Annotated in this window: 51 protein-coding genes, 1 tRNA gene and 1 pseudogene; 23 read left to right on the top strand and 30 right to left on the bottom strand. The window is 67.0% G+C overall.

All coding sequences use genetic code 11. From position 1 onward, the window contains the following. Nucleotides 1-256: 256 nt before the first annotated feature. From B2515_RS08770 to B2515_RS08760, 3 genes are read left to right on the top strand one after another with little or no spacing between them, the layout of a single operon-like run. Nucleotides 257-1,294: a YeiH family protein gene (locus tag B2515_RS08770; RefSeq protein ID WP_293875826.1), complete on the top strand. Its 1,038-nt coding sequence runs from the start codon at nt 257-259 to the stop codon at nt 1,292-1,294. Nucleotides 1,295-1,315: 21 nt separating this feature from the next. After that, entirely contained in the window at nt 1,316-2,542 is a 1,227-nt protein-coding gene (locus tag B2515_RS08765) for a molybdopterin-dependent oxidoreductase (RefSeq protein WP_293875825.1), read from the top strand. A gap of 11 nt (nt 2,543-2,553) precedes the next feature. Then, nucleotides 2,554-2,973 carry a hypothetical protein gene (locus B2515_RS08760; RefSeq protein ID WP_293875824.1) on the top strand — a complete coding sequence of 140 codons (420 nt, stop codon included), beginning with the start codon at nt 2,554-2,556 and terminating at the stop codon, nt 2,971-2,973. Nucleotides 2,974-3,158: 185 nt separating this feature from the next. On the opposite strand, the gene B2515_RS08755 is transcribed toward B2515_RS08760, so the two are convergent. The 7 genes from B2515_RS08755 to B2515_RS08725 all read right to left on the bottom strand — a co-directional run bounded on the left by B2515_RS08755 (nt 3,159) and on the right by B2515_RS08725 (nt 11,368). After that, nucleotides 3,159-4,565: a M20/M25/M40 family metallo-hydrolase gene (locus B2515_RS08755; protein WP_414711377.1), complete on the bottom strand. Its 1,407-nt coding sequence runs from the start codon at nt 4,563-4,565 to the stop codon at nt 3,159-3,161. Between the two features lie 81 nt (nt 4,566-4,646). Then, nucleotides 4,647-4,859: a hypothetical protein gene (locus B2515_RS08750; protein WP_293875823.1), complete on the bottom strand. Its 213-nt coding sequence runs from the start codon at nt 4,857-4,859 to the stop codon at nt 4,647-4,649. Between the two features lie 63 nt (nt 4,860-4,922). Beyond that, nucleotides 4,923-5,981, bottom strand: a complete 1,059-nt coding sequence (locus B2515_RS08745) for a CAP domain-containing protein (RefSeq protein ID WP_293875822.1) — start codon at nt 5,979-5,981, stop codon at nt 4,923-4,925. Nucleotides 5,982-6,065: 84 nt separating this feature from the next. After that, entirely contained in the window at nt 6,066-8,852 is a 2,787-nt protein-coding gene (locus B2515_RS08740) for a TonB-dependent receptor plug domain-containing protein (protein WP_293875821.1), read from the bottom strand. Between the two features lie 158 nt (nt 8,853-9,010). Continuing rightward, nucleotides 9,011-10,174, bottom strand: coding sequence for a glutathionylspermidine synthase family protein (locus B2515_RS08735; protein ID WP_293875820.1), 1,164 nt, complete (start codon nt 10,172-10,174; stop codon nt 9,011-9,013). Nucleotides 10,175-10,187: 13 nt separating this feature from the next. Next, nucleotides 10,188-10,934, bottom strand: coding sequence for a PspA/IM30 family protein (locus tag B2515_RS08730; protein WP_293875819.1), 747 nt, complete (start codon nt 10,932-10,934; stop codon nt 10,188-10,190). Between the two features lie 14 nt (nt 10,935-10,948). After that, the gene (locus B2515_RS08725; RefSeq protein WP_293875818.1) at nt 10,949-11,368 is read right to left on the bottom strand and encodes a YjfI family protein; all 420 of its coding nucleotides are present in this window, start codon (nt 11,366-11,368) and stop codon (nt 10,949-10,951) included. 31 nt (nt 11,369-11,399) lie between these two features. On the opposite strand from B2515_RS08725, the gene B2515_RS08720 reads away from it, so the two are divergent. The 12 genes from B2515_RS08720 to B2515_RS08665 all read left to right on the top strand — a co-directional run bounded on the left by B2515_RS08720 (nt 11,400) and on the right by B2515_RS08665 (nt 21,035). Then, nucleotides 11,400-12,476, top strand: coding sequence for a potassium channel family protein (locus tag B2515_RS08720; RefSeq protein ID WP_293875817.1), 1,077 nt, complete (start codon nt 11,400-11,402; stop codon nt 12,474-12,476). Continuing rightward, complete coding sequence (locus B2515_RS08715; protein ID WP_293875816.1) at nt 12,473-13,111, top strand: DUF2491 family protein; 639 nt, start codon at nt 12,473-12,475, stop codon at nt 13,109-13,111. The genes B2515_RS08720 and B2515_RS08715 overlap by 4 nt, the downstream gene beginning before the upstream one ends. A 9-nt stretch (nt 13,112-13,120) precedes the next feature. Beyond that, nucleotides 13,121-13,537: a DUF350 domain-containing protein gene (locus B2515_RS08710; protein WP_293875815.1), complete on the top strand. Its 417-nt coding sequence runs from the start codon at nt 13,121-13,123 to the stop codon at nt 13,535-13,537. A 35-nt stretch (nt 13,538-13,572) separates the two neighbouring features. Then, complete coding sequence (locus tag B2515_RS08705; RefSeq protein WP_293875814.1) at nt 13,573-14,157, top strand: DUF1190 domain-containing protein; 585 nt, start codon at nt 13,573-13,575, stop codon at nt 14,155-14,157. A gap of 561 nt (nt 14,158-14,718) precedes the next feature. Continuing rightward, a complete protein-coding gene (locus B2515_RS08700) occupies nt 14,719-16,032 on the top strand; it encodes a tyrosine-type recombinase/integrase (RefSeq protein ID WP_293875813.1) in 1,314 nt (437 codons plus the stop codon). A 484-nt stretch (nt 16,033-16,516) separates the two neighbouring features. Further along, nucleotides 16,517-16,744, top strand: a complete 228-nt coding sequence (locus B2515_RS08695; RefSeq protein WP_293875812.1) for a helix-turn-helix transcriptional regulator — start codon at nt 16,517-16,519, stop codon at nt 16,742-16,744. Between the two features lie 233 nt (nt 16,745-16,977). Beyond that, nucleotides 16,978-18,429: a DUF3987 domain-containing protein gene (locus tag B2515_RS08690; protein ID WP_293875810.1), complete on the top strand. Its 1,452-nt coding sequence runs from the start codon at nt 16,978-16,980 to the stop codon at nt 18,427-18,429. A 405-nt stretch (nt 18,430-18,834) separates the two neighbouring features. Next, nucleotides 18,835-19,593, top strand: a complete 759-nt coding sequence (locus tag B2515_RS08685) for a hypothetical protein (protein ID WP_293875808.1) — start codon at nt 18,835-18,837, stop codon at nt 19,591-19,593. 203 nt (nt 19,594-19,796) lie between these two features. Further along, nucleotides 19,797-20,120 (top strand): hypothetical protein, encoded by a 324-nt coding sequence (locus B2515_RS08680; RefSeq protein WP_293875807.1) that lies wholly within the window; start codon nt 19,797-19,799, stop codon nt 20,118-20,120. A gap of 90 nt (nt 20,121-20,210) precedes the next feature. After that, the gene (locus B2515_RS08675; protein ID WP_293875805.1) at nt 20,211-20,630 is read left to right on the top strand and encodes a hypothetical protein; all 420 of its coding nucleotides are present in this window, start codon (nt 20,211-20,213) and stop codon (nt 20,628-20,630) included. Further along, on the top strand, nt 20,620-20,808 hold the full coding sequence (locus B2515_RS08670; RefSeq protein ID WP_293875803.1) for a hypothetical protein: 189 nt from the start codon (nt 20,620-20,622) through the stop codon (nt 20,806-20,808). Before B2515_RS08675 ends, B2515_RS08670 begins: the two co-directional genes overlap by 11 nt. 83 nt (nt 20,809-20,891) lie before the next feature. Next, entirely contained in the window at nt 20,892-21,035 is a 144-nt protein-coding gene (locus B2515_RS08665) for a hypothetical protein (protein ID WP_293875801.1), read from the top strand. A 633-nt stretch (nt 21,036-21,668) separates the two neighbouring features. Here B2515_RS08665 and B2515_RS08660 read toward each other — a convergent pair. The 9 genes from B2515_RS08660 to B2515_RS08620 all read right to left on the bottom strand — a co-directional run bounded on the left by B2515_RS08660 (nt 21,669) and on the right by B2515_RS08620 (nt 29,669). Continuing rightward, the gene (locus tag B2515_RS08660) at nt 21,669-21,956 is read right to left on the bottom strand and encodes a hypothetical protein (protein ID WP_293875799.1); all 288 of its coding nucleotides are present in this window, start codon (nt 21,954-21,956) and stop codon (nt 21,669-21,671) included. Nucleotides 21,957-21,959: 3 nt separating this feature from the next. Then, nucleotides 21,960-22,955 carry a caspase family protein gene (locus B2515_RS08655; protein WP_293875797.1) on the bottom strand — a complete coding sequence of 332 codons (996 nt, stop codon included), beginning with the start codon at nt 22,953-22,955 and terminating at the stop codon, nt 21,960-21,962. Between the two features lie 12 nt (nt 22,956-22,967). Further along, nucleotides 22,968-23,339 (bottom strand): TIR domain-containing protein, encoded by a 372-nt coding sequence (locus B2515_RS08650; RefSeq protein WP_293875795.1) that lies wholly within the window; start codon nt 23,337-23,339, stop codon nt 22,968-22,970. A 343-nt stretch (nt 23,340-23,682) separates the two neighbouring features. Continuing rightward, nucleotides 23,683-23,758 (bottom strand) — tRNA-Lys (locus B2515_RS08645). Nucleotides 23,759-23,873: 115 nt separating this feature from the next. Beyond that, nucleotides 23,874-24,983 (bottom strand): rod shape-determining protein RodA, encoded by a 1,110-nt coding sequence (gene rodA / locus B2515_RS08640; protein ID WP_293875793.1) that lies wholly within the window; start codon nt 24,981-24,983, stop codon nt 23,874-23,876. Beyond that, nucleotides 24,980-27,067 carry a penicillin-binding protein 2 gene (mrdA, locus tag B2515_RS08635; RefSeq protein ID WP_293875791.1) on the bottom strand — a complete coding sequence of 696 codons (2,088 nt, stop codon included), beginning with the start codon at nt 27,065-27,067 and terminating at the stop codon, nt 24,980-24,982. Before mrdA ends, rodA begins: the two co-directional genes overlap by 4 nt. Next, nucleotides 27,067-27,603: a rod shape-determining protein MreD gene (gene mreD, locus B2515_RS08630; protein WP_293875789.1), complete on the bottom strand. Its 537-nt coding sequence runs from the start codon at nt 27,601-27,603 to the stop codon at nt 27,067-27,069. Before mreD ends, mrdA begins: the two co-directional genes overlap by 1 nt. 4 nt (nt 27,604-27,607) lie before the next feature. Next, complete coding sequence (gene mreC, locus B2515_RS08625) at nt 27,608-28,486, bottom strand: rod shape-determining protein MreC (protein ID WP_293875787.1); 879 nt, start codon at nt 28,484-28,486, stop codon at nt 27,608-27,610. A 142-nt stretch (nt 28,487-28,628) separates the two neighbouring features. Next, nucleotides 28,629-29,669, bottom strand: coding sequence for a rod shape-determining protein (locus B2515_RS08620; protein WP_293875785.1), 1,041 nt, complete (start codon nt 29,667-29,669; stop codon nt 28,629-28,631). Between the two features lie 131 nt (nt 29,670-29,800). On the opposite strand from B2515_RS08620, the gene mutL reads away from it, so the two are divergent. Next, nucleotides 29,801-31,609: a DNA mismatch repair endonuclease MutL gene (mutL, locus tag B2515_RS08615; RefSeq protein ID WP_293875783.1), complete on the top strand. Its 1,809-nt coding sequence runs from the start codon at nt 29,801-29,803 to the stop codon at nt 31,607-31,609. Here mutL and B2515_RS08610 read toward each other — a convergent pair. The 5 genes from B2515_RS08610 to B2515_RS08590 all read right to left on the bottom strand — a co-directional run bounded on the left by B2515_RS08610 (nt 31,518) and on the right by B2515_RS08590 (nt 34,084). Further along, nucleotides 31,518-32,006: a hypothetical protein gene (locus B2515_RS08610; RefSeq protein ID WP_293875781.1), complete on the bottom strand. Its 489-nt coding sequence runs from the start codon at nt 32,004-32,006 to the stop codon at nt 31,518-31,520. The two genes, mutL and B2515_RS08610, sit on opposite strands and share 92 nt — an antisense overlap. A 288-nt stretch (nt 32,007-32,294) precedes the next feature. Then, nucleotides 32,295-32,891, bottom strand: a complete 597-nt coding sequence (gene rplI, locus B2515_RS08605; protein ID WP_293875779.1) for a 50S ribosomal protein L9 — start codon at nt 32,889-32,891, stop codon at nt 32,295-32,297. A gap of 12 nt (nt 32,892-32,903) precedes the next feature. Beyond that, nucleotides 32,904-33,128 (bottom strand): 30S ribosomal protein S18, encoded by a 225-nt coding sequence (gene rpsR / locus B2515_RS08600; RefSeq protein ID WP_007403456.1) that lies wholly within the window; start codon nt 33,126-33,128, stop codon nt 32,904-32,906. After that, nucleotides 33,128-33,559, bottom strand: a complete 432-nt coding sequence (rpsF, locus tag B2515_RS08595) for a 30S ribosomal protein S6 (protein ID WP_293875834.1) — start codon at nt 33,557-33,559, stop codon at nt 33,128-33,130. The genes rpsR and rpsF overlap by 1 nt, the downstream gene beginning before the upstream one ends. A gap of 156 nt (nt 33,560-33,715) precedes the next feature. Then, on the bottom strand, nt 33,716-34,084 hold the full coding sequence (locus tag B2515_RS08590; RefSeq protein WP_293875777.1) for an RcnB family protein: 369 nt from the start codon (nt 34,082-34,084) through the stop codon (nt 33,716-33,718). 206 nt (nt 34,085-34,290) lie between these two features. On the opposite strand from B2515_RS08590, the gene fabD reads away from it, so the two are divergent. From fabD to mltG, 6 genes and pseudogenes are all read left to right on the top strand, one after another. Beyond that, nucleotides 34,291-35,250, top strand: coding sequence for an ACP S-malonyltransferase (fabD, locus tag B2515_RS08585; RefSeq protein WP_293875775.1), 960 nt, complete (start codon nt 34,291-34,293; stop codon nt 35,248-35,250). Nucleotides 35,251-35,319: 69 nt separating this feature from the next. Beyond that, nucleotides 35,320-35,738, top strand: a pseudogene (locus B2515_RS08580) (GxxExxY protein). Nucleotides 35,739-35,755: 17 nt separating this feature from the next. After that, nucleotides 35,756-36,496 carry a 3-oxoacyl-[acyl-carrier-protein] reductase gene (fabG, locus tag B2515_RS08575; RefSeq protein WP_293875773.1) on the top strand — a complete coding sequence of 247 codons (741 nt, stop codon included), beginning with the start codon at nt 35,756-35,758 and terminating at the stop codon, nt 36,494-36,496. Between the two features lie 131 nt (nt 36,497-36,627). After that, nucleotides 36,628-36,864: an acyl carrier protein gene (locus B2515_RS08570; RefSeq protein WP_019515010.1), complete on the top strand. Its 237-nt coding sequence runs from the start codon at nt 36,628-36,630 to the stop codon at nt 36,862-36,864. Between the two features lie 138 nt (nt 36,865-37,002). Then, the gene (fabF, locus tag B2515_RS08565; protein ID WP_293875767.1) at nt 37,003-38,259 is read left to right on the top strand and encodes a beta-ketoacyl-ACP synthase II; all 1,257 of its coding nucleotides are present in this window, start codon (nt 37,003-37,005) and stop codon (nt 38,257-38,259) included. Between the two features lie 4 nt (nt 38,260-38,263). Then, nucleotides 38,264-39,232, top strand: a complete 969-nt coding sequence (gene mltG / locus B2515_RS08560) for an endolytic transglycosylase MltG (RefSeq protein ID WP_293875765.1) — start codon at nt 38,264-38,266, stop codon at nt 39,230-39,232. A 3-nt stretch (nt 39,233-39,235) separates the two neighbouring features. On the opposite strand, the gene B2515_RS08555 is transcribed toward mltG, so the two are convergent. The 9 genes from B2515_RS08555 to B2515_RS08515 all read right to left on the bottom strand — a co-directional run bounded on the left by B2515_RS08555 (nt 39,236) and on the right by B2515_RS08515 (nt 47,147). Then, nucleotides 39,236-39,628: a hypothetical protein gene (locus B2515_RS08555; RefSeq protein ID WP_293875763.1), complete on the bottom strand. Its 393-nt coding sequence runs from the start codon at nt 39,626-39,628 to the stop codon at nt 39,236-39,238. A gap of 77 nt (nt 39,629-39,705) precedes the next feature. After that, nucleotides 39,706-40,311, bottom strand: coding sequence for a bifunctional 4-hydroxy-2-oxoglutarate aldolase/2-dehydro-3-deoxy-phosphogluconate aldolase (eda, locus tag B2515_RS08550; protein ID WP_293875761.1), 606 nt, complete (start codon nt 40,309-40,311; stop codon nt 39,706-39,708). A 13-nt stretch (nt 40,312-40,324) separates the two neighbouring features. Then, nucleotides 40,325-41,290 (bottom strand): glucokinase, encoded by a 966-nt coding sequence (gene glk, locus B2515_RS08545; protein WP_293875759.1) that lies wholly within the window; start codon nt 41,288-41,290, stop codon nt 40,325-40,327. Between the two features lie 116 nt (nt 41,291-41,406). Beyond that, nucleotides 41,407-43,218 (bottom strand): phosphogluconate dehydratase, encoded by a 1,812-nt coding sequence (gene edd, locus B2515_RS08540; RefSeq protein WP_293875757.1) that lies wholly within the window; start codon nt 43,216-43,218, stop codon nt 41,407-41,409. A gap of 34 nt (nt 43,219-43,252) precedes the next feature. Continuing rightward, on the bottom strand, nt 43,253-43,957 hold the full coding sequence (pgl, locus tag B2515_RS08535) for a 6-phosphogluconolactonase (RefSeq protein WP_293875755.1): 705 nt from the start codon (nt 43,955-43,957) through the stop codon (nt 43,253-43,255). 145 nt (nt 43,958-44,102) lie between these two features. Further along, nucleotides 44,103-45,566, bottom strand: a complete 1,464-nt coding sequence (zwf, locus tag B2515_RS08530; protein ID WP_293875753.1) for a glucose-6-phosphate dehydrogenase — start codon at nt 45,564-45,566, stop codon at nt 44,103-44,105. A gap of 15 nt (nt 45,567-45,581) precedes the next feature. Then, on the bottom strand, nt 45,582-46,511 hold the full coding sequence (gene argC, locus B2515_RS08525) for an N-acetyl-gamma-glutamyl-phosphate reductase (RefSeq protein ID WP_293875751.1): 930 nt from the start codon (nt 46,509-46,511) through the stop codon (nt 45,582-45,584). Continuing rightward, on the bottom strand, nt 46,508-46,693 hold the full coding sequence (locus B2515_RS08520) for a hypothetical protein (protein WP_293875749.1): 186 nt from the start codon (nt 46,691-46,693) through the stop codon (nt 46,508-46,510). Before B2515_RS08520 ends, argC begins: the two co-directional genes overlap by 4 nt. Before the next feature lie 133 nt (nt 46,694-46,826). Beyond that, entirely contained in the window at nt 46,827-47,147 is a 321-nt protein-coding gene (locus B2515_RS08515; protein ID WP_293875747.1) for a MarR family transcriptional regulator, read from the bottom strand. 245 nt (nt 47,148-47,392) lie between these two features. Here B2515_RS08515 and secG point away from each other — a divergent pair, with 245 nt between their 5' ends. Beyond that, nucleotides 47,393-47,746 (top strand): preprotein translocase subunit SecG, encoded by a 354-nt coding sequence (secG, locus tag B2515_RS08510; protein ID WP_293875745.1) that lies wholly within the window; start codon nt 47,393-47,395, stop codon nt 47,744-47,746. The last annotated feature ends 89 nt before the right edge of the window (nt 47,747-47,835 follow it).

Raw genomic sequence — 47,835 nt, 5'->3', positions numbered from 1 at the left:
CTATAGCCGCTCAGAGATCGCGGTCTAGCGGCAACCGATCCTCCATGGCCTTCGAGAAGCCCTGCACTATAGCCGCTCAGAGATCTTGGTCTAGCGGCGACCATCTTCGTGCCGATCCCAAAAGTCACAATACTATAGCTGCTCAATGGGCGGGGCGGTGGCGACGGGGCTGCCGATGCGACGGTACTGCCATTTGGAGCGCGGGTAGCGCGCATGCGGCGTTGTTCGCCTCGATCGGCGACGGTATCCGTGTCCGATGAGCGAGAGGATCGATTATCCGCGTGCGGCGGACCTGTTCAACGATCTGGAGCCCGATCCGCCCAAGCGCTGGACCGAGATCGGGCCCGGGCTGGTCGTCGCGGCGCTGGCGACGATGGCGGCGGGGTTCGTTGCGGACCATTATAGCGCGCCGCTGACGCTGATGGCGCTGCTGATCGGGCTGGCACTCAACTTCCTCGGCAGCGAGGCAAGGATGGCGTCGGGGCTCAGCTTCGCGTCGCGGACGCTGCTGCGCTGGGGGATCGTGCTGGTCGGGGCGCGGGTGACGATTGCGCAGATTGGGGGGCTGTGGCCATTTACATTGTTCGCGGTGGTGGTGATCCTGCTGGTGACGCTGGCGGCGGGGGTGCTGGCCGCGCGGGCGCTGGGGCTGTCGACGGCGTTCGGGGCGCTGGCGGGCGGGGCGGTGGCGATCTGCGGCGCGTCGGCGGCGCTGGCGCTGGCGACGACATTGGGCGAACGGCGGGTCAACCAGGCACAGCTGGCGCTGGTGCTCGTCGGTATCTCGGCCGCGAGCGCGACGGCGATGTTCTTCTATCCGTTGATCGCGCATGCGGTCGGCCTGTCCGATGCGCAGGCGGGGTTGATGCTGGGCGCGTCGATCCACGACGTCGCGCAGGCGATCGGCGCGGGCTATTCCTTTTCCGACCATGCCGGCGAGGTGGCGACGATCATCAAGCTGACCCGCGTCGCGCTGCTGGCGCCGGTGCTGGCACTGCTGACGCTGTTTTTTCCGGCGTCTGGCGGCGCGAGGACCAAGCTGTCGGTGCCCTGGTTCGTCACCGGATTCTTCGTGGTCGCGGCGGTCAATTCGGTCGTGCCGGTGCCCGCGGTGATCGGCCGGTCGGCGCAGACGCTGGCGACCGCCTTCCTCGCCTGCGCGGTCGCGGCGACGGGCATCCGCGCGCCGATGCAGGCGCTGCTCGGCACCGGGATCAAGCCGCTGCTGGTCATCGTGGCGTCGTCGGCGGTCGCGCTGGCGCTGTCGTTCGCCGCGGCATTGATGCTATTCTGAGGCGTGGGAGGGACGAGTCGCATGGATAGCCTGAACGCCTGGCTGGCGAGCCGCACCAGCCGCCGTCGCCTGCTCGGCGCCGCCGCCGCGGCGGGCGTGGCGGTGCCGGCGATCGCGCAGCAGCTGGTCGACCTGCGCCTGCCCGGCGGCAACGGCGAACGGCCGTTGACCGGCGCCTTTCCGGGCAAGGGGAGCATGATCCTGCAGCGCACGCATCCGCCGCTGCTGGAAACGCCGATGGCGGTGTTCGACCAGTCGGTGTTCACGCCCAACGACCGGTTCTTCGTGCGCTGGCACTGGGCGGACATCCCGACCACGATCGACGTCGAGCAATTCCGGCTGAAGGTGTTCGGTCACGTCGACCGGCCGCTGTCGATCAGCCTCGCGCAGCTGCTGCGCCTGCCCCGGGTCGAGCTGGCGGCGGTTAACCAGTGTTCGGGCAACAGCCGCGGCCTGTTCCAGCCGCGCGTGCCCGGCGCGCAATGGGGCCATGGCGCGATGGGCAATGCCAAATGGCTGGGCGTGCGGCTGCGCGACGTGCTCGATCTCGCCGGGGTGAAGGCGGGGGCGGTGCAGGTCCGCTTCGGCGCGCTGGACAAGCCGGCGGTGCCGGGCGCGCCCGATTTCGAAAAGGCGCTCGCCATCGACCATGCCCGCGACGGCGAGGTGATGATCGCGTTCGGGATGAACGGCGAACAGCTGCCGCTGCTCAACGGTTTCCCCTGCCGGCTGGTCGTGCCGGGCTGGTATTCGACCTATTGGGTCAAGATGCTCGACACGATCGAGGTGCTGCCCGCCGCCGACGCGGGCTATTGGATGCAGAAGGCATACAAGATCCCGACCGCACCGCATGCCGACGTGACGCCGGGGGCGAAGGATTTTCCGACCGAGCCGATCAACCGGATGATCCCGCGCAGCTGGATGACGAGCCTGCCGGAGGGGCAGGTGGTCGCGCTGGAGCCGTCGATCCCGGTCGGCGGGATCGCGATGGGCGGCGATTGCGGGGTCGCCAAGGTCGACGTGTCCTCCGACGGCGGACGGACGTGGTACCGGACGACGCTCGGCCCCGACGAGGGGCGCTACGGCTTCCGGCGCTGGGACGGGCGTGTCCCGGTGCGGCGCGGCGCCAATGCGATCCTGACGCGCTGCTGGAACACCAAAGGCGTCGCGCAGCCGATGCGGCCGATCTGGAACCCCGGCGGGTTCATGCGCGGCAACATCGAAACGACGACGATCGTCGCGGCCTGAGGAGGAACGGCATGAAGTCCCTATCCGCCGGATGGATCGCAGGCGGCGTGATCGGCATCGCCGCGATCGCGCTGGTCGTGGTCGGCAGTCCGGGCAGCCGCACGCGGCCGGCAGCAACGCCGGCCATGGCGCCGGTCGCGGCACCAGGCAGCGTCGCGGCCAACGGCTTCACGCTCGCCTCGACCAGCGTCGTGCTGCCGGCGGAGGCGGCGACCTTTCCCGCCGGGCCGCATGCCGACGCGGTCAACGCCCATTGCACCGCCTGTCACTCCGCCAGCATGGCACTGACCCAGCCGGCGCTGTCGGCGGACCAGTGGAAGGCCACCGTCACCAAGATGCGCGAAGTCTACAAGGCGCCGATCGCCGAGCAGGACGTGCCGGCGATCCTGGAATATCTGACCGCGATGCCCGCGCAGCGCGCGGCGCGCTGAGGCAAGGGAGCGTCGATACGTTTCGTTTGAACCCGTGCTGGCGGGGGGCGTCATTGCGAGCGTAGCGAAGCTATTCAGGGCAGGGCGGGCGGCTCTGGATTGCTTCGCTACGCTCGCAATGACGGGAGGGGGACGGGGACTGGGAGGGGAATGGCCGGCTCAGACCATTATTCGGAAGGAACCCGTCAGCCCGCATAGGCCTTGATGAGGTCGTAGAGATAGTCGCGGCCGGTGTAGACCGCCTTGACCAGCGCGCGTTCGTTGAGGCCGTGGGTGCCATTGCCGTCGGGATCGCCATAGAGGCCGGGCGGGCCGTAGACCGGGATGCCGATCGCGCCGAGATAGATGCCGTCGGTGGCGCCGGTCGACATGGTCGGGGCAAGGGGGACGCCGGGATAATATTTCGCCAGCAACGTCTCGGCGGGCTCGAGGATCTGCGGGTTGAGCGGCGGCGGCACGGCGGCCGGGCCGCGATCGTCGGTCTGCGTCACGGTCATGCGGGGATCGTCGATCACCTTCGCCAGCGTATCGCGCACCGCCGCAGCGGATACGCCGGGAAAGATCCGGCAATTGACGTTGACGCCGGCACGCTGGGGCAAAGCGTTGTTGGCGTGGCCGCCGTCGAGCAGGGTCGCGACGCAGGTGGTGCGCAGCATGGAATGATAGCTCTTGTCGGCGTTGACCGTCGCCTCCGCCGCCTTGTCCGTCGGATCGGCGGCGATGGCCATCATCGCCTGGCCCATGGCGTCGCCGCGCGCCTTGCCGGCGATGCGGAAATAGGCGCGGGTCGTGTCGCTCATCTGCACGGGGAAATCGTAGTCGCGCAGTTTCACCAGCGCATCGGCCAGTTCGTAGATCGCATTGTCGCGCACCGGCGCGGAACTGTGCCCGCCGGGATTGGTCGCCTCCACCCGGTAATTGACCGCCGCTTTTTCCCCGACGTGCATGTTGGCGATGACGAGGCGGCCGTTGCCGTCCGAGCGGCCGCCGCCGCCCTCGTTGAGCGCGAATTCGGCGGCGATCAGCTCGGGCCGGTTCTTGGCCAGCCATTGCGCGCCGTTGAAGGCGGTGCTCGTCTCCTCGCCGCAGGTCAGCGCGAGCTTGATCGTCCGTTTGGGGCGGTAGCCGCTTTGCTTGAAGCGGATCATGGAGTCGATCCAGACCGCGTCCATCGCCTTCATGTCCTGCGTGCCGCGACCGTAGAAATAGCCGTTCTCCTCGACCATTTTATACGGATCGCGCGTCCAGTCCTCGCGCTTCGCGGCGACGACGTCGATATGGCCGAGCAGCAGCAACGGCTTCGCGGTCGTCGACGTGCCGGGCAAAGCGACGACGAGGCCGCCGTCCTTCGGGTGTTCGGGCGTGGCGAAGGGGGTGATCTGCGCGTCGGTATAGCCCGCCGCCTTCAGCCGGACCGCGACCTTGTCGGCGAGCGCGGTGCAGCTGCCGGTGGTGATGCTGGTGTCGGTTTCGACGAGTTCCTGATAGAGCGCGCGGAAGCTCGCCTGATCGGGGCGCAATTGCTGCGCCTGCGCGGCGGCGGGCAGCGCCAGTGCCAGCGTTCCCGCCATCCATCGCCACATCCGCGTCATCCTGCGTTCCCCATATCCTGCCTGTCGCCGCACTATGGCGCGACGGGGGGCGGGCGGGAAGCGGGAACCGTCCCGTCGGACCTAGGCGTCGCGATCGGGCGGGGGGCGCTGGTCGGTCAGGCGTGGCGGGCCGGCACGCCACCGGCTCATCAGCACGCGGACGAGGCCGCCCTTGCGGAAATAGGCGTCGTGCCAGGCGGCGGCATGGCGGCGTCGGAGGCGCCGGTCCCAGTAATAGACCGGGACGATCGCGAGCAGCAGCAGCGCGAGGACCGCGAGGGCGGCGTAATCCATGCCCGAGAGATGCCGCCAGACCATGCGCCGTTATAGGCGCAGGATGCGAGCAAACCCAAGCGCCTAGCCGACGATCCGGAACGTATAGCTATAGTCCGTCTGCGGCGCCCCGTTGACGCCGGCGATCCGCACCGTATAGGAGGTGCCGCGTTGCAGGCCGGCGACGCGCCACTGGACGTTGTTGGCGAGGCCATAGCCGTCATTGTCGCTGCTGACGTCCGACACCGCCAGCGTGCCGGCGGGGCCGGTGACGGTGATCGTCGCGCGGCCGAAGCCGACATTGGCATTGGCGCCGAACGTGCCGGTCGTGCCCGCGACGACGCTGAACGACAGATAGGCAGACAGGTCGAAATAGCGCGCGGGATAGTCGCCCGACGGATAGGCGACATAGGCGGGCAGCCCGGTCGGCACCGGTCCGCCGGCGGCGAAGTTGAACACGCGCATGGACGCGGCGCTGGCGCGGCTGCCGTCGGGCAGGACGAGCGCGACGCGGCCATAGGAGGTCTTGCCGAGGAAGGGATTGAGGATCCAGCGGCGATGGCCGATCGCGGCGCTGCCGCCCTCGGTCAGCCACAGGCCGAGATAATCGTCCTCGCTGTTGAAGCCGAGCCCGGTGCCCCAGCCGCCGACGAGGTTGCTCGATCCCGCCGCGGTAGAGCCGCCGGCGGTGTAGCAGGTCCAGTCCGCCGAGGGGGTATGGCTGAGCCGCTTGGCGACCGCCATCATCAGCGACGATTCGGCCTCCTGCGTGTCCTCGAAACCGGAATAGGTGACCGCGGGCAATTGGTGCAGCGCGCGGATCGCGTTGAGGCGGGCGAGGAAGTCCGCCTTGACGCTCGCCTTGAGCGTGCCGGCCCGGCATGTCGCCGCGTCGGGCTGCACGTCGTAGAGCGCGGCGGCGGCGGCGCTCCAGCTGGTCGGCGTCGCGACCGGCGTGGGGGTGGGCGAGGCGGCGGGAACGGGCGTCGGCGTGGCGGTCGCGGTGGGCGACGGTGAGGGCGTCGGCGTCACCGTGCTGACGACGGGTACGGCCGCGCTGCCGCCGCCCGAATTTCCGCTGCCGCCGCATCCGGCAACGGCGATCAAGGCCGCGAGCGCGGCACCGCATTTCCACTTGGACATCGTCGCCGATTACGCGCGAAGTCGTTAATTTTTCAGAACGAACCGGGCCGGGTATCGCCAAGGCGACACCCGGCCCCGACCGGATCAGAAGTTGATCGCGGCGCGTGCGTAGAGGAACCGGCCGTTGAAGCCGAACGGCGAGAACCCGCTATAGGGCAGGAACTGATAGGTCGCCGGATAGCTGCCGCCGACGGTCGTCGGGCGCAGGCCGAACGGCCGGCGATCGGGATAGACGTCGAACGCATTGTCGACGCCGAGCGTCAGCTGCACGCCCTGCAGTTCGTAGCTGAGCGAGAAGTCGGTGATCCACTTCGGGCGGAGCACCTGGTCGTCCGGCCCGAGCGCGGTCAGGCTGGTCGCGTCGGCGCCGAGCGGCGCGGTGGTTTCCGGCGAGATCACCGTGCCGTAGCGCGTCGTCCGCGCCGACACGCCGACGCCGGCGATCTTGCCGTCGGTCGCCAGCACCACCTTGGTCCGCGGCTGGCCGCGTTCGAAGCGGATGCCCTCGACCCGGCCGAACAGTACGAGGCCCGGGATCTGCGCGAGCGGGCCGAGGTTGTTCAGCCGCTTGTCGATCTCGTTCTTCGTGTAATTGTACGCCGCCGAGAAATTCCACGCGCCGAGCCCGCCCAGATTGGCGCGATAGGTGGCGACCGCGTCGACGCCCTGCGTCGTCGTGTCGAGGCCGTTGATGAAGAAGCGTGCCGCGCCGACGTTGCTGAAGCCGTTCGCCGCCAGCACCGCCTGCACCGCGGTGTTCTGCGCCGCCGTGCCGACGCCCGCCGCGCCGAGGTTTTCGGACAGGACGACGCGGTCCTTGATCTTGATGTGGAAGTAATCGACCGTGACGTTGAAGCCGCGGAACGGATTGAGCGTCGCACCGCCCGAGAGGTTGAGCGACTTTTCGGGATCGAGCGGCTGCGAGCCGAGCGCGCGGGCGACCGGGCTGCTGACCGGCACCGTCGACACGTCGACCGGGACGCCGGCGAGGAAGTTGGTCGAGGTGGTGGTGAAATATTGCTGGTGCAGCGACGGTGCGCGGAAGCCGTTCGACACCGAACCGCGGATCGCGAAGCCCTGTACGAATTCGTAGCGCAGCGCGAGCTTGCCGTTCACCGTGTCGCCGAAGTCGCTGTAATGTTCGTAGCGGCCCGCGGCGGTGGCGGTGAGGCCGGTGAACAGATCGGCGTCGAATTCGACATAGCCGGCGAAGCTGTCGCGGTTGACGTTGGTGCGGGCGGAGGCGGGCAGGCCGCCAAACCCTTGCGCGCCCGCCGCGGCGGCACGGCCGGGGAAGGTGCAGGCGTTGTTGTTGCCGGGCAGGCCGCCGAGCGCTCTGCAGTTGTCAGCGGGCGTGGTCCGCGCCGCCACGAACAGCGGGCCGGTCTGGTAGGACTGGGGGTCGCCGGGCGTGATCTCGTAGATCTCGTGGCGATATTCGCCGCCGAAGGCGAAGGATAGCGGCCCGGCGAGGCCGGCGTCGAACTGGCGCGACAGGTCGGCGTTGGCGAGCACCTGGGAGAAGGCGAGGCCGCCGGCGTCGAACGAACGCTGGCTCGTTGGCCCGAAGGACACGTTGACGCTGTCCTCGGTCCGGTAGTTCAGCTCGTTGCGGCCGAAGCCGAGCGAGAAGTCGCCCTTGAATCCGGCGAGGTCGGCGCGGATGCCGCTGGTCACCGACATGTCGTCGATGTTCGACTGGATCTTGGGCAGATAGCCGTCCGGCGTCAGGCCGACGAAATTGCCGTTGGTCGGTGCCGTGCCGGGCAGCAGCACGGAAAAGTCGCGATTGGTCGCGGCCGATTGCTGGCGGAAGTTCGCCGCCGACAGGCCGTCGCGATGGCCATAGGTGGCGAAGGCGTAGAATTCCGCGGCGCCGAGCGGGACGGAGGAGTTGATGAGGAAGTTGAAATCCTCCGTCTTCGCATCGCCGAAGCGGAAGTTGAGCCGGTCGAAGGTCGCCTCGCGCGGATCGAACGTCGTGCCGGTCGGGCGGATGTAATTGGGTCGCAGGTCGTAGCCCTGGCGATTGGTGAAGTTGCGGTCGCGATATTCGCCGGTGAAGTTGAAGAAGCCGCCGTCGCCGACCGGCAGGCCGACGTTGACGCCGAAGGTCGTGTAGATGCCGTCGCGCGCCTTGCGCTCACCCGAGCCGTTCGCCTGGAGGTAGCGCGGATCGGTGGTGTTGAGCACCGGCTGGCCACCCGAGGTGACGAGCCCGTCGAACGCCGACACGCCATCAAGCGTCGTCACGTATTTGCCGTAGCTCACCTGCGCCCGGCCGCCCGACGAGGCGGTCTTGAGCTGGACGTTGATGACGCCGGCGATCGCGTCGGAGCCATATTGCGACGAGGCGCCGTCGCGCAGCACCTCGATGCGCTGGATCGCGAGCGCGGGGATCATGTTCATGTCGACCGCCGCGGCGCCGCGACCGACGGTGCCGTTGATGTTGAGCAGCGCCGAGACGTGGCGGCGCTTGCCGTTGAGCAGCACCAGCGTCTGGTCGGGGTTGAGGCCGCGCAGCGTCGCCGGGCGGGTGACGTCGGAGCCGTCGGCGATCGACGGCTGCGGGAAGTTGAACGAGGGGACGAGCTGGTTAAGCGTCTTGTTGAGCTCGCCCGTGCCGGACGCCTGCAACGCGCTTTCGGAGATGACGTCGATCGGGACCGGGCTGTCCGAGACGGTGCGGTTGGCGACGCGGCTGCCGATGACGACGATCTGGTTGCCCGCATCATCCTCGGGCGCGGCCTGCGCCTCTGCGGTGGTTTCCTGGCTCGGAGCCGACTGGATGGTCTGTGCCGTCGCCGCATGCGCCAGCATCAGCATCGCCACGGGCAGCGACACGCCCGCGAGCAAGTTTCCACGCTTCATGATATTCCCCTTGTCCCTAAGCGGCTTGTTACCGCGTGGGTCGGCGACACTTTATGTCCTTCGCCGCCCCCGGCAAGCCGCGGGACGTCGCCCCGCGCGTTTGATCGCGACATGTTGCCGTGCTGCAACATGGCGCGCCGGACGCGGTCGTGCGGGGATCAGACGATCGCGTGGGGAATGAAGCGGGCGAGGTCGCGGGTGATGGCGACGTCGTCCTCGCGGATCGACATCGCGACCGGGGCGTCGCCGACGATCCACGATCCGATCACCGGCCGGTGGCCGCCGAAGTCGGGCAGGGGCGCCAGCGCCTGGACGATCGCGCCCTCCTCGCCATAGCCGCCCTCGGGGCCCCGCTCGACGCGTTCGCCGTCGACCAGTTCGATGTCCCAGCCCTCGCGCGAGAAGAACGGCTTGCGGGCATAGCGCGGGCCGATCTCCGCCACCGTCGCGGCATCGTCGGCGAAGGCCGCGGGGAGCAGATTCGGATGGCCGCGATGCCGCTCCCACAGCAGCGGCAGCATCGCCTTGTTCGACAGGATCGCCTTCCACGCCGGTTCGAGGAAGAGGGCGCGGGCGGTCGTCAGATGCGCGGCATAGGGTTCGCGCAGCATATCTTCCCAGGGATAGAGCTTGAAGATCGCGGCGATGATCGTGCCGTCCTCGTCGACGAAGCGGCCGTCGCCGTCGACGCCGATCCGCTCGACCGCGACGAACTGCGGATCGAGCCCCGCCTGCCGCGCGACATCCTCCAGATAGCGGACCGTCTGCCGGTCCTCCTGATGCTCGGCGTCGCTGGCGAAGTGGAGCAGGCTGCCGGGGGTGAGGATCTGCCGCATCCGGTCGATCAGCGCGTCGTGCAGCCGGTTGAACTGGTCGGCCGCCGCCGGCAGCGCGCCCGACGCGATCATATCCTCCAGCCACTGCCATTGAAACAGCGCCGTCTCGAAGATGCTGGTCGGCGTGTCGGCATTGTATTCCAGCAGCTTGGCCGGACCGTCGCCGCCATAGCTGAAATCGAACCGGCCGTACAGCGTCGGCGCGCGCGCCGCCCAGCTGCGCGCGATGACGTCGCGCTGGGCGTCCGGGATCGCGAGCCGCTGCATCAGCGCCTCGCTGGTCGCCGCCTCGTTGACGAGGTCGAGGCACATGGCGTGCAATTCGCCGCTTGGCCCCTCGATCCGCTCCTCCACCTCGTCGAGCGAGAAACGGTAATAGGCACGCTCGTCCCAATAGCGCGCGCCATCGAGGTGGTGGAAGGTGAAGCCCATGCGCTCCGCTGTCGCCAGCCAGTCGGACCGTTCGGCGACGGCGATGCGCTCCATGTCGAGGGGCCCCTTATTCGCGCGGCAGCGCGCGGGTCGGATCGCCGCCGGACACCCGCGTGGCATCGCCGCCGTCCTTCGGCGCGGCGAGGCGGGCGAGGATGTCGTCGGCGGTGCTCGACCCTTCGAGCAGTCCGGCGTTGCGCAGCTTCGCGTCGAGATCGGCGCCGGTGCGCATGTCCTCCAGCTCGGCGGAGGCGCGGAACTTCTCGTCGCGGATCGCCTGCTGTTCCTTGATCCGCTTCAGGCTGTCCGCTGCGGAGCCCATCGACGAGATCGTCCCGCCATAGCTCGCCGCGACGCTCGCCTGCGCCTTCTGGACGCTTTCGTTGGCGCGGACGACCTCGACCTCGCGGCTCAGCGCCTGGATCTTGCCGTCCGACTGTTTGATGATGCCGCGGATCCGGTCCTCGGCGCTGCGCATGTCGGCGATCTGCGGTCCCTTGGTCGCGCCTTCGGTCTCGATCGAGGCGAGCCGCTCCGCGACCTCGCGGGCGAGGTCCATGTCGCCGCGCTGCATCGCGGCGCGCGCCGACGCCTCATATTTGTCGCGCTGCGCGGTCAGCGCCTCCAGCTCCTTCTCGATCAGCCGCCGCTTCGCGGTCAGCGTCGCGAGGTCGTCGCGCGCCTTGCCCTGCGCGGTCTGGGCGTCACGGATCTGCTGGTCGAGGATCACCAGCGCGCGCTTGTCGACGGCGGCCTGCCCGGCCTCGTGCGCGGTTCCTCGGACGAGAGTGACGAGTTGCTTCCACATGGACATGCGAACGTAATCCTTCAGGCGGCGAATGCGGTGCGCAGGTCACCGGCGGCGGAGATGGCGTTGTCGGCGAGCACGCGCAACTCCAGTGCGACCATCTCGATCGGCGAAGCTGCGGCCAGTTCGCCGATCAGCTCGTAATAGTCGCGCCCGTCGACCTCGGTGATCGCGAAATTGGAGAGCGGGACGACCTTCTGCGCCTTGAGCAGGAAGCGGTTGAAGGCGTCGACGTCCTGCTGTTCGTCGACCGGCCAGAGCAGCGTCGACACGACGATCTGGTCGCCCGCCGCACTCAGGAACACGGCGAGGTCGCCATGGTCGCGCATGGTGACGCGCAGCACGGGTTCATCGCCGGCGACCGCGTCCACCGCGAATTCGTCGCCGAACGCACGCAACGCCTCCGCCAGCGGCTCGATCGTCCATGTCTCGGCCAACATATCTTCCTTCATCGCCATAACTTGACACACCATGCACGACCACGCAGCACTTGCAACATGGGGGACCGCAATGGCGATGGTCGAGCGCCCGGGCGTGGCGGAGCAGGGACAGGCGTTTCGGCTGACGGCGGTGCTGCGCCGGCTGTACCTCGCCGCCAGCGAGTTGCATCCGGGCATCCTCGCCGGCCTGCTCGTCGCGCATATGGCGATCAGCTATGCGGCGTTGCGGCTGGCGGGCGAGGGGGAGCTGCGGCCCGCGGTCGCCTTTCTCTACTGGTATGCGACGACCGCCTCGACGGTCGGCTACGGCGACCTGTCGCCCAAGGGCGATGCCGGCCGGCTTGTGGCGGCATGCTGGATCATGCCGGGCGCGATCGCGCTGTTCACGACCGCGATCGCGCGCGCCTTTGCGGGCCTGTCGCAGCGCTGGCGCCGGCGGCGCATGGGCCTGGGGGATTATAAGGGCATGCAGGGCCATGTCGTCCTGATCGGGCACGAACCCGCCCGCACCGCGCGGATGGTCGCCGAACTGGCGGCGGACGGCCGGCGTGACGTGGTGTTGGTGGCGACCGACGATCTGCCGGGCGACGATCCCGCCTTCCGCTACATCCGCGCCGCCAGCCTGACCGCGCCCGCCGATCTCGCGCGGGCCGGCGTCGCCGCGGCGGCGCGCATCGTCGTCTTCGCACCGAGCGATGCCGAGACGCTGGCGGCGACGCTGGCGGTCACCGCGCTCAACGACCGCGCGCATATCGTCTGCTTTCTGCGCGACGGCGATACCGCGCGGTTGCTGCTCGCCCATTGCCCCGCGGTCGAGGTGGTGCTGACGCCGACGGTGGAGCTGGTGGTCAAGGCGCTGAGCGATCCGGGGTCGAGCCGCCTGCTCGCGCAGCTCGCCAGCCATACCGACGCGGGGGCGACGCTCTATGCGCTGCGGTCGACGGTGAGCGGGGCTTTCGATGAGGTCGCCAGCGGGCTAAGGGCGCGGGGCGCGATCCTCGTCGCCAGTTGCCCGGGCGACGGGAACACGCCACGGTTCGATCTCGACCGCCGGATCGCCGCCGGCGACCGTTTGTTCTACGTCGCCAGGGAGCGGCTCTCGTCATGATCTGGAAGTCCTTGTTCGGCATCGAAAATCGCCCCGCGACGGCGCGGCTGGCGGAGGTGCGCAACATCACGATCGGCCGCACCGTGCGGCTCGACCCGCTCGCCTGGCGGATGCTGGAGGACAGCGGGTTCCAGCTCGATCGCGACACGCTGGAGATCACCGCGCAGGGCGTGGTGCGGCTCGACGACGGCAGCCACGTCCATCGCTTCTACACCGACGACGAACTGATGCTGCAGGCGGTGAGCCAGCAGGCGGACGGATCGGATGCGGACGATTTCACGCTGTTCCGGTCGTGGACGAGCACCTATCCCGCCGATCGCGCCGGCAAGGAGACGTTCCTGCAGCGCATGTCCCGGCCGCATTGGGAGGAGGCCGGCCTGCCGCCGTTCCGCCGCTTCTGGTACGAGGGCGACGATCAGGACCAGCCGCCGGTACAGCTGTGGGAGGCGGTCTATTACGAACGCGACGCCGATCCGGTCAGCCATATCCGCCAGACCTGCATGCTCTATGCGCGCGACGTGAAGCCCGCGGGGACCGAGCTGCTGCTGGCGCTGGCGATGGAGCCCGAGGGCGGCGATTATACGCACGAGATCATGATCGGCCTGCCGCTCGGCCCGGCCGAATTCACTGCCTGAGGGGGTAGCATGGACTATTTCACCCACGTGTTCCTGTACGGGGCGGGACATTTCGTCCTGGCCTTCGGCGTCGCCTGCCTGTTGCTGGCGGTGTTCAAGCGCCTCTACCAGATGTCGACGCCCTATGACGAAGCGGGACTGATCGCGCAGGGCAACGTCGCCGCGGCGGTCGCGCTGGGCGGGGCGATCGTCGGTTTCGCGCTGCCGCTCGCATCGGCGCTGACGCAGACCGCCGATCCGGTCGAGTTCGTCGCCTGGGCGATCCTCGCCGGCATCGTCCAGGTGCTCGCCTCGCTGGTCGTGCGCCGGTTCGTGGTGCGCGACATGACCGCCCGGATCGAGGCGGGCAACGTCGCGAGCGGCACCTATCTGGCGGCGACCTCGATCGGCGTCGGGCTGCTCAACGCCGCCAGCATGACCTATTGAGGGGCGGAACGATGGACACCTTGCCACGCCGTCGCATGCGATCCGCGGCCGCCGGTCTGAGCGCGGTCGGCGCCGCCGCGATGCTCTCCGGCTGCGATCCCAGCCCCGAGGAGCTGTCGCGCAAGCAGTTCGGCCCGCCCACCGAGGTCGCGGCGTTCAGTTCGGTCGCCGAATGCGTCGCCACCCGCGACTATACGCAGCAGCAATGCGAGGCGGGGCAGCGCGCCGCCGCCAACGACGACAATCGCACGGCGCCGCGCTTCGCCGACAAGAGCGTGTGCGAGGACCAGTTCGGCAGCGGATCGTGCCAGCCGCGCACGGACGGCGGGCAGAGCTTCTTCTCGCCGCTGCTGACCGGCTTCCTGATCGGCCAGCTCGCCAATGGCGGCGGCTATCGCTACGGCGGCCTGTATCGCGACCGTCGCGACGACCGGTCGTACACCGGGTCGGGCGCATGGCTGTACAATGGCGGTTATGGCGGCCGTAACTACCGCTATCAGGTCGGTTCGAGCGCGATCACCGCGCCGGTGACGACGTCGCGCATCCAGACGCGCAGTTCGGTGGTGTCGCGCGGCGGGTTTGGTGGACGCTCGAGCACACGCGGCGGCTGGGGCGGCTGACGGTCCCGGCGTGGAGCCGACGGCGGACGGGTGACCGACGGCGCGCGTGACGTTCGCGCATGGCCGCATCACGCCCCGCCCGGCCGCCGCATCACCTGCGGCGGATGTCCCAGTGCGCGAACGATGGCGCGGCGCATCCGTTCGGGGTCGCCGAAGCCCGTCATGACCGCGATCCGCTCGATCGGTCCGCGCGAGTGCCCGGCCCGCTCGCGGACCGTCTCCAGCCATCGCACCGGCCGACCGGCTGTGCCACTGGCCTTCCGGCCCGCGGCCGCTCGGCCATCCCGGATCAGGCGATCTCGGACCGTTGCGAGGCCCGGCGGTGGTCTGTTGCGACAAGGTGGGGATAAGGCGATCGGGGGAGGGTGGTGGACGCACTTGGGCTCGAACCAAGGACCCGCTGATTAAGAGTTTGGCCCAACCGGCGTTAGCACAGGTTTGCAGAAAGCGGCATAGGCCCATAAGCCTCTGCAAATTAGCTATTTGTTGACGCTCCGCGGCTAGTGTAAGTTAGCGCAAGTTTGCTCTACCCTCTTACACTGGTCTTACACGAGGCGCCCTATGCCGAAGCTCAAGCTCACCAAAACGAATATCGACCGCGTGCGGAAGCCTGGCACGGGCACGGTCATCTATGTGGATACCGAGACAAAGGGGTTCGGCTTGCGCGTCACCGCGTCGGGCGCTGCCAGCTTCATCGTGCAGGGCATGATTGCGGGGCAGAGCAAGGAAGCCCGCATTACCATCGGGACCTACGGCGCATGGACGGTCGATGATGCACGCCGCCGTGCTGAGCAATACAAGCACCAGTTCGAGGACGGCATAGACCCGCGCGACGTGAAGAAGCAGGACGTGGCGATGCGCGTCACGCTAATGGACGTTTGCACGGCCTACACCTCGCGCCCCGGCAAGCTGAAGGCCAGTACGGCAGCGGAGTATAAGCGGCACGTCGAGAAGGTGTTCGCGGCTTGGAAGGACAAGCCTATCGTCAGCATCACCCGCGACATGGTGCAGGAGCGACATCGGGAACTCGTTGAAAATGGGCTGGATGGGAAGAAGGGCGCACCTGCGAGCGCCAACGCCGCATTCGTGACGCTTCGCATCCTCATCAACTTCGCCATGGACGAGTACCGCCGCCCTGACGGTGAACCCCTCATCGCGCACAACCCGGTTGCTGCGCTCAAGCGTCACTGGGCACCAACGGGGGATCGCACCGAACGCTACATCGACAAGCGGAAGGTGGGCGAGGTTTGGAACATGCTGACAGAGGCGCGCGCAGACCCGCGCAGCCGGGATGCGCTCGCCGGTATCGACCTGACAATCTTCCTTCTGCTGACGGGCGCACGTCGCGACGAAGCTGCCGCGCTGACATGGGATCGCGTGGTTATCGACGACCACGAGCCTGCCAATTCGCGCTGGCATCTGACCGAACGCAAGCGCGGCACCCCGATCTGGCTTCCATTGTCGTCGCAGGCCGCGGCGCTGCTCAGGCTGCGGATGCCCAAGCCGAAGGTGAATGACGACGACCCCGAGCCTAGCCCGTTTGTGTTTCCGTCGTGGAGCAAGGCCGGTCGGATCATGGACGCGCGCGCTGCGATGGAGTCGGTCAGCGAAGTCGCGGGCAAGCACCTTTCGCTCCACGACCTGCGCCGCACCTTCTCTAACATCGCCATGCGCGAATGCCGTGTCGAGAAGTTCAGGACCGACCTGCTCACGGGCCACAAGCCAAGCAAGGAGGACGTGACCGCTACCAACTACCTCGACCTTACAAATCTCGGGTGGCTCCACCCGGAGGTTCAGCAAATCAATGACTGGATCGAGCAACAGGGGGTGATCGCTGCCGCTGGCAACGTGGTGCAGCTGGCCCAGCGAGCGTGACGCACGCGCGGGGCCGCGCAGCCTCGCGCACATCCCCGATCGCACCACGCCGCCGGGTTAGGGAGGGCGGGGTAGTGATCGGGGCTGTAGCCGGCCTGCAGCCGAGAGGCGGTTCCGCCGGTCCAAATCGACCTTTTCGGCCGAAATCGCCCGATCAGACCGACCGCCGCTGAATCGCCCCCACCTCGGCTTAGAGAGAGAAAATCTCGGCGGGCTTGCCGACCCAACGCGCTCCCTGATCGGGACTGCTGACCCAGCATTTTATCCAACATTCGCCAGTTAGCCTGTGCTAACAATGCAGCGCAGTGCCGTAAACGGGGCACTCAAATCTACTGTTTACGCAACTGAGTCGGTGACGCGCAGGCATTTGGCCGAGGCCCCGAACACGTAGCCGGAGGGTGTTCCTCTGGTGCTGGTGACCACAGCTTGTCCCCCTGCTTGGCGCTCAACGAGCGGCAGGGACTTAGCTCGTGGAATCACCGCTATGACTCCCAAGGTTATCAATCACAACGACGCCGCCGCTATGATTGGCGTGACCCCCGCGACGCTTCGCTTCTGGCGGTGCAAGGGGAAGGGGCCGCGCTTCATCAAGCTGGGCGAATCCAAGCAATCGGGTGTCTGCTACGACCCCGCTGACATCGAGGCATGGAAGGCCGCGCGCAAGTTCGCGTCCACCAGCGCCGCGACCGTGAGCCACCCCGGCGATGCGTAGGCGCGCAGTCGCGAAGGGCGGCCGGATGCTTGTCCTCACCCGACCGCCCCATCCGAGAGTCCCGCATCCTCGTCCAAGGACCAGTGACATGCACACCATGCGACGGGCCGCCGAAGGTCCGCAATGCCCGAACATTTTGCGAGTAAATGCAGCGGCGCGTAAAAATTCGCCGAGTGCGGATGGCTGCGCGTGCAAATTGACTACCGCCCCCACCCTCGGCGGGGAGGGCGATCATGGCTGACCTCTCACGACTGGTGCCAGGTGCTGGCAGCGATGCACCTATGTCAGCGGATGAATGGGACGGTCTGCTGACGAGCATGAAGCTGCTAAAGGGCGTGGATGACATTCCCAAGCCCAAGCGCAAGCGCCGGGGTCAGCAGGAAGACGAGGGAGAGTTCAGCGACTATGTGCTGAGTCGCCCTGAACTGCATAACGTGGCGCTGTTCGGCATCCTCCGAGACATGGTGGACGCCGCGTGCGCCAACTCCGAAGCGGTAAGGCCCACCGTCGCCATCCACATCCTTGCCCGCTTCGCCGCCACCATTGGGCGCACCGCATACATTCAGATAGGCGATCAGAAGCGGCATCTTCGGATGAACGCGCTGATCGTCGGTCCAACCGCAAAGGGGCGGAAAGGCACCAGCACCGAAATGCCAAGTGAGATGTATCGCTTGATGGAAGCCCGGATGGTCGGGGGCGTGCCGCTTCGCAAGCTGACTGCACTAGCCACAGGCGAGGGGCTGATTCACATGGTCCGCGATCCCTTACACGATCACGAAGGCAACCTTCTGGACGGCGGCGTTGAGGACAAGCGCCTGCTTTTCGATGTCAGTGAGTTCGCCGGGGTGCTGGCACAAGCGCGGCGGGAGGCGGCGACCATCAGCACTGTACTGCGCGACGCCTTCGACGGGGTGAAGCTGGTGACGCCGACCAAGACGTCATTCTGCGAAGCGTCTGACACACATATCGTCGTTATCGGTTCAGTCCCGGAAACGGAGATCGTCAAGACGCTCACCAGCACCGACATAACGAACGGTCTCGCGAACCGCTTCCCGATGTTCTATTCGACGCGAGACAAGATCGTGTCGATGCCAAAGGCGACCGATCCGAAACTAATGGACCGCTTCGCGGAGCATCTTTCGTGGGCGATCTACGAGGCCAGCAAGCAAGCGCAGGTATGTATGGATGCAGACGCGCTCGACTATTGGGATGAGATTTACCACGCCCTCGAAGCAAAGACCCATCCGCCAGCCATAGCGGCACTATTGGCGCGCCAGAGCACCTACACCCTGATCTTCGCCGCGCTTTTGGCTCTGCTAAACCGACAGGCGGTGGTCAGTCGGGATCACCTCGACGCGGCGCTCGCGTGGGTGCAGTATTGGGAGGACACCACGCTATTCGTCTTCTCCAACGGCGAGCAGAACGAGCAGGCCATCAAGATGAAGGGTCTAAAGGACGAGATTGTTCAAGCAATAGCCACACTAGGCGGCGTCAAAGTTAAGCACAGTGATCTGGCAAACAAGGTAACGAACAAGTACCAAAAAGCGTGGCCGCTTGCGAAAGATGTGAAGTTCGCGATGGAGCTACTGGAGCGAGAGTCTCCGCCGCGCATCTATTCTGAAACTGTGGCCACAGGTGGGCGAGCTAGCAATCTCTACAGCTTGGGCCCGCAGGGCGACGAGTAGGCGCACACGGGGGATTAAGTGACTCGACCTGATGTCGGGCGTCGCCGCTTATTCCCCCTTGCCCCCGATCTTGGCCCCCGAGGCATACGGCAGATAAGCTACTGTAAAATAGCTTAATACCCTTTTCCCCCTTTTCCTTTCCCCTTACCTATTTCTCTGCACCTTCTCACCCCTCCCGCACATATATAGCGTGGCCGGGGTATTATGGGGAAACGGGGGTAAAGCGGCCCGCCGCCCTTTGTGGTTAGCCCTATGAAGTTCCGAGCCGCAAATCAGTAGTAAGACGGTCGATGCACAACAAAAGTGCAGAACTACTTGTTTTTATTGGGATCATATTGCGGACCTAAAGCGTGGTTAGGTAGCGTGTAAGGGCAGTGTATCTTTCATCCGATAGTAGAGGCCCAAATGTCCGATCAAATTGACACCCGCATTTCGCCAACGCTGCACCCTGGAATAGCTGGTGAGATTGCCGATTACGACGACGATACTCGTCCATTGCTCGGTGCGACGGAAACGGTAGTGCATGAAGCCTATCAGGCGCTGCAATCAATCCACGACGCGAAGGCGGGCGCGGCGAAGAACCCGACGCTGAACGAGTACGCCCAGCTTGTGGCGTTCGATACCCACGCGACCAAGGTGATGAACAAGGTCTATGGCTCGTGGTCGCGCACGGTCGATACGCTCAACGCCAATATCACGAAGCTGGAAGGCGAACTGAACGCGCCGGTCGAGCAGCGCGCCACGCAAAGCATGGCGTCGGAGATTCGCGCGCACTTCAAGGGCCTCAAGACCGACGGCGAGCGGATGGGCGCGCTTCGCAAGGCCATCGAGAATGGGGATGCTGTTACGGTCACCGCTGTGCTCGGCGGTCGCCCGTACCTGTCCGGCCTCGAACCAGACCTGCACGCCGAGTTCCTGCACGACTGGCACAACGCCCAGCGCCCGGTCGAAGCGAAGAAGCTGCGGGCCATGAAGGCGGCGGCTGACCTGCTGAACAACCGATACAAGCTGCTCACCAAGGCGGTGACCGAGGCGGTCGGTGACATCAAGATCTACGAGCCGTCGAAGGTGAACGGCGCTCCGATCCTCGTGAAAACGATCACCCCGGCGCAAGTGCGCGAACAGGTGAAAGCGTCAAACGCCGCATTCGCCGTCCCGGTCTGACCGTTCTTCTAATCAATTGAGGTAGTTCGATGACGACCGCAATCCAGCCCCCTTGGGGCACGGACTGGAAGCCTGCGCCTTCGCCTATTGCTGCCGAACCGCGCGGTCCCGGCAACCCCGCGTGGACACCCGGCTGTCCGTCACCGAACCCGCGAGGGCGACCGGCTGGCGTTCCCGACAAGCGTCTGCTGGCCACACAGCAGATGCTCGACGAGATGCGCAACATCATCGCCGTGCTCGTCGGCAAGGCGCTGGAGGGCGACACCAACGCCGCCAGCATCGTGTTGGCGAAAATCCTCCCCTCGGTGAAGGCGCAGGCAGAGAAGGTCAGCTTCGACTTCGATGCGTCGCTGCCGATCAGCGATCAGGTCGCCCAGGTGCTGGATGCCGTTGCCGCTGGCGCGGTCGCCCCGGACGTGGGGCGGCTCATCATCGACAGCATCAAATCGCTCGCGGACGTTCGGGCGACCGAGGAACTGGCCGCTCGGATCGAGGCTCTTGAGGAGGCCCGCGATGCCCGAGGGTAAAACCGAACAATTTGCGCGCCGCGTGCAAAAGTCGGCGATGCGAACCGGCGCAGCGCAGATCGACCCATACCCCCACGATAAAGGTCAGCCATGACGACGATAACCACACAGCGGAACCGCGTTCACGCCCATGCCATTGGCGACGACGATGTGTTCGTGCGCGTGTCGTGGATCGGGTACGACGAGGCGGGCAACCGCGTCCACCGCCACCTGCCATACCAGCCCATCAGCGACTATCAGGCGGCGGTGGATTGGGCGGTCAGCATGGCCGACAAGATGGCGCACCCGCTCCACGTCGTTCCCTTCAACGGCGACGACATGCTCGCGCCGGGGCGGTTCCTGCCGATCTGCGATGCCGTCGCTGCCATGACCGATCAGGAGCGCGGAGCCATGCGGCAGGTCGTGGTCACCACATGCGCCACCGTCATGCGTGACTGCGACGACCCTACTATCCGCGCCGAATGCTTTGACGTTCTGCGCCAACTCAAGGTGATCCACGATGAAGGCTGATATTCCCTTGTCCGAGCGCCAGCGTATGCGGGCAGACGAAGGCCGGGAGCTACCCGCTGCTCTCGTCCGCCGCCATGTTCAGGTGCTGGACGAGCAGCAAGCGATCGACGCGGTGCAGATCGCTATGGACGTGCGCAGCCCTGCGTTCCGATCGCTGGCTGATCGGCTTCGGGGCTAACCACAATGTCGCTCCGGGCGCTCCAACGTCGCGTCAGGCGCATAGAGGAAGCTCGGAAGCCGCGACCGTCGCCCATCGTGGTCATGTGCGGTACGTTCGACACCTTCGCTGACGCCGCATATGCCGAGGTCGAAGCCGGCACGCTGGCAGGGGAGTTCCTGCCGATCCTCGACATCCTGCGCGAGTGGGACGCGGGCGGTGTGTGGGTGCTGGCCCATGTGCGCTGACGGTGATCCCGCGTGGCTGGTAGGGTGGCAGCGCCAGCAAGATCAACCCCGGCCCGCGCCAACGCCCGCACCACGACCGCTCAAGCCAGTGGACGGGTTGCATGTGCCGCTCCGTATGCGCGGGCAGGCGGCGGCCATCGGGATTATAGAACCCGACCCTTGGCCGTTCGACGGGTGCAAGCGGCGGGAGCCGGTGATGGACGCGGACGACCCGCATCGTGTGGTCAGGAAGGTGGGATGGCACCGCTGCATGAAGTGCCGCCGTCCATTTTTCTCAGAGGACGTGCTGCGCCTGCGGCTCTGCTCGGGCGCGCAAGGATGCAGAGGCGACGAAGACAGATACTCATGACGAGGTTGCGGAAGTTTCCATCTTAGCTTCCGCGATGAGGGTTAAGGCCACCGACCCCTCGCCGACTAACATCGGGGCCAGCAGCGGGGGTATCGACTTTCCCGACTCTGACGCTGCCAGCACCCTGCGCCTTCGGGCGTGGGGTGCTGCTAAGACGGGCATCTAACGTCCAATTTGCGGCTCAGGAGCGGCAAACGATTCCGCTGCTTCTGTTTTTCTTCACGTCGACAACTGCGTGTAAGGACCATGTAAGAAGCGCCCTCAGCCTGCGCCGCGCCCGCGTTTCAATCCCACCGCTGATTTTTGAAGGCATCAGCAATGAGGGGAAGGTAACGGTTTACCTGCTCCAGATCGCTCGACTGTTCTTTCTCACTCAACGCGCCGTATTCCGTAGCCGCTTGCTTCTCCCAGCGACTTACTAGCGCAGCGGGAATCCTTAAGGAGCCATCCGGCTGCTTTTCACACTGCGCATGCATATACTTTTGCCAGTGCGACCAGCGCTCATGTTCGATGGCGGCTAGTTTCCCTGACAAGCCGTCGAGTACGGTATCAATCTTCGCTGGATCAACCATTCGCTAGATAAGCCCGCTCGCTACAAGTTTCCGGTAATGCTCGCCAAGCACGGTTAACTCGCACGATTTGCTGTGCATTGCCGCATGCCACATGTGTGTCTCGCCCACGGGGCGCACTAGGTTTACCTTCACGTATTTCTGAAGCACCGCAAAGACCGCTGTTTTCAGAGGGTCGGGGGGCGGGATTGCGAGGTCCGCTTTCTGTTCCTCTGACCGTTCCGGTTCATAGGCGGGATCCAACGGAAATTCGTAATCGGCGCGGGGGAAGTGCGTCGAGAGTGCCTGTAGGTCCGCGAGGGGTATGGGTGGCGTCGCTTTACGGAGCGAGACAAAAGTCTTCACGTTCGTCTTGAACATAGGGCGTTGACCACCCCACGGTCCGAGCGACTGGTCGATGTGAGCATAGACGCTCCCAGGGGTCACATCACCGACGAGATTAGCAGCGGCACCTCCCAACGCGTCAACAAAGAGATTTGTAAAGACGCCCGCGCCGCCACCAGGAACTTCCATAGCATACTGGTTAGCTGCGGAAGCGGTGAGGATTGTCATTCCCTCTTTGATCTCGGCGATTGCCTGTGCCTCCGGTCGCTCACCGGCAATGCCGCTGTGGCAGCTGTCGAGTATGACTATCTTGTTTCTTGCCGGCGACCCGCGGGCAAGCGACATTAACTCGGCGAGGGACAACCCGTCATCCCCCGTCTTGCATTCCGTGCCGCAGAGGAAACCGCCTGTGTCCTCTATGTATCCGTGTCCCGCAAAGTAGAACAAGGCAATTTCCGAGTCGTCTTTGAACAACTCTCGCACGGCATCTTTAAGTTCAGCCTTTTCGACACGATCAACAGCGCTTGTGCCGGTCAGAAGTTTGGGAGTGGCGAAGTTGACAGTACCATCGGCATGCCGCTCAAGCACCGTTCTGACGGAATGCGCGTCGTTCACGCAGCCGCTTAGCGGACCAATGTGGTCATAGTGGTCGATGCCGACGATAAGAGCTTTCCGCACTGCCGGTTCCGATCAGAGCGAATCGATAAAGTCACTGACGTTTTTATCGCTCCAAACAGTGGTGGCGACGCCAGCCACGTTCGTGCGGTCGTCGGAATAAGCCCAGATGCCCCGGACCGGCTTTCCCTCGTCCTTAGCACATTGGATTTCCCATTTCTGACCAGTTGAGGTTAGCGAGTTCTTGCTAATGAGCGCGATCACACCGTCAGACCGGCGAATGCGCGTCCTGACTTTGCTCTGCCAATCGCTGTCATACGCTTGTTTGACCGACATATCGATGAACTCGAAGGGTGCGCGCGGATGAAGCGATTGACCCTTGAGAAAATCGCGTTGAGTTTCGTCCTCAATTGCGAACGCTACGAAAACCACTTTCTTATCAGCCACGCTCGTTCTCCCCTGAGTCATTTTATCCCATAGGCGGCACCCCGCCAACGACGGTCCGGATGCAACATGGTTAATCCAGCTATGAAATGAAAGCTCGGGAGAATGTTTTTTCGGCATATTTCGCGGTGTTTAAATTGCTGGTGATGCCTTCAGACGGGCCCCGCTCGATTGACTAGTACCCCCACCGGCGACGGAGCTGGTCGTCGATGACCACACCCCACTAGCATGGCCCATCCTAGCGTGCCGCTAACCCGCATCCTTACACTGCTCTTACACGACCGCAGCGGGGCGCAAAACGACCGCCCGCGGGATCCTGCAAGTTGCTGTATTTGCTTAAGAAAAGTGGTGGACGCACTTGGGCTCGAACCAAGGACCCGCTGATTAAGAGTCAGCTGCTCTACCAACTGAGCTATGCGTCCATGACCGGCCTGTCTGATGGCGCTTTGGAGAGGCGCCGGCCCCGTCGGGAGGAGGCCAATTAGCAGTGGATTCGGATGATGCAAACCCTTTTTTGCACCGCGGCAATTTTTTGCGTCACCAGCGCACGGTGCGGCGGTTCTGGCGGTCGATCGACATCAGGATGCCGAGGCACAGCAGCACCGTCATCTGCGCTGAACTGCCGAAGCTGACGAGGGGGAGGGGGATGCCGACGACGGGGGCGAGGCCCATCACCATCGACAGGTTGATGGCGACGTAGAAGAAGATCGTCGTGGCGAGGCCCGCCGCGGTCAGGCGGGCGAAGCGGGTGGTCGCCTGCTGCCCGACGTTGACGCCCCAACGGATGACCATGAGGAAGGCGACGATGAGCAGGCAGCCGCCGAGCAGCCCCCATTCCTCCGCCATCGTCGCGAAGACGAAGTCGGTGTGGCCCTCGGGCAGATAGTCGAGGTGGCTCTGCGTGCCGTTGAGGAAGCCCTTGCCCCACAGCCCGCCCGATCCGATCGCGATCTTCGACTGGCTGATGTGATAGCCGGTGCCGAGCGGGTCGCTCTCGGGATCGAGGAAGATCAGCACCCGGTTGCGCTGGTAGTCGTGTAGCACGTAGTTGAAGGCGAGCGGCACCGCGATGGCGAGGCCGAGCGCGCCGCCGATGAACAGCCGCATCGGCACGCCGGCGAGGAATATGACGATGACGCCGCCGCCGCAGACCATCAGCGCGGTGCCGAGGTCGGGCTGTTTCATGATGAGCGCCGCCGGGATGCCGATCAGCAATGCGGCGGGCCAGATCGCGCCGAACCGCCGGATCTCGTTGGGCGGCAGCATGTCGTAGAAGCGCGCGCAGGCGAGCACGATCGCGGGCTTCATGAATTCGGATGGCTGGAGGCGGATGCCGACGTCGAGCCAGCGCTGGCTGCCGCCGCGCACCGCGCCGACGAGTTCGACGAGCACCAGCGCGATGACGATGACGACATAGGTCGGCAGCGCGGCGGTGCGCCAGAAGCTGACCGGGACGTAGGACAGCGCCAGCGCGGCGCCGAGCAGCACGAAGAAGCGGATGCCCTGCGACAGCGCCCAGGGCTGGAGCGAGCCGCCCGCGGCCGAATAGAGGACGACCTGACCGAACACGCCGATCGCGACGACCAGGCCCAGCACGCGCCACGGCAGGCGGGCGATCGGGTCGGGAATGATGCCGCTGCGGTTCATGGTTCGGTCCGTTCGGTCGAGCCGTCCTCGGCGACGCTGTTGCCGAGCGTGCTGTCGGGGGCGAGCGCCGCCTGGGTCTGGTTGGCGAGGGCGGTGGCGGCCTCGACCGCGGCCGAATCGCTCGGGACGACGCCGTCGGTCTTGGTGGCGTTGGCGGCGGGCGGGGGCGACTGGGCGGCGCGATAGGCGTTCGCCGTCGCCGTCATCCGCGTCGCGATATCGCCGCCCCAGGTCGGCTCGACCTCGGCCAGGCTCCGGATCGCGCGGTCGCGGTCGAACAGCCAGGTCATGATGTCGCGACCGATCATCGGCGTGTCGAGGTTGCGCACGGTATGGCCGTTATGCTCCAGCACCACCGCCGCGGCGTAGCGCGGATTGTCGGCGGGGGCGAAGCAGACGAACAGCGCATGGTCGCGCAGCTTGAAGGGCAATTGCCCGTTCTTGAGCACGCCGGTGCTGCGCCGTTCGGCCATGGTGATGCGGCGGACCTGCGCGGTGCCGGTCTTGGCGGCGAGGCTGACGCCGGGGATGAGCAGTCGCGCCGCGCCGCCGGTGCCGCCCTGGTTGACGACGCCGTACATCGCGTCGCGGACGATCGCGAGATGTTCGGAGGCGAAGGGCAGGGCCGGGACGTCGAGGTGAACGTGATCGCTCAGCAGGCTGGGTTGCAGCGCCCGGCCCGAGGCGAGCCGTGCCGCCATCACCGCCAGCTGCAACGGATTGGCGAGAACATAGCCCTGGCCGATCGAGGCGTTGATGCCGTCGGCGATCGTCCAGTTGGTCTTGTACTTGCGCCGCTTCCACGCCGAATCGGGGACGGTGCCGTAGCGCTGCGTGGCGAGCGGCAGGTCGAACTTCTCGCCCAGCCCGAGCAGGCGCGCGGTCGGGGCGATCTTGTCGTAGCCGAGGCGGCGGACCATTTCGAAGAAATAGATGTCGCAGCTCTGCTCGATCGCGCCCTTGAGGTCGAGCGGGCCGTGGCCGCCGCGCTTGTGGCAGTGGAAGACGCCGGTGCCGACCCGCATCTGCCCCGAACAGAAGATGCGATCGTGCGCGCCGACACCCGCGGACAGCAGCGCGAGCCCGTTCATCGGCTTCACCGTCGATCCGGGCGGATAGAGGCCCTGCGTCACCTTGTTCATCAGCGGCACGTGATCGTCGTCGGACAGCATCTTCCATTCGAGATGGCTGATCCCGTCCGAAAAGCTGTTGGGGTCGTAGGCGGGCATCGACACCATCGCCAGCATCTCGCCGGTGCGGCAGTCCATCACCACCGCAGAGCCCGAATTGGTGCCGAGCCGGCGCGCGGCATATTCCTGCAGTCCGGCATCGATCGTCAGCCGCTGCGTCTTGCCCGGCACGTCGGCGCGGGTCGGCAGTTCGGCGACGACCTTGCCGCGCGCGGTCACCTCGACGCGCTTCGCCCCGGGCGTGCCGCGCAGCGTCTTTTCGAGCTGCTTTTCGAGGCCGTCCTTGCCGAGCTTGAAGCCGGGGGTGACGAGCAGGGGGTCGTGCGTTTCCTTGAACTGTTCGGCGTTGGCGGCGCCGACATAGCCGGTGAGATGCGCGACCGCGGCGCCGGCGGGATAGGCACGCGCGAAGCCGCGGGTCGGCGCGACGCCGGGCAGTTCGGGCTGGCGCAGGCTGACAGCGGCGAACCGGTCCCAGCTGATGTTCTCGGCGACCTGTACGGGCTGGAAGCCGGCCGCGCCCTTCAGGTCGATGCGGATGCGCTCGACCTCCTCGGGCGGCAGCGCGAGCAGGCGGGCGAGCAGGGTGAGGACGCGGTCCTCCTCCTCCAGCCGGTCGGGAATGATGTCGACGCGGAAATCGGTGCGGTTGTTTGCGATCGGCGCGCCGTGGCGATCGACGATCCAGCCGCGGCGGGGCGGAATCATCGTCAGGTTGACGCGATTGCTCTCCGCCAGAAGATTGTATTTTTCGTTCTGCGCGATCGCGAGCCAGCCCATTCGGCCCGCCAGCAGCACGCCGACGCCCGCCTGCGCGGTGCCGAGCAGCCAAGCGCGGCGCGAGAAGCTGTAGGCCTGCATCGCCTCGGTGACGATCTTGGGCGAGCGCCGCATCATTGCGCCGGGCCGCGCTTGCGGTCGATCCAGGCGACCAGCCGCGCCGAAAGGGGGAAGAGCATCACCGACACCATGATCTGCGCCAATAGCACGGTATCGACATGCGCGCCGATGGGCAGTGCGATCCAGCGCCCGATCGCGAGGCAGAAGGCGATGGCGCCGCTGGCGATCAGCCAGTCCTGCCAGAAATCGCGGAACACCAGCCGTTGTTCGATCAGGTCGATCGCGATGAAGCAGATCGACCAGAGCAGCACGGCCGAGCCGAGCGGCTGGCCGCTGACCAGATCGTCGAACAGGCCGAGCGGTGCGGCGGCCCAGGGGCGCAGCGCGAACCGCGCGAGCAGCCGCCACGTCAGCAGCATGATGAGGCCGAGCGGCGGCATCAGCGGCAGGCTGGCGACGACCGGGATCACCGCGGTCAGCGCCGACGCGCCGAGCACGCTGCCCCATGGCAGCGCGCGCGCCCGTCCCGGTGGCAGCGGCGGCTCGAACGGCCGATAGTCGATGGTGTTGCGGGTCACCCGGTCGATCACGGGATCAGGGCGCCGCCGGGCGCGGTGGCGGTGATGGCGGCAGCGGCATGAAGGGGCGTTCGACCAGCGCGAAATCGAGCGCATCGGGGGCGGCGAAGGGGATGGCGACGACGCTGTCGGCACCGGCCCGCTCGACCTGCGCGACCGGCACGCCGGGTGCGTAGAGGCCGCCGGTGCCCGAGGTCACGAACATGTCGCCCTTCGCGAAGCGGACGTTGGTGGCGTTGACCGAGCGGATGTCGACGCGGCCATCGCCGCGGCCGGCGGCGATGGCGGGCATGCCGTCGCGGGTGCGGCGCACCGGCACGAGGCTTTCGGGGTCGGTGACGAGCAGCACGCGCGCCGCGATCGGCCCGGTTTCGAGAACCCGGCCGACGAGCCCGCTGGGGCCGCGCACCGGCATGCCGGGCAGCACGTCCTGCAGGCGCCCCGCGTTGAGCAGCGCGAAGCGGCGGCCGCTCGATGCGGTCGACCCGACGAGGCGCGCGGTCACCACCGGCTCCGGCGTCCGCTCGCGCACCGCGAGCAATGCGCGCAGGCGGCGGTTGTCATAGGCGACCGTCCGTGCGGTGGTCAGGATCGCGCGGGTGCGCTTCACCTCGGCGCGCAGATCCGCATTCTCGCCATGGACGCGGAACCAGGTGCCGATCGCGCGGGGCACGGACAGGACGGCGTCGGTGACGACGTCCAGCCCGGTCGCGACCGGCGTGGTCAGGCTGGCGACCCCCATGCGCAGCGCGCTGAACGCGGGCGGGTTGAAGGTCGAGACGACGAGCAGCACCGCTCCCACCACCGCACCCGCCACCGCGAGCACGTAGCCGAGAAACGTCGAATATTGCCGCCGCCGCGAGAAACCCGTGCGACGGTCGCGGGCAGGCGCCATGCGCCGGTCCCCCCGTCTCTTGAGATATGTGCCGTCCGCTTAGCGCATCCGGCGTTCGTTCCAAACCATCCGCGGATCCGGACCGGTCGGCCGAAGCGTGGCGAGGGGCGGCGCGCGCCGGCCCCTCGCGCGACGATCCGGTTCAGCCGGTCTGGAGCACGCCGCGGAACATCGGATCCTCGAGTGCGCGGCCGGTGCCGAGCGCGACGCAGGTCAGCGGGTCCTCGGCGACGGTGACGGGCAGGCCGGTCTCGTCGCGCAGCACCTCGTCCAGCCCCTCGAGCAGCGCGCCGCCGCCGGTCAGCACGATGCCCTGGTCGACGATGTCGGCGGCCAGTTCGGGTGCGGTATTCTCCAGCGCGACGCGGACGCCCTCGACGATCGTCGCGACCGGCTCGCTCAGCGCCTCGGCGATCTGGCCCTGGTTGATCTGGATTTCCTTGGGCACGCCGTTGACCAGGTCGCGGCCCTTGATGTGGATGATCTTGCCGATGCCGTCGGCGGGGGGACGGGCGATGCCGACCTCCTGCTTGATCCGCTCCGCGGTCGCTTCGCCGATCAGCAGATTGTGGTTGCGGCGGACGTAGCTGACGATCGCCTCGTCCATCTTGTCGCCGCCGACGCGCACGCTCGTGGTATAGGCGAGGCCGCGCAGCGACAGCACCGCGACCTCGGTCGTGCCGCCGCCGATGTCGACGACCATCGAACCGATAGGCTCGGTGACGGGCATGTCGGCGCCGATCGCCGCGGCCATCGGCTCCTCGATCAGATAGACCTGGCTCGCGCCGGCGTTTGAGGCGGCGTCGCGGATCGCGCGGCGTTCGACCTTGGTCGAGCCCGAGGGCACGCAGATGACGATTTCCGGCCAGCGGGCGAATTTGCGCGGGCCATGCACCTTGCGGATGAAGTGCTTTATCATCTCTTCCGCGACGTCGATGTCGGCGATGACGCCGTCGCGCAGCGGCCGGATCGCCTCGATCGAGCCGGGAGTCTTGCCCATCATCAGCTTGGCGTCGTCGCCGACCGCCTTCACCCGCTTGACGCCGTTGATCGTCTCCACCGCCACCACCGACGGTTCGTTGAGCACGATGCCACGTCCGCGGACGTAGACCAGCGTATTCGCGGTGCCGAGATCGATCGCCATGTCGTGGGACATGAATTTGAAGAAGCGGGGAAATGCCATCGGGCGCTGGGTTCCGTGTTCGGGACGCAAAAAGCTCCGCATGATCCGCCGCAGACCGTGTCGGCCATGAAGTTCGTCACGTTGTGCGGAAGGCATCGCGGGATGCGTTCGCTTGGTATAGAGCTTGCGCGGTGTCAATACGCCGTCTGCCCGAACATCTCGTCAACCGCATCGCCGCCGGTGAAGTGGTGGAAAGGCCCGCCAGCGCGTTGAAGGAGCTGGTGGAGAATGCGATCGACGCCGGGGCGAATCGGATCGCCGTTATCCTGTCCGAAGGCGGGCTGTCGCGCATCGAAGTGGCGGACGACGGCTGCGGCATGACGCCGGCCGATATGGCGCTGGCGCTGGAGCGGCACGCGACGTCGAAACTGCCCGACGAGGCGATCGAGATGGTTGCGACTCTCGGCTTTCGCGGCGAGGCGCTGCCCTCGATCGCCAGTGTCGCGCGGCTGACGATCGAATCGCGAATCGCCGGGGCGGAGGGCTGGGCGCGGGTGGTCGACAATGGCGTCGTCGTGCGCGAGGGGCCGGCGGCGCTGCCGCCCGGTACGCGCGTCATCGTCGAAGAGCTGTTCGGGCGGGTGCCGGCGCGGCGCAAGTTCCTGCGCAGCGCCCGGGCGGAATATGCCGCCTGCCTCGATGTGGTGCGCCGGCTGGCGATGGCGCGGCCCGACCTCGCCTTCACGCTGGAGCATGACGGGCGGCGCGCGCTGGCGGTGACGCAGGCGGACGACCGGCCGGCGCGGGTCGCGGCGCTGACCGACCGGGCGCTCGCCGACAATGCCGTCCCGATCGATCTGGAGCGCGACGGCGTCCTGCTCGGCGGGGTAGCGAGCATCCCGACCTACAATCGCGGCGTGGCGGACCACCAATATCTGTTCGTCAACGGCCGGCCGGTGCGCGACCGGCTGCTGATGGGCGCGATCCGCGGCGCCTATGCGGAGATGCTGCCGCGCGACCGCCATGCGGTGGTGGCGCTGTTCCTCGACGTCCCGGCAAGCGAGGTGGACGTCAACGTCCATCCGGCGAAGACCGAGGTGCGGTTCCGCGACCCGGCGATGGTGCGCGGGATGATCGTATCGGGCCTGCGCCGCGCGCTGGATGCGGCGGGCCATCGCAGCGTGCAGCGGCCGAGCGCGGAGGCGCTCGCGATGTGGCAGCCGGAGACGCCGGCGAGCCATCTCCCGTCGGGGGAGGGGCCGGTGTGGGGCATGCCCGCCGGTGCCGGTCCTGATGCGGCGCTCCCGGCCTCCGAAGGGGCGGGGCTGCACCGGTTGTTCGACCGCCGCCCGACCTTCTTCACCGCGCCGCCGGCCGCGCGGGCGGAGCCGGCCTGGCCGCCGCCGCCGCAGACCGCCGCGCATCCGCTCGGCGTCGCACGCGGCCAGGTCGCCAAGACCTATATCGTCGCCGAGGCGGAGGACGGGCTCGTGCTCGTCGACCAGCATGCCGCGCACGAACGGCTGGTGCTCGAACGGATGCGCGCCGCACTCGCCGGCGGACGCGTGGCGGCGCAGGCGCTGCTGATCCCCGAGGTGGTCGAACTGGACGAGCCCGCCTGCGACCGGCTGGAACAGCGCGCGCCCGAACTCGCCGAGATGGGGCTGGAGATGGAGCGATTCGGCCCGACGGCGATGCTGGTGCGCGCGACCCCGGCGCTGCTGGGCCAGGCCGACCCGACCGGGCTGGTCACCGACCTCGCCGACGAACTCGCCGCCTTCGATCAGGCGCTGTCGCTACGCGAGCGGCTGGATGCGGTGGCGGGGACGATGGCGTGCCACGGATCGGTGCGCGCCGGGCGCATCCTGTCGGTCGCCGAGATGAACGCCCTCCTCCGCGAGATGGAGGCTACGCCCCATTCCGGGCAATGTAACCACGGTCGACCGACATGGGTAAAACTGGCCCACGGCGATATCGAGAAGCTGTTTGGACGGCGCTGACCGGCGGTATCATCAGCCATTCTTCGGCGGTGTGCCGGTCGAGGAAGAAGGAAACGTGGTCGCGTTCGAGCTTGAAGACGCGGCGCGCCTGCGCGTTGACCAGCGATTTGCCGACGACGACGGCCGCGCGGCGCGAGCGCAGCGTCGGCTCGCGCGCCGCCGCGGTGAAGGCGGCCACCATCTCCTGGCTCTGGATGTGCATGCCCGAGCAATCGACCAGCATCAGATGTTCGTTGGGCGGACAGGACAGTCCCGCACGAACGTCGAGCAGGGCCGTCCGCAGCGCCTCGACGCGTGCCCGCTCGAAAAACCCGTCGAGGGTGACAAAGACCAGATGCCGTAAAGGATCGGTCGTGATGCTGAAGGTCCCGGACATGTATATGTCCATATTCGACATGACCTTGCCGAGACGTTAATCCGGTCGGGCGGCGGGCGCCAAGCAACAGGCCGTTCATCGAATGGAAACCTTCTGTCGGATCGCGCATTGAGCAGCCAAATCCCGATGAGATAGGCGCCGCCATGAAGCAGATTTTCCCGATCGTCCTCGCCCTGATCCCACTCGCCGCGGTCGTCGGGGCATGCGTGACCTGCCCCTGATAGAATCCGCACGACGATCGACACGAAAAAGCCCGCCCGGAGACGATCCGGGCGGGCTTTTCTGTGTCCACCGAAGCGGCGCGGGGGGTTAGCCCTGCGCCGGCTCCGCGGCGTCCGACTGCACTTCGGCAGTGGCGCCCGGTTCGGCGTTCGGATCATAGTCCTCGACGAAGCCGGCTTCGTCGCGCTCGAACATCGATGCCATGACATCGACGCCGGTCGCCTGCATCTCGGCCTCTTCGGGCGAGCGGGCGACGTTGACCTTGATCGTCACGACGACTTCCGGGTGCAGCGCGACGCGCACTTCGTACAGGCCGATCGACTTGATCGGCTTGTCGAGCACGACCTGGCTCTTGGCGACCTTGTGACCATCGGCCTCGAGGGCTTCGACCAGATCGCGGACCGCGACCGAACCGTAGAGCTGGCCGGTGTTCGACGCCTGACGGATCAGGGTGACCGACGCGTCCTTGAACGAACCCGCTTCCTTCTCGGCCTCGCCGCGACGGTTGGCGTTGTCCGATTCGATGCGGGCGCGGTTAGCCTCGAACACCTTGCGGTTGGCTTCGTTGGCGCGCAGCGCCTTCTTGTTCGGCAGCAGGAAGTTGCGGGCGAACCCGTCCTTGACCTTCACCACGTCGCCGATGGCGCCGAGCTTCTCGACGCGCTCAAGCAGAATGACGTCCATGTTTCGGACTCCTTACTTAACGACGTAGGGCAGCAGGCCCAGATGACGGGCGCGCTTGATGGCCTGGGCCAGTTCGCGCTGCTTCTTCGCGCTCACCGAGGTGATGCGCGACGGCACGATCTTGCCACGCTCGGACACGAAGCCCTGCAGCAACCGGACGTCCTTATAGTCGATCCGGGGAGCGTCCTTGGCCGAGAACGGGCAGGACTTGCGGCGGCGGAAAAACGGGCGAGCCATTATGCGGCCTCCTCTTCACGGTCACGACGGGGGCCACGGTCCGGACGGTCGCCACGCGGGCCGCCATCACGGCCGCCTTCGCGGTCGCCACGGCGCTCGCGGTCGCGCTCCTGCTTGCGCATCATCACGGTCGGACCCTCTTCCAGCTCATCGACCTTGACGGTCATGTAGCGGATCACGTCCTCGTTGATCTGGGTCTGGCGCTCCAGCTCGGCGACGACCGTGCCCGGTGCGTCGATCTCGAGCATGACGTAATGCGCCTTGCGGTTCTTGGCGATGCGATAGGCGAGGCTGCGCAGGCCCCACGTCTCGGTCTTGACGACCTTGCCGCCATTGTCTTCGATGATCTTGGTGGCGGTTTCCGCCAGCGCGTCCACCTGCGCCTGTGCCAGATCCTGGCGCGCAAGGAACGTGTGCTCGTACAGAGCCATGCCTTGTCCTTCGTTGGCCGATCGCTGACGCCGCCCCATGCGACGCCCCTCCGGCTGTCTTCTCATGCAATACGAACCGGGGCGGAGAGACTGGCTCTCCACCCCGGATGTGGGCCTCATACTCGCCTCGCGGCGAATAGCAAGGTTATAGGCGGATCAGCGGAACGAGCGCTGGATCACGCGGACCACGGTGCCGTTGTCGCGGACCAGCACCGCGTCGTTGCCCGACCGCGCCCAGTAATGACCGCGCGGCGGCGCGGCGAGACGGTAGGTGCGATAGTCGCGGACGACGCGATAGTTGGTCGCATAGCGGCGATCGAAGTGCTGGCCGGCGCGCCAGTTCTGCGGCCCGCGGCGATCGTTGCGCACAATGGTGCGCTGCTTGACGACGGTGCGGCCGTTGCCGTTGTGCTTGACCGTGGTGACGGTGCGCTCGCGCTGCTGCGGTGCGGCCTCGGCGGTGGCGATGGCCATCGGGCTGGCGATCAGCGTGGCGGCGATGGCGCTCAGGATCAGCTTCTTCATGATACACTCCCATTCGGTCTACAGGCGCCGTCTGCCCGGCGTCGAAGGGAGATATGGGCCGCACATGTCGCAGACCTCTCCCGCCGACCCGGTTAAACGGTCGCAAGGTGTCGCAACTCCGCCGGGTTCGTTCAGGTTGCACGAGGGCCGTGTCGGTCCTAGGGGCGCGACCCTGACATAACGGCCTGTCATATAAGGAGAGCGCGATGCGGGCATTCATCTTTCCCGGTCAGGGAAGCCAGGCGGTCGGCATGGGCAAGGCGCTGCGCGATGCCAGTCCTGTCGCGCGCGAGGTGTTCGGCGAGGTCGACGAGGCGCTGGGCCAGCATCTGTTCCGGCTGATGGCCGAAGGGCCGGCGGAAGACCTGCAGCTGACCGAGAACGCCCAGCCGGCGATCATGGCGAATGCGATCGCGACGTTGCGCGTGCTGGAGCGCGAGGGCGGCGTGCGGCTGGCGGACAAGGCCGACTATGTCGCCGGCCACAGCCTCGGCGAATATAGCGCCCTGTGCGCGGCTGGCGCGTTCGACCTGGCGACCACGGCGCGGCTGCTGCGCCTGCGCGGGCAGGCGATGCAGGCGGCGGTGCCGGTCGGCGAGGGCGCGATGGCGGCGCTGCTCGGTGCCGATCTCGACAAGGCGCAGACGATCGCCGGCGCGGCGGTCGATTCGATTCTGGCGGAGGGGGGCGAGCCGCTGGTCTGCACCGTCGCCAACGACAATGATCCCTCTCAGGTGGTGATCTCCGGCCACCGCGCTGCGATCGAGCGCGCGGTGGCGATGGCGAAAGAGCTGGGCGCCAAGCGCGCGGTGCTGCTGCCGGTGTCGGCACCGTTCCACTGCCCGCTGATGCAGCCCGCCGCCGACGCGATGGACGCCGCGCTCGCCGACGTCCGCATCGCCGCGCCGCTGGTCCCGGTCTTCGCCAACGTGGATGCGGTCGCGATCGCCGACCCCGGCGCGATCCGCGTCGCGCTCGTGCAGCAGGTGACGGGCATGGTCCGCTGGCGCGAATCGGTGCTGGCGATGGTGGACGCGGGGGTGACGCAATTCGTCGAATTCGGCGGCAAGGTCCTCTCCCCCATGGTCAAGCGCATCGCCCCCGACGTCGCGGCGATCAGCGTCGTGACGATGGACGACATCGCGGATTTGCTTAAGACGGTGTGATGTTCACGCGAAGCCGCGGAAATCGGTTTTGCGCGCAGAGGCGCAGAGAACGCGGAGGAAGAAGAGGGCTTGCGTGACATCGATGCCATCAGCGGTGACGTTTTGGACGTCGCCTTGCGATTGCATCGCGATCTGGGGCCGGGCCTGCTTGAAAGCGTGTACGAGGCCGTGCTCGCGGCGCGGTTGGCGCAGCTGGGATATACGGTTGCGCGTCAACAGCCTGTCGATATCGATTTCGAGGGCGTCCGTATCCAGGGGGCATTCAAGATGGACCTGCTGGTCGACGGCAGGTTGATCGTCGAGATTAAGTCCGTCGAACGGTTGTTGCCAGTCCACGCCAAGCAACTCCTCACATATCTGCGGTTGACCGGGCAGCCCGTCGGGCTGCTCATCAACTTCGGGGGCGAGACGCTCAAGGGGGTGTGCGCCGGCTCGTCAACAACCATCGCCCCTCTGCGTCCTCCGCGCCTCTGCGCGACCAAAGATAGCTAGGTTGGAGAAGAGAATGTTCGATCTCACAGGTATGACGGCGCTGGTGACCGGGGCGTCCGGGGGTATCGGGTCCGCGATCGCGCAGGCGCTGGCGGGGCAGGGGGCGCGGCTGGCGGTGTCGGGGTCCAATGCCGACAAGCTGGAGACGTTCCGCGCAGGCCTCGGCGGCGAGCATGTCGCGGTGCCCTGCGACCTGTCGGATGCGGCCGCGGTCGACGCGCTCGTGCCGCAGGCGGTGCAGGCGCTCGGCGGGCGGATCGATATCCTCGTCAACAATGCCGGCGTCACCCGCGACAACCTTGCGATGCGGATGAAGGACGAGGAATGGGATCAGGTGATCCGCGTCAACCTCGAGGCTGCGTTCCGCCTGGTCCGCGCCGCGGCCAAGCCGATGATGAAGCAGCGGTTCGGCCGCGTCGTGTCGATCACTTCGGTCGTCGGGCAGACCGGCAATCCGGGGCAGGCGAATTATGCCGCCTCCAAGGCGGGGCTGGTCGGCATGTCCAAGGCGCTGGCGCAGGAACTCGCCAGCCGCAACATCACCGTCAATTGCGTCGCGCCGGGCTTCATCCGTTCGGCGATGACCGACGTCCTGCCCGAGGCGCAGAAGAGCGCGCTGCTCGGCCGCATCCCCGCGGGCGACCTCGGCACGCCGCAGGACATCGGCGCCGCCGTCGTCTATCTCGCCAGCCGTGAGGCGGGTTATGTCACCGGACAGACCTTGCACGTCAACGGCGGCATGGCCATGATCTAGGGACACGATCTATAACGGGCCGAGGGTGGCCGTCGCGGCGGACCCTTAACAGACGCTTGCCACCCGAACCCGCCCGTTCTACGGGCGTTCAGGAACAACGAAACACCCCCAAAGCGAAGAGGGACTATACCATGAGCGAGACCGCCGACCGCGTGAAGAAGATCGTCGTCGAGCATCTCGGCGTCGAAGCCGACAAGGTGACCGAGGACGCGAGCTTCATCGACGACCTGGGTGCCGACAGCCTCGACATCGTCGAGCTCGTCATGGCGTTCGAGGAAGAGTTCGGGGTCGAGATCCCCGACGATGCCGCCGAGAAGATCACGACCGTCAAGGACGCGATCACCTATATCGACGAGCATAAGGGCTGAGCTTTCAGCTTGCCCGCGCCCGCTGAGGGCCGGATCTGAACGGCTCCCCGTCCCCTGCTAGAGGGCGGGGGGCCGTTTTTCGTAAGAGCCCCCGGCGCGGCCGGTGGCAACGTGTTTGGACTGGATGGAGTGAAGGGTATGCGGCGCGTTGTCGTAACCGGTTTGGGTCTGGTGACGCCGCTCGGCGCGGACGTCGAGACGGCCTGGGCCAACCTGATCGCGGGCAAATCGGGCGCGGGGCCGATCACGCGGTTCGACGCATCGGACCAGAAATGCCTGATCGCCTGCGAGGTCAAGCCCGCCGATCACCCTTATGGCTTCGATCCCGACAAGCGCGTCGACCACAAGGTCCAGCGGCAGGTCGATCCCTTCATCGTCTATGGCATCGATGCCGCCGGCCAGGCGCTCGAGGATGCGGGCCTCACCGAGATGACCGAGGCGGAGCGGTTCCGCGCCGGCTGTTCGATCGGCTCGGGCATCGGCGGTCTGCCGGGGATCGAGAGCGAATCGCTCGTCCTCGCCGAAAAGGGGCCGAAGCGGGTCAGCCCGCACTTCGTCCACGGCCGGCTCATTAACCTGATCTCGGGTCAGGTTTCGATCAAATACGGGTTGATGGGGCCGAATCATGCGGTCGTCACCGCCTGCTCCACCGGCGCGCATTCGATCGGCGATGCCGCGCGGATGATCGCGCTGGACGATGCCGACGTCATGCTCGCCGGCGGGTCGGAAAGCACGATCTGCCCGATCGGGATCGCCGGATTCGCCGCGGCGCGCGCGCTCAACACCAGCTTCAACGACCGGCCCGAACAGGCCAGCCGCCCCTATGACCGCGATCGCGACGGCTTCGTCATGGGCGAGGGCGCGGGCGTCGTCGTGCTCGAGGAATATGAGCGCGCCAAGGCCCGCGGTGCGAAGATCTATTGCGAGGTGGTCGGTTACGGCCTGTCGGGCGACGCCTATCACGTCACCGCGCCGGAACCCGAGGGATCGGGCGCCTACCGGTCGATGGAGATGGCGATGCGCCGGTCCGGCCTCGCACTGTCCGACATCGACTATATCAACGCGCACGGCACGTCGACGATGGCGGACATGATCGAGCTGGGCGCGGTCAAGCGTCTGTTCGGCGACGCGATCGGCGGCCTGTCGATGAGCTCGACCAAATCGGCGATCGGCCATCTGCTCGGCGGTGCCGGCGCGGTGGAAAGCATCTTCTGCATCCTCGCGATGCGCGACCAGATCGTGCCGCCGACGCTCAACCTCGACAACCCCTCCGAAGGCGCCGAGGGCGTCGACCTCGTCCCGCACGTCGCCCGGAAGCGCGAGGTGCGGGCGGTATTGAACAATTCGTTCGGCTTCGGCGGCACCAACGCATCCCTGGTGATGAAGGCGCTCTGACCCGGTGCGCAAGGTCGGTTGCCTCGGTCTGCTGATCGGCCTCGTCGCGCTGGTCGCGGCGGTTATGGTGGTGCGCGGCTGGGGCGGCAGCGGCCCGGCGCCGCGCACGCTGACCGTGCAGGTCGCCGAGGGCAGCAGCCTTGCGTCGGCGGCACGCGCGCTGGAAAGCGCGGGGGCGATCACCTCGGCCAGCCGTTTCCGGCTGTTCGCGCGCGTGTTCGGCTCGGGCGAGCCGATCAAGGCGGGCGAATATCGTATCCCGCCGCGCACCAGCCCGTCCGACATCCTCAAGATGCTGCAGGGCGGCAAGGTGCTGCAGCGGCTGGTCGTGGTGCCGGAGGGCTATCCGTCGGTGCTGGTCCACGACGCGCTGGCGAAGGCGGACGGGCTGACCGGCAATGTGCCGGTGCCGGCGGAAGGGTCGGTCCTGCCCGACAGCTATGCCTTCCAGCGCGGCGATACGCGCGCGTCGGTGGTCGCGCGGATGCAGAAGGCGATGCGCGATTATCTCGCCGCCGCCTGGGCGAAGCGCAAGCCGGGTATCGCGGTGACGACGCCGCAGCAGGCGATCATCCTCGCCTCGATCGTCGAGAAGGAAACCGGCAAGCCGTCCGAGCGGCGCACCGTCGCCGCCGTCTACGCCAATCGCCTGAAGCGCGGCATGCCATTGCAGGCCGATCCGACCGTGATCTATCCGATCACGAGGGGGCGGCCGCTCGGTCGCCGCATCCTGCGATCCGAATTGCAGGCGAAGAACGGCTACAACACCTATGCCGAGGCGGGGCTGCCGGTCGGGCCGATCGCCAATCCCGGGCGCGCCTCGATCGATGCGGTGCTCGATCCCGCGCAGTCGAACGCGCTCTATTTCGTCGCGGACGGCACGGGCGGGCATGTCTTCGCCGACACGCTCGACCAGCATAATGCCAATGTCCGCAAATGGTATGCGATCCGCCGGCAACGCGGCGAGATGTAGGGGTCAGGACGCGGTGAGGTCGACGCCGAGCCGTGCGTCGATCCACTCCGACGCCGCGTCGCGATCGAGGAACACCAGGGCGGTATCGCCGAAGGTGTGTTCGGCCTGCAATTTGTTCAGCATCGATCCCGCGATGATAGCAACGCCGGCGACCGGTCCGTCTTGTGGTGCCGGCCACCGCGCCAGCATGGCCGTGAAGCGTTCGGCGACGCTCACCGACTGGACCGGATAGCTGGTGGCGTCGATCAACAGGCAGATCCGCTCTGCCCGTGCCAGCGACGGGGCGAGGGCGGCACCCAGCGCTTCGCCGTAACGGTCGACCGTATCGGTCGACCAGAACCCGGTCATGGAGACGTGGATCAGCGGTCGGACCGGGTCGCGGCGGATATCGAACATCCGACCGATCATGCTGGCAAAGCAACCGGCCGTGCAACCGATTCGGTCCCTTGTAGACCGAATCGGCTCGGGCATTCCTATCCGCGCAGCGCGCTAGCCGCCCGCGCCCTGGCCTCGACCTCCGCCATCGTGCCGCCGGTTACCCAGCTGCCGCCGAGGCACAGCACCGGCTTGAATGCCAGCCAGTCGGGGGCGGAGGCTTCGGTGATGCCGCCGGTCGGGCAGAAACGGCACTGGTAGAAGGGGGCGGCGAGCGCCTTCAGCGCCTTCAGTCCGCCCGAGGTTTCGGCGGGGAAGAATTTGAAATGGGTCAGGCCGAGATCGAGGCCGCGCATGATGTCGCCGGCGGTCGCGGTGCCGGGCAGATAGGCGACGCCCGCGTCGAGGATGGGCCGCGCGAGCCGCTCGGTCAGGCCCGGCGAGACGATGAATTCGACGCCGGCGTCGATCACGTCGCGTGCCTGCGCCTCGCTGACGACGGTGCCGGCGCCGACGATCGCGCCCGGCACCGTCTTCATCTCGGCGATCGCCTCCATCGCGGCGGGGGTGCGGAGCGTCACCTCGAGCACCTTCAGGCCGCCGGCGACCAAAGCCTCGGCGAGCGGGCGGGCGGTGGCGGCGTCGTCGATCACCAGCACCGGGATGACGGCGCTGGTCTGCATGATGGTGGCGATATCGGTCATGCCGGATGTCCCTTTACGAATGGTCTTGGGCGAAAGCGGCCGCGGCGCCGAACAGGCCGGGCTGCGGATGGGTGATGAGCTTGACGGGAATGCCCGCCATCAGCGTCTGGAAGCGGCCCTTGGCCTGGAAACGCTGGTCGAAGCCCGAACGGATCAGCTTGTCCTTGATCCGGAGGCCGAGGCCGCCGGCGATCACCACCGCCTTGGCACCATGCGCCAGCGCAAGGTCGCCGGCGACGGCGCCGAGCGCGAGGCAGAAGCGGTCGAGCGCGGCGAGCGCGATCGAATCGGTGCCCTCGATCGCCTCGGTCCAGATCGTCTTGTCGTCGCGGCTGGGGACGGCGCGGCCCTCCATTTCCGCCAGTGTTTCGTAGATCGCGATGATCCCGGGGCCGGAGCAGATCCGCTCGGCCGATACGCGGGTGTAGGTGCGGCGCAGGCGCTTGACGAAGGCGTCCTCGATCCCGTCGAGCGGCGCGTAATCGACATGGCCGCCCTCGGTCGGCAGGACGTGATAGCCGCTGCCGGTCTTGAACACCTGCGCGACGCCGAGGCCGGTGCCGGGCCCGCAGACGGTGGTGACGCCCTGCTCCGGCAGCGGCGTGTCGGGACCGCAGAGATGCTCGAAATCCTCGGCCGGCAGCTGCGCGACGGCATGGCCGACCGCGCCGAAATCGTTGATGACGGTATAGACGTCGGCGCCGAGCCGTTCGGGGATCAGCGACGGGCGGATCACCCAGGGATTGTTGGTCAGGCGGATGATGTCGCCGGTGATCGGCGAGGCGACGGAGATCGCCGCAGCCTTGGGCAGCGGGCCGTCGTGCCGCGCGGCGAACGCCTGCCATGCGGTCTGCAGGCTGGCGTGCTCGGCGGTCTTGAGCGTCACCGGCTCGCCGAGCGAGACGACGTGGCCGTCCTCCACCTCCGCGATCGCGAAGCGGGCATGCGTGCCACCGATGTCGACGCTGACGAGTTGCATTCTTCTCTCCTAGGCTCGCTCCGTCCTCACCCTTCCGCGGCTTTGCCGCTCCCTCCCTCTCCCGACGGGAGAGGGAAAGACGCCGCAGGCGGCGAAGGGTGAGGACGGTTACTCTTCTACAACCCCGCCGCGGCCAGCATTCCCGACGCGCCCTTTTCGGCTTCGTCCGCCAGTCCGCGGAACATGCCGAACAGCTCGCGGCCCATGCCGGTCGCCGCGCCGGGGGCGTCACACAGCGGCCGTTCCAGCCATTCCGCCGGATCGACCAGCGCATCCAGCGTGCCGTTGAGCGCATCGACGCGGATGATGTCGCCGTCGCGGATCTTGCCGATCGCGCCGTTGCCGAGCGCCTCGGGCGAACAATGGATCGCGCACGGCACCTTGCCGCTCGCGCCCGACATGCGGCCGTCGGTGACCAGGGCCACCTTGAACCCGCGGTTCTGCAATACGCCGAGCGGCGGGGTCAGCTTGTGGAGTTCGGGCATGCCGTTGGCGCGCGGCCCCTGGAAGCGGACGACGACGACGACGTCGCGTTCCAGCTCGCCGCGCTTGAACGCCTCGATCACGTCGAGCTGGTCGTGGAAGACGCGCGCCGGTGCCTCGATCACCCAGCGCTCGCGGTCGACCGCGGACACCTTGATGCACGACCGGCCGATATTGCCGGCGAGGATGCGCATGCCGCCATCGGGCGAGAAGGCCTCGGCGACGGGGCGCAGGATGCTGGTGTCGCCGCTGTCGCCGACCGGCTCCCAGGTCAGCTTGTCGTCGGCGATCACCGGCTTGTCGGCATAGGCCGACAGGCTGTCGCCGGTGACCGTGGTGATGTCGCCATGCAGCAGTCCCGCCGACAGCAATTCCCGGACGACGAAGGGCATGCCGCCCGCCGCCTCGAACGCGTTCACGTCGGCCGATCCGTTGGGATAGACGCGCGCGATCAGCGGCACCGCGCGGCTGAGGCGATCGAAATCCTCCCAGTCGATGACGATTCCCGCCGCACGCGCGATGGCGGGGACGTGCAGCAGGTGGTTGGTCGATCCGCCGGTGGCGAGCAGGCCGACCGCGGCATTCACGATCGCCTTTTCATCGACGCAATGACCGATCGGACGATAGTCCTCGCCACGCCAGCCCATGCCGGCGAGACGATGCACCGCCGCGCGCGTCAGCTCCTGCCGCAGCTTGGTGCCGGGATTGACGAAGGCCGCGCCGGGCATGTGCAGGCCCATCACCTCCATCATCATCTGGTTGGTGTTGGCGGTGCCGTAGAAGGTGCAGGTGCCCTTGCCGTGATAGGCCTGGATCTCGGCGTCGAGCAGCTCCTCGCGGCCCGCTTTCCCTTCGGCATAGGCCTCGCGCACCGCGGCCTTCGCCTTGTTGGCGAGACCCGACGGCATCGGGCCGCCGGGGATCAGCACCATCGGCAGGTGGCCGAAGCGCAGCGCGCCCATCAGCAGGCCCGGCACGATCTTGTCGCAGATGCCGAGCAGCGCCGCGCCCTCGAACGTGCCGTGGCTGAGCGCGATGGCGGTCGACAGCGCGATCGTGTCGCGGCTGAACAGCGACAGCTCCATGCCGGGATAGCCCTGCGTCACCCCGTCGCACATCGCCGGCACGCCGCCCGCGACCTGTGCCGTCGCGCCGACCTCCCGCGCCCAGACCTTCATCAGCTCGGGATAGCGGTAATAGACGGCATGCGCGCTCAGCATGTCATTGTAGGCGGTGACGATGCCGATGTTCATGCCGGTATCGGCACGCAGCGTGTCGCGATCCTCCTCGGTCCCGGCATAGGCATGCGCGAGATTGGCACAACCGAGCTGCGGCCGCCGCGCGCCATTCTCCCGCTCGCGATCGATCAGCGCCAGATAGGCGGCGCGGCTGTCCTTCGATCGCGCGATGATACGGTCGGTGACGGCAGAGACTTCGGAGTTCATGGCGCGGGTCCTGGGGAGGGGCGTGACGGGCGGCTTAGGGCGCCCAGTGGATATCGACGGGCAGCTCCGCATCGGCGAGCACGCGGCCGATCGGATAGGGCGACGACGGCCCCTGATCGATTGCCTGCTCGATCACCGTGCGCTTGTCCTTGCCGGTGACCGCGATCATCAGCGCGCGGGCGGTGACGATGCCCTGCCGCGACAGCGTGACGCGCGCGACCGGCGCCTCGGGCGGCAGCGGATCGGGCATCACGCCCAGCATCCGGCGTTCCTTCGGGCCGTTCAGCGCCTCGTCGAAATCGGGGCCCGGGAAGATCGAGGCGGTATGGCCGTCACCGCCGACGCCGAGCAGGCAGAGGTCGAGCGGCCAGTGCAGGTCCTGCATCAGCGCATCGGCGGAGCGGCCGGCGGACTTGTAATCCTCGGTCTGCTTGGGGACGATCGGAATGACGCGCGCACCCTTGGGGATGAACAATTTGCCGAGCTGCGTCACGTTCGACAGCGGATCGCCCAGCGGCACGATCCGCTCGTCGCCCGGCACGATCGTCACCCGCTTCCAGTCGAGCTTCGCCTTGGCGAGCTTCTCATAGGCGGGGAAGGGGGTCTTGCCGCCCGCCAGCGCGACGACGGCAGAGCCGCGCGCGTCGATCGCGCTTTCGATGACGAACTGGATATCGCCGGCGACCGCATCGGCCAGCTCGGCGGAATCGTCATACTCCCACCATTCGATCTCGGTCATCGTAAAGCCTTTTCGTGGTCGGCGCGCCCCCGATAGCCCGGAGCGGCGCGCAAGGTAAGTCGTCCCGCATACGTATGAGGGACATAATCGTGCGATAAAACGGGCGAACGTGCGCCGAACCCTGCGGGGCCGGCGGCCAGGACGATCAATCGTCCTGCCAGGTCACTCCGTCGCGCTCGGTCAGCGCGATCGCGCCCGCGGGGCCCCATGTGCCGGCCGAATAATGTTTCGGCTTGGTCTGGTTCGCGTCCCAGCCGGCGCGGATCGCGTCGATCCACGTCCATTGCGCCTCGACCTCGTCGCGGCGCACGAACAGGGTCTGGTCGCCCTCGATCAGGTCGAGCAGCAGCCGCTCATAGGCGATGCGACGGCGCGATCCCGCGAATTCGGCATCGAGGCTGAGGTTGAGCGGCACCTCGCGCAGGCGCAGCCCCTCGCGATCGAGCCCGGGCTCCTTGGTCATCACCAGCAGCTGGATATATTCCTCCGGTTGCAACCGGATCACCAGCGTGTTCGGCTGGAGCACCCCGCCGCGGCCGCGGAACATCGAATGCGGCACCGGCTTGAACTGGATCGCGATCTCGCTGCGCCGCTTCGCCATGCGCTTGCCGGTGCGCAGGTAGAAGGGAACGCCCTGCCAGCGCCAATTGTCGATATGCGCCTTGATCGCGACGAACGTTTCGACGTCGCTGTCATAGCCCAGTTCGTCGTCATAGCCTTTGACGACCTTGCCGCCGACCGCGCCCTCTTCATACTGGCCGGTGACGGTGCATTGCGGCACCGCCTCGGGAGAGATGGTCCGCAGGCTGCGGAACACCTTGGCCTTTTCGTCGCGGATCGCGGTGCCGTCGTACAGCGCGGGCGGCTCCATCGCGATCAGCGCGACCAGCTGGAGCATATGGTTGGCGACCATGTCGCGCAGCGCGCCCGCGCCCTCGTAATAACCGGCGCGATCCTCCAGCCCGACCGTCTCGGCGATCGTGATCTGGACGTTGTCGATCCCCTGCGCGTTCCAGATCGGCTCAAACATCGAATTGCCGAAGCGCAGCGCGAGGATGTTCTGCACCGTCTCCTTGCCGAGATAATGGTCGATGCGGAACGTCCGCTCCTCGGGGAAAGCGGAGGCCACCGTGTCGTTGATCTCCTTGCTCGACGCTAAATCGTAGCCGAGCGGCTTTTCGAGCGCGATACGCACCGACGGCCCGGTCAGCCCGACCTTCTCCAGCCCCTGCACCGCCGATTCGAACAGCGACGGCGCGGTCGACAGATAGATGGCGAGGCCGCCCGAAATATCGCCGATCTTCTCGGCCAGCGGCTGGAAGCTGTCGGGGTCGGACAGGTCGGCCGGCTGGAACTGGATGCGCTGCATGAACGTGCCGAGCGCGCTCTCGTCCTTGCGGTCGTCGGGCAGGAACTCGTCGAGCGCGTTCTTGACGACGTCGCGATAGCCATCGTCGTCCATGTCGCCGCGCGCCGACCCGGTGATCGTCAGTCCTTCCGGCAGCAGCCCGTCGGCGTGGAGGCCGTAGAGCGAGGGCAACAACATGCGCTTGGCGAGGTCACCTGTGGCTCCGAACAGGAGCAGCTTGCCGACGGGATTGCGCTGCATGACGATCCTTTGCGTTTACAGGATGAGGCCGGCGAGCGGATCGAGCCCGGCCAGGATGTTGAGGTTCTGCACGGCGGCACCGCCGGCGCCCTTACCGAGATTGTCGAGCGTCGCGACGAGCCGGACGTGGCCGCTGTCGGCGTTGCCGCAGACGCGCAGGGTCATCCGGTCGGTGCCGGCATTCTCCTCGATCTCCACCGCCGCGGCACCGCCGGACGCGACGGAGACGAGCGCGCTGTCGGCATAGGCGGCGGTGAGCACGTCCTCGACCTGCGCGATACTCGGGCTGCCCGGCAATTGCTTTAGCGGGAGCGGTACCTCGCCGAGCATGCCGCGATTGAGCCGCGCCACCGCCGGCGCGAAGATCGGCGGATGCGCCAGACCGGCATGGGCGCGCATCTCGGGCAGATGCTTGTGCGCGAGCGAGAGCGCGTAGATGCGAAATGCGGTGTCGGTGCCACCGCCCTCGAATTCGGCAATCATCGCCTTGCCGCCGCCCGAATAGCCCGACGTGGCGTTATAGGTCAGCGGCCAGTCGGCCGGGACCAGTCCGGCGCGGACCAGCGGCGCGACCAGCGCGAGGAAGGCGGTGGGATAGCAGCCGGGGTTGGACACGAACCGGGCATCGGCGATCGCCTGCGCCTGACCCGCCCGCAGTTCCGGGAACCCATAGGTCCAACCCGGCGCGACGCGGTGCGCGGAGGAGGCGTCGATGATGCGGGTGGTGCCGCGCTCGACCAGTGCCACCGCCTCGCGTGCGGCATCGTCGGGCAGGCAGAGGATCGCGATATCGGCATCGTTGAGCGCCTCGGCCCGCGCCGCCGTATCCTTGCGCCGGTCGTCGTCGAGCGTGACGACGGTCAGGTCGCTGCGTCCGGCCAACCGGTCGCGGATATCGATGCCGGTGGTGCCGACCGCACCGTCGATGAATATGGTGACGCTCACGAATCGAAATCCGATACCTTGTCGAGGGCGGTCCGGTCGACATAGCCGACCAGATTGGCGCGGATCGCAAGCCCCCAGGCGTGGCGGCCGGCCAGTTCGAGCACCTCGAAGGCGGCGCCCGCCGGCAGCTCGGCCAGCGGCTCGCTGAGATTGCGATCCGAGAACAGCGATATGGCGTGCAACGCCCTGGCCTTCAGCGGCGCTGCGTAATGTGGCGCAAACACCTGTTCCGCAAGGCGAACGTCAGCGAGATCGCCGCGCACCGCATGCGTTCGGGGGTCGAGCGTGACCGAGGGGCCGGTGAGGGCGAAGGCCCTACGCGAGGGCTGGCTGGTGCGATCGTGCGTCGCCTTCGCCAAGGAATTGCCCGAACTCTTCAAGAAACTCTGCCCCTTCGGAAGTACGCGCGACGAAGATATTGCGCTTGTCGCTGTCGTCGCGTTGCCGGCGCAGATAGCCGAGCGCACCCAGCCTGTTCAAGGCGCGCGTGACGACGGGCTTCGAGACGTTCAGCGCCCGGGCCAGGCCACGCACGGTATGCGGGCCGGGATTGAGATAGACGAGCAGGAGAAGCGCCATCTGGCGATTGGTCAGGTCGGGTTCTCCCGACCGCACGTAATCGACCAGCGCGGTCATCCAGGTCGCAAGCGATTGCGCGGCTGTACCCACGATCAAATATCCGTTTCTGCACCGATTTCGGGGCTTTGTTTCGCGGTCATAACGCCCCCGCACCCCGCAGGTTTCCGTCAAATGAACGGCTTTGGCCAATTAGTACGGCAGCGGGCGTACGGGGCGGGTCCGAAGCTCCCCGGCCCGCCAAGGTTGATCGCCGGACATCCCTCGCCTATGTGCGCGCCTTCATCCGAAATTCGGGACCGTAGATGTTCACCTTCCTTCTCGTCGTACATGCCATCATCGCCGCCGCGCTCGTGACGGTGATCCTGATGCAGCGGTCGGAGGGTGGTGGCCTCGGCATGGGCGGCAGCCCGTCCGGCCTGATGTCGGCCCGCGGCGCGGCGGATTTCCTCACCCGCGCCACCTCGGTGCTGGCGACGGTCTTCGTCTGCATGTCGATCGCGCTCGCGTTCATCGCGGCGAGCCGCCAGACGCAGACGATCGACACCTCGCTCGCCCGCACGCCCCCGGCGGCCCCCGCCGCGGCGCCGCTCGCGCCGGCGCAGGATGCCGTGCCGAACGCCCCCGCCGACAACGGCGCGGTGCCGCTGCAGCGCTAGGCCGACCCACCGTTCATCGTGAATCGCGCGCGGGTAGCCCCCGCGCGCTCTTGTCGTTCGACCCTTTAACACGCTAGGCGATTTCTCCC

It is taken from the genome of Sphingomonas sp. UBA978 (assembly GCF_002292295.1).
GTDB lineage: Bacteria > Pseudomonadota > Alphaproteobacteria > Sphingomonadales > Sphingomonadaceae > Sphingomonas.
Note: the sequence above shows the minus strand (reverse complement) of the source record. Positions and strands in the feature narration are given on the sequence as shown.

Excerpts from the sequence above, each read along its gene's own strand:
- B2515_RS08735 (WP_293875820.1), bottom strand. The coding sequence starts at position 10,174 with ATGGAGCGCATCGCCGTCGCCGAACGGTCCGACTGGCTGGCGACAGCG.
- B2515_RS08515 (WP_293875747.1), bottom strand. The coding sequence starts at position 47,147 with ATGACCGCGCTGGTCGATTACGTGCGGTCGGGAGAACCCGACCTGACC.
- fabG (WP_293875773.1), top strand. The coding sequence starts at position 35,756 with ATGTTCGATCTCACAGGTATGACGGCGCTGGTGACCGGGGCGTCCGGG.
- B2515_RS08715 (WP_293875816.1), top strand. The coding sequence starts at position 12,473 with ATGATCTGGAAGTCCTTGTTCGGCATCGAAAATCGCCCCGCGACGGCG.
- edd (WP_293875757.1), bottom strand. The coding sequence starts at position 43,218 with ATGAACTCCGAAGTCTCTGCCGTCACCGACCGTATCATCGCGCGATCG.
- rodA (WP_293875793.1), bottom strand. The coding sequence starts at position 24,983 with ATGAACCGCAGCGGCATCATTCCCGACCCGATCGCCCGCCTGCCGTGG.
- B2515_RS08590 (WP_293875777.1), bottom strand. The coding sequence starts at position 34,084 with ATGAAGAAGCTGATCCTGAGCGCCATCGCCGCCACGCTGATCGCCAGC.
- pgl (WP_293875755.1), bottom strand. The coding sequence starts at position 43,957 with ATGACCGAGATCGAATGGTGGGAGTATGACGATTCCGCCGAGCTGGCC.
- B2515_RS08755 (WP_414711377.1), bottom strand. The coding sequence starts at position 4,565 with ATGACGCGGATGTGGCGATGGATGGCGGGAACGCTGGCACTGGCGCTG.
- B2515_RS08745 (WP_293875822.1), bottom strand. The coding sequence starts at position 5,981 with ATGTCCAAGTGGAAATGCGGTGCCGCGCTCGCGGCCTTGATCGCCGTT.
- B2515_RS08720 (WP_293875817.1), top strand. The coding sequence starts at position 11,400 with ATGCACGACCACGCAGCACTTGCAACATGGGGGACCGCAATGGCGATG.
- B2515_RS08700 (WP_293875813.1), top strand. The coding sequence starts at position 14,719 with ATGCCGAAGCTCAAGCTCACCAAAACGAATATCGACCGCGTGCGGAAG.
- fabF (WP_293875767.1), top strand. The coding sequence starts at position 37,003 with ATGCGGCGCGTTGTCGTAACCGGTTTGGGTCTGGTGACGCCGCTCGGC.
- B2515_RS08660 (WP_293875799.1), bottom strand. The coding sequence starts at position 21,956 with ATGGTTGATCCAGCGAAGATTGATACCGTACTCGACGGCTTGTCAGGG.
- mrdA (WP_293875791.1), bottom strand. The coding sequence starts at position 27,067 with ATGCGGCGCTCGCCCAAGATCGTCACCGAGGCGATGCAGGCCTACAGC.
- secG (WP_293875745.1), top strand. The coding sequence starts at position 47,393 with ATGTTCACCTTCCTTCTCGTCGTACATGCCATCATCGCCGCCGCGCTC.
- B2515_RS08675 (WP_293875805.1), top strand. The coding sequence starts at position 20,211 with ATGACGACGATAACCACACAGCGGAACCGCGTTCACGCCCATGCCATT.
- rplI (WP_293875779.1), bottom strand. The coding sequence starts at position 32,891 with ATGGACGTCATTCTGCTTGAGCGCGTCGAGAAGCTCGGCGCCATCGGC.
- B2515_RS08750 (WP_293875823.1), bottom strand. The coding sequence starts at position 4,859 with ATGGATTACGCCGCCCTCGCGGTCCTCGCGCTGCTGCTGCTCGCGATC.
- B2515_RS08770 (WP_293875826.1), top strand. The coding sequence starts at position 257 with ATGAGCGAGAGGATCGATTATCCGCGTGCGGCGGACCTGTTCAACGAT.
- B2515_RS08740 (WP_293875821.1), bottom strand. The coding sequence starts at position 8,852 with ATGAAGCGTGGAAACTTGCTCGCGGGCGTGTCGCTGCCCGTGGCGATG.
- B2515_RS08610 (WP_293875781.1), bottom strand. The coding sequence starts at position 32,006 with ATGTCGAATATGGACATATACATGTCCGGGACCTTCAGCATCACGACC.
- B2515_RS08670 (WP_293875803.1), top strand. The coding sequence starts at position 20,620 with ATGAAGGCTGATATTCCCTTGTCCGAGCGCCAGCGTATGCGGGCAGAC.
- B2515_RS08620 (WP_293875785.1), bottom strand. The coding sequence starts at position 29,669 with ATGGCATTTCCCCGCTTCTTCAAATTCATGTCCCACGACATGGCGATC.
- B2515_RS08695 (WP_293875812.1), top strand. The coding sequence starts at position 16,517 with ATGACTCCCAAGGTTATCAATCACAACGACGCCGCCGCTATGATTGGC.
- B2515_RS08665 (WP_293875801.1), top strand. The coding sequence starts at position 20,892 with ATGTGCGGTACGTTCGACACCTTCGCTGACGCCGCATATGCCGAGGTC.
- B2515_RS08680 (WP_293875807.1), top strand. The coding sequence starts at position 19,797 with ATGCTCGACGAGATGCGCAACATCATCGCCGTGCTCGTCGGCAAGGCG.
- B2515_RS08760 (WP_293875824.1), top strand. The coding sequence starts at position 2,554 with ATGAAGTCCCTATCCGCCGGATGGATCGCAGGCGGCGTGATCGGCATC.
- glk (WP_293875759.1), bottom strand. The coding sequence starts at position 41,290 with ATGCAACTCGTCAGCGTCGACATCGGTGGCACGCATGCCCGCTTCGCG.
- B2515_RS08685 (WP_293875808.1), top strand. The coding sequence starts at position 18,835 with ATGTCCGATCAAATTGACACCCGCATTTCGCCAACGCTGCACCCTGGA.
- B2515_RS08555 (WP_293875763.1), bottom strand. The coding sequence starts at position 39,628 with ATGTTCGATATCCGCCGCGACCCGGTCCGACCGCTGATCCACGTCTCC.
- B2515_RS08690 (WP_293875810.1), top strand. The coding sequence starts at position 16,978 with ATGGCTGACCTCTCACGACTGGTGCCAGGTGCTGGCAGCGATGCACCT.
- eda (WP_293875761.1), bottom strand. The coding sequence starts at position 40,311 with ATGACCGATATCGCCACCATCATGCAGACCAGCGCCGTCATCCCGGTG.
- B2515_RS08705 (WP_293875814.1), top strand. The coding sequence starts at position 13,573 with ATGCGATCCGCGGCCGCCGGTCTGAGCGCGGTCGGCGCCGCCGCGATG.
- fabD (WP_293875775.1), top strand. The coding sequence starts at position 34,291 with ATGCGGGCATTCATCTTTCCCGGTCAGGGAAGCCAGGCGGTCGGCATG.
- B2515_RS08765 (WP_293875825.1), top strand. The coding sequence starts at position 1,316 with ATGGATAGCCTGAACGCCTGGCTGGCGAGCCGCACCAGCCGCCGTCGC.
- rpsR (WP_007403456.1), bottom strand. The coding sequence starts at position 33,128 with ATGGCTCGCCCGTTTTTCCGCCGCCGCAAGTCCTGCCCGTTCTCGGCC.
- mreC (WP_293875787.1), bottom strand. The coding sequence starts at position 28,486 with ATGGCGCCTGCCCGCGACCGTCGCACGGGTTTCTCGCGGCGGCGGCAA.
- B2515_RS08570 (WP_019515010.1), top strand. The coding sequence starts at position 36,628 with ATGAGCGAGACCGCCGACCGCGTGAAGAAGATCGTCGTCGAGCATCTC.
- zwf (WP_293875753.1), bottom strand. The coding sequence starts at position 45,566 with ATGCAGCGCAATCCCGTCGGCAAGCTGCTCCTGTTCGGAGCCACAGGT.
- B2515_RS08730 (WP_293875819.1), bottom strand. The coding sequence starts at position 10,934 with ATGTCCATGTGGAAGCAACTCGTCACTCTCGTCCGAGGAACCGCGCAC.
- B2515_RS08710 (WP_293875815.1), top strand. The coding sequence starts at position 13,121 with ATGGACTATTTCACCCACGTGTTCCTGTACGGGGCGGGACATTTCGTC.
- B2515_RS08725 (WP_293875818.1), bottom strand. The coding sequence starts at position 11,368 with ATGTTGGCCGAGACATGGACGATCGAGCCGCTGGCGGAGGCGTTGCGT.
- rpsF (WP_293875834.1), bottom strand. The coding sequence starts at position 33,559 with ATGGCTCTGTACGAGCACACGTTCCTTGCGCGCCAGGATCTGGCACAG.